The organism is Acinetobacter sp. DMC2 (assembly GCF_056314305.1).
On record NZ_JBQUYP010000011.1, the window covers coordinates 1 to 50,593 of the forward strand.

Genomic DNA, 50,593 nt, shown 5'->3' on the forward strand with positions numbered 1-50,593 from the left:
CAATCAATCAATGATAATATTTCGATTAATCAATCAGTAAAAATCCACACAAGTTGTTCTTCAATTCTCTTAATGATTTTTCTGCTCTTCGTCAGAGACAGAATTCAACGCAATACTAAGTTTCCATCTTAACCCTGTAAGCTAAGATATTCTCGTGTATCGCGTCGGGATGAGTGCATTATAGGGAAAAAAAACTGGTACGCAAGCACTTTTCTAAATATATGTGTTTGACCGACTCTTTTTTACCCAACTAAAAATCAAAAAAGCCAAAATAATTAACTAAGCAACTGATAAAAAACAATAAATATTAAATTATTTATTTTCATTCTTTTTTGATTTTCACTTCTAGTATCTTAATAGGTTGTTTAGGAACGTTCTGATGCATGCCATCATTGGTTGTAGGTACCTTTACAATACGGTCAACCACATCCATTCCTTTAATTACTTTTCCGAAAACCGCATAACCTGCGTTACCAGCTGAGCGATTTAGAAAACTGTTATCTGCGACATTAATAAAGAATTGACTAGTAGCAGAGTCCGGATTTGCAGTACGAGCCATTGCTAAAGTTCCGCGGGTGTTAGCAATTCCATTTCCAGCTTCGTTTTTGATTGGTGCTCGGGTTGTCTTTTCCTGCATATTTGCAGTAAGTCCACCACCCTGCGCCATGAAGCCAGGTATTACGCGATGGAAGATCGTATCTTTATAAAAGTTCGACTTTATATAGGTTTTAAAATTCTTTACGCTGATTGGGGCTTTCTCGTCATAAAGTTGTATTTCTATATTGCCTAAATTTGTTTGCATTTCAACTAAAGTGTCAGCCCAAACTGAATGACTGCTTAGACCTAAGCAACATAGCATTAATAATTTTTTCATATTTTCCTACAATAAAATGCAAAATTTAGTAAAGGTTAAATTTAATCGTCTATATAAAAGAATTCTAGTGAGTATTTATTGTCTTTTATTTAAGGCCTAATATTTTGGATGTGTATATGTGTCCATGTTCCACGTGAAACATGGACCAAACTTTTATTTAGCTATTTTTATCCCAAAATTTTCTAAAGTTTTTACTGAACTCAATGGTGTAACGTTTGGCTTTTTTTGAAATAGGCGTCAAATTTATAAAACCATGAGTTTGATCTGAATATTCTTCATAATGCATTTTGACACCATTTTGACGTAGCTTATAACTATAGATTTTTGCCTCGTCATGTAATACATCATGCCCAGCAGTAATCACAAAAGCTGGTGGGTTCTTTTTCAAGTTGCCATAGGTTGGAGAAATAATAGGATCATCTAGTTCTACGTTATGCTGCGTTGCATAATATTGAGTGACATAATTAATATCGCTATCCGTCAAAACCAACCCTTCGTTATAAGCATAAAAAGAAGGATGTCGGCTCTTAAAATCAACTGTAGGGTAAATAAGAAGTTGGGCCTGAGGAGCATAAGGTTTATTTACTGATCTTTGAGCCACGACTGTACTGATGTTTCCACCTGCACTATCCCCCGCTACCGCAATTCGACCTTTTAATATTTTTAACTGTCTACGATTTTGATATACCCAAGCTAAAGCATCTTCACAAGATTGAATTAAATGCCGAGGAGAAACCTCAGGTGCGAGAGGGTAATCGATACTGAGTACTTGTACTTTTGCATACCTTGCCAATATACGACAAACCTCATCATGAGTATCTAAACCACCAACAACAAATCCTCCTCCATGATAGAAAACAATAAGAGGTAATTTTTTATTCGGTGCTGGATGATAGTGTCTTGCGAAAACAGTTCCGCTTTGGAGAGGTAAACGAATATCTTCCACTAAGTCAATCTCTGTTGACTTGTGGCGTATAGCCAGCATTTGCGTATCGAACTGCCTTCTAGATTCAATTGGATCTGAACCAATAAAACCAATACGACCCTGTTTAATTTGTACAGCCATCATACATTTAGTAAATGAGTCGAGATCTGGATATTGGTAAGAATATCCAAGAATTTTAGCAAGTGATTCTTGAGCTAATCGAGGTAACTTATCAAGAGCTCGAGCAGCAGGCCCTTGGCCCTTATCTAGCAATGTTTGAATTTTTTGATTAAATGCTGTCATGCCTATCTCCATGAATTCCTCTTATCCTTCATATTTTCTACAGAATTCTGTTGTTATTTGACTATATTCGCATACAACTCATGTAATCAAGATACAAAGGTAAAACCCAAATTACGCTAATCTGATTTCAAGCAAATGTCATTAACAAATCTGTCACTTAAAACAGGACTTTTTTGCCAATTATTGTTAACAGACAAAAAAGAGGTACGATTATGTCAACAAAACTAGTTGTTACTTTATTAGCAACCGGTCTTTTAACTGTAGGCTGCGTGGCTTATACGGATGACCCTTCTTATCGTGGTGGTTATGGTTACCATGATCATGATAGTAATCGCTATGATCGCAATGATGGACGTCGATATAACGATTGGGAACGAAGACGCTGGGAAGAACGTCAAAGAATATATGAACAACAACGAAGAGTTGCTCGCGAACAGGATCGAAATCGTCATGAATGGGATAAAAGACGCCATGACGAGGATAAGAAACGCTGGGATGACGATAAAAAACGCCACGAGTGGGATAAAAAACGGGTAGAAGATCGTGATCATAATCATCGGGATTATCGTCATGATGACTAAATTCATTACTATATAAAAAGCCCCAATAAGCTACGTCTTTTGGGGCTTTTTTGAGAATTCTAAATTCTCTTAATTATAGAGTAATGAGTAGCAGCTCACTTCATACATAAATCGGCATCTTAAATATATGACTCTATAATCTTTTAACTATTCTTATCACTAAGAATTACTGAGCTGTTGCAGAACCTGAAACAGAACCAGAAGCACCAGCATCAACTTGACCTGGTTGTGCTTGGCCAGAAACGCCCGCATCAACACCTACACCAGCTTGCACGCCAGATGGGCTAGCACTTGTTTGAGCAGAACCTGATGCGTTTAAACCCGCTTCAGATGCGCAACCAACAGCTGTAAAAGCAACACCAGCAAGTACTACAGAGATAAGACCTAATTTTTTCATAATCGCTTTCCTTTCATTACGACAAACACTTAAATGCGAAGATCATCTTCGCGCTGCCTATAATTCACAATTTTTTTTTCTGGCGTGCGTATCATTGGTTGTCTTTTGTAGTAATAGAAGTACAAATTGTGCAATTTTTTATTAAATTCACTTCCCTACTCTTAGCTCTATCTTTTATATAAAGGTAGCAACTTAAGCTTTTGTTTAATTTTATCAATTTTTAATTTTTATCTGAGCCTTTTGCTCTACTCAAAAAAATTCTCTTTATAGAAACACTATATAAGGTGCGTAGAATGTTACAGAGGTTTTTTGCTTAAAAATTCCCGTTTCTATTAAAAAAGCCGGGTTTGAACCACGGCTTCTCTAAAAATTTACGATATTTCGATTCAAATTACGGCCACTGCATCTCGCCTTTTACAACTTTTGCACCCAGCTCTAGGCTATCCACACTTTTTAATGTTGGATATTGTTTTTGCATGAGTTGACTCAGCTCACTCGCATTTTTACTTACTTTAACGGCTTTCTCATAGCTCTTGAGATAGTTGATCGAAAAGTTAACTGCATCCAAACCTTGTGGAGCTCCCTCAACCATATGGGCAGGAACAACTGTCTGAGGTTGGAGTGCTTTAATGTTTTCTAGCGTTTGAATTACTTCATTGCGGTCTTTAACTTTTGGTGTATCTGCCATCCATAAATGAATGCCTGAAGAGACAGGAATACCACCTACTACTGCTTTTGAAGAAGGAATCCATAAATAAGTGAGTTCTTTCTTACCTTTAATCTCGATGGACTCATTCTCTAGCTTTAAAGTTTTAGCAGTATAAGCTTGAGGCACAATAATTTGGCTAGGCGCATTTGCACCCATTTGTGGACCCCAATACTTCACTTTGAGCGCTTGAGTATCTTGAATATGTTTAACAGTTTCTGGCGTTGCGATGATTTGTACATTTGGGAAATATTGTTTAAATACATCTAAGCCAAAGTAATAATCTGGATCGCCATAGCTTACGAAAATTGTTTTTAGGGTTTTACCGCTATCGATAATGTCGGCAGCAATACGTAATGCTTCAGATTTTGAGAATTGGGCATTAACCAATAGAACTTCTTTATCGCCTTCAATTAAAGTAGACGTCACGCCAAAATGTTCAGGTTTAGCCAGAAAACTTTGGATTTTTAGATCTTGTGCAAAGGCGGAGGAAGCCATTGTCAAAGCTGTAGCAGTTGCTAGGGCTGAAGCAGTTAATTTAAAAAATTTCATTATGTATTCTCCAATTTCATAAGAAATACTTTAAATTGCAATTCCTGTAAGGTAAATGCACTAAATTAAGATAAACTGTTGCATATATTGTAATAATGATGATGCATATGGACACATTAAAAGCCATACAAGTCTTTGTTTCTATTGCTCAGCATGGCAATTTAACCAAAGCCGCAGAACACCTGAATTATTCCCGTGCGATGGTTTCTCGTTATCTTGAGCATCTTGAACACACCTTCTCAACTCGACTATTTCAAAGAAATACACGAAAAATATCACTTACGCCAGCAGGTGAAAAAGCCCTCCTCTACTGCGAAAATATTTTACAACAACAGCAACTTTTACAAGAGCTAGCCGCACCCGAACAACATAATGGTACGATTCGTTTTACCTGTGGTTTATTTTTATTTCAATTAGGGGTTGGGGAATGTATTCGCCAATTTAAACAGCAACATCCGCATATTCAATTTGATGTATATCTGACTGAAAATACAATGGACTTAATTGATGCACAGGTCGATTTAGCCTTACGTATAACGCAAAAAGTTGCAGATGGTTTAATTGCACGACCAGTTTGTCAAATCGAGTCTGTTTTCTGTGCTCATCCTGATTATTTAAAGCAGCACAGCCCCCTCTCCCATCCAAGGCAACTTATTCAACATGAATGTTTAGCTCACCACAGCCAACATCAATTTTGGACACTTTTTGATGAAGAGCAACAACCGCAGAATTACCCTTTAAATGTGACCTTCAAAAGTAATGATGTAAATGCTGTTTATGATATGTGTTTACATGCCCAAGGTGTGGCAATGTTGCCTTCACTATTAGTTACAAAAGATTTAAAAGAAAAAAGATTAGTCCCTTTATTTAAAAACTTTTCTGCTCCGGAATTAAGTCTGTCAGTGGTATATGCATCGAGACAACATTTACCCAAAATAACGCAGGAATTTATTGCTTTTATGATCGAAAATTTAGATTTTTACTTAAAACCGCAAAATTAAAAGTTTTAAATTGCCATGTACGCTTGAATTTTTAGGCAATGCCCATACTTCATCCCTATTAATGAATTACAGCATATGCATGGCAGTTCAGGTTTTACCCAGTAAATGCTGATGCCAAAAGGACTGTACATGTTTAAAAACCCATTTAAACGGAGATCATCAATGGCTAATGAGCAAAACGAGCAAGCTCAAGACATTCAACACGAGCAAGCAGAGCAATCTAATGAGCAAACTCAGGCTGAAGGTGTAGAGCAAGCAAACGACGTTACCGTTGAATCTTTACAAGCGCAAATCACCAAATTAGAAGAAAGCCTAAAACTTGAAAAAGCACGTACAGCAAATGCTGTTTACGAAGCACAAAAAAGTGTAGAGCGTATTCAACGTGAGTCTGATAAGCATAAAGAAACTGTGCTTGAAAAATTTGCCAAAGAATTACTTGATTCTGTAGACAATCTAGAGCGTGCAATTCAAGCAGCGGGTGATGAAGAAACACCAGTACTAGAAGGTATCAAATTAACTTTAAAGTCACTGTTAACTGCGCTTGAGAAATTTGGCGTTGTAGAAGCTGATACTAAAAATGGTTTCAATGCAGATTTACATCAAGCAGTAGGTATTGATCCTAATGCTAAAGCAAATGAAATCGGTACTGTTTTACAAAAAGGCTATACGTTAAATGGCCGCTTATTGCGCCCTGCTATGGTTATGGTTGGTCAATAAGTAAATTTTTGAGAGTTTTTAGATTTTTTTTAGCTAAAACGCTTGAAAAAAATAGATTCACTCTCATATCGGATAACAAGCAAAAACATTGCAAAAGAATTTTTGAGGAAAACGTCACATGGCAAAAATTATTGGTATTGACTTAGGTACTACCAACTCATGCGTTGCTGTACTTGAAGGCGATAAAGTAAAAGTAATCGAAAACGCTGAAGGCGCGCGTACAACTCCATCGATCATCGCTTATAAAGATGGCGAGATCTTAGTAGGTCAAAGTGCTAAGCGTCAGGCAGTAACTAATCCGAAAAATACATTATTCGCTATTAAGCGTTTAATTGGTCGTCGTTATGAAGATCAAGCGGTACAAAAAGATATCGGTCTTGTACCTTACAAAATCATCAAAGCTGACAATGGTGATGCTTGGGTTGAAGTAAACGACAAAAAATTAGCACCTCAACAGATCTCTGCTGAAATCTTGAAAAAGATGAAAAAAACTGCAGAAGACTATTTAGGTGAAACAGTGACTGAAGCAGTTATTACTGTTCCTGCTTACTTTAACGATGCTCAACGTCAAGCAACTAAAGATGCGGGTAAAATCGCTGGATTAGACGTTAAACGTATCATTAACGAACCAACTGCTGCTGCACTTGCGTTCGGTATGGACAAAAAAGAAGGCGACCGTAAAGTTGCAGTTTACGACTTAGGTGGTGGTACTTTTGACGTATCAATCATTGAAATCGCAGACCTTGATGGCGACCAACAAATCGAAGTGTTATCAACAAACGGTGATACTTTCCTTGGTGGTGAAGACTTTGATAACGCGTTAATTGAATTCTTGGTTGAAGAATTTAAGAAAGAACAAAGTGTGAACTTGAAAAATGATCCACTTGCGTTACAACGTTTGAAAGAAGCTGCTGAAAAAGCAAAAATTGAGCTTTCTTCATCAAATGCAACTGAAATCAACCTTCCATATATCACTGCCGATGCAACTGGTCCTAAACACTTAGTGATCAATGTAACACGTGCGAAACTTGAAGGTTTAGTTGCTGATTTAGTTGCTCGCACTATTGAGCCTTGTAAAATCGCACTTAAAGATGCTGGTCTTTCGACTTCAGACATCTCTGACGTGATCTTGGTTGGTGGTCAGTCTCGTATGCCACTTGTACAACAAAAAGTACAAGAATTCTTTGGTAAAGAGCCACGTAAAGACGTGAACCCTGACGAAGCAGTTGCAATCGGTGCTGCGATTCAAGGTGCAGTATTGTCTGGTGACAAAACTGACGTTCTTTTATTAGACGTAACACCATTAACTTTAGGTATTGAAACAATGGGTGGTGTATTAACACCAATCATTGAGAAAAACACGACGATTCCTGCGAAGAAATCACAAGTGTTCTCTACTGCTGCTGACAACCAGCCTGCTGTAGACATTTCTGTTTACCAAGGTGAACGTAAGATGGCTCAACAAAACAAATTGTTGGGTAACTTCCAATTAGGTGACATTCCGCCTGCTCCACGCGGTGTGCCACAAATTGAAGTATCTTTCGACATCAATGCTGATGGTATCTTGAAAGTATCTGCTAAAGATAAGAGTACTGGTAAAGAGCAATCGATCCAGATTAAAGCAAACTCAGGTTTGTCTGATGCTGAAATCGAAGCAATGATTAAAGATGCTGAAGCAAATGCTGAAGAAGACCGTAAGTTTGAAGAACTTGCAAAAGCTCGTAACGAAGCAGATGCATTAATTTCAAGCTCGAACAAAGCAGTTAAAGATCTTGGTGACAAAGTTACTGAAGATGAAAAAACAGCTGTAAGCACTGCCGTTTCTGAACTTGAAGCAGCAACAAAAGAAAATGATGTTGAAGATATCAAAGCTAAAACTGAAGCTTTACAAAACATCTTGATGCCTATCACTCAACGTGCTTATGAACAAGCACAGCAAGCTGGTGGTGCAGAAGGCTTTGATCCAAATGCATTCCAAGGTGGTGATGCAGGTCAACAAAAAGCTGATGATGGTGTTGTAGATGCAGAGTTTACTGAAGTTAAAGATGACAAAAAATAATTTGTTTCTTTAATAAAAAACCGCGCTTAGGCGCGGTTTTTTATTGGTTACAAAAAATAACAATACGTTTTTTCATATATTTTTAAATTATTTAATGTCAAAAAAGTCAATTATAAAAACTAATGTATTAATTATAAAAAAGATTTTCTAAACTAAAATACATTGTTACTTATTACATTAATTATTCCATTATTGCCAAGTCTAAAAACATCTTATTAAATTTTTCTACCAAGATCACAAAGCTTTCCCACTCTCCTGTACTTTTTATCATTTTGACGAATTAAATTAAGTAGCTAACAATAAGATTTTATTTATATTTTTTATTTTGCCATGAAAAAAATTCTATGGTGGGGATTGAGCTTATGTGTAGGCATAGGCTTTCAAACGACGAGCTTTGCTCAAAATAATCTAGCAATGGGTTCCTCTAATCAACCTTTAAAGTATCGAATTGCTTTTATTGATCCACGGTTTCAATTAACTCGAGAAAAATTTATTGAGGTAAGCCAACAAGCTGCTGAAATCTGGCACAAAGAAACAGGAAAAACCTATTTTATTTATGATTCACAGGCTCAATTGTCAATTAACTTAATCTATGATGATCATCAGATGCTTAAAGATGAACAACAAAACAATTTGGATGCCCTTTTGCAAAAGCAGGAGGCATGGCGCATTAAAAATGAAGAAATTGTTCTAAACAAACAGGAAGTTGCTCAACTATCAAGTGATTTAAACAAAAGAAAGATCAGTTTAAAAGCTGAGTTTGAACAATATCAACAAAATGTAACACGCTTTAATCAAGGAGAACATCGATACTATCGTGCCGATGAGCTAAAAGAGCAGCAAAATCAACTCCAGCAAAAATCTGGAAATCTACAAAATGAATCAAATAGTTTAAATTATAAAATTCAATTGCTTAATTCAAAAATTAGGGAACTCAATGAAGAGCAAAGTGATTTAAGCTCTTTAAAAACACAATTCAAACTAGAACAAAAAACCAGTATTCACCCCTTCCATAAAGGCTTATTCAGCCAAAACCAAATTCAAATTTACGGTTACGCTTCTTTAAATGATTTACGTTTAACCCTTGCCCATGAGTTTGGCCATGCATTAGGATTAAAACATACTACTGATCCTAAATCATTAATGTATCCACGGTTAAAAGAGCAAGATATTCATAATTTCAAATTAACAGATTCAGATTTAGAGCTATTAGGCTCAATTTATAGTTTAATTAAGGAAAATCATTAAAGTTAACTAATTAAAAAAACTACATAAAACCAATTTTACTGAATTTTTTCTACAAAATAGTTTGGCATTTGGTAAAAAACTATGAGACTAAAGTCTCATTTATTTATCTAAATCGTACGTTTTTTGATTGATTTTTCACTTTATATTCTTATAATACGTTTTTTTTAAAATCTCCCACCTTTTTATTATGCGTTTAACATCATTGTTATTAGGCGTAGCCTTTGCTTTTTCTAATTTTCAGGCTAATGCTAATCTTGCTACTCCAGCTCACACTCAAATTCAGCAAAAAGCAGGTCAACATTTGACTTACAAAATTGCTGATATTGATCCACGTTTTGGTTTAAGCCAAGACCAATTAATTCAAATTAGCCAACAAGCTGCAGATATTTGGAAACAAGGCACTGGTCAGGATTATTTTACTTATGATCCAAATGCAAAGTTAGAAATTCGTTTAGTTTACGATAATAGTCAGAGTCGTTCTGAACAGCGTCAAAAAATTGCTGCTCAGTTTCAGCAAGAACAGCAACGTGTAATTGATGAGCAGCAACAAATTAAGCAATTGAAACAAACTCTTGGTCAAACTCAATCTGACCTTGAAAATAAGAAGCAGATTTTGAATGGCAAATTGAAAAATCTTGACGAGCAAATGATGCAGCTTAACCAAGGCAAATTAGCACCTGAATACAGTGCTAAATCTTTGGCTAAAACCCAGAAAGATTTGCAAAAACAAACTGTTGCTTTAAAGAAAGAAATTGCTGCTTATAATGAGCAAGCTAAAGATTTAAATATCAAAGTTGCTCACTTTAATCAGATTAACAATGAGTTCAATAACTCATTAACCCAATTTAAGCAAAATGCCCAAGCTGATGTCTTTAAAAAAGGTATCTACAATGGCAAACAAATTGTGATTTATGAGTTTAAGTCTATTGATGATTTACGCTTAACGATTGCTCATGAGTTAGGACATGCGCTTGGTTTAAAACATAGCGATCAACCAGATGCATTAATGTACTCAGTACGTAAAGATGGTGACAGAAAAGTCACTGGTCTTACAGATGCTGATCGCGATCTATTGAGTGCTTTACCTCAATAATTAAGAACTTGATATAAAATGATGTATCTATTTCTAGATAGATACATCGAAATTCATATCAAAGTCATGTTATTGTGGTCATAAGAGCTAACGAAAATAGAATGGAGATCAAGATGAGTTACTATCATATCCTGATTGAAGTAAATGATCATATCAGCACAATTGAACAAACACGCGATATTGAACTGTTTGATATTATTGAAATCAAACCGTATCTTCATTCTATTCTAATTCCCTTTTTCAATGAGCATGAAATCGAGCTTGAAGATGAAAATATCGAATATAAAGATATTTTACATCTTGAAGTGAAACAGACTTTGTTACCGATTGAACATTTAATTGAAGAAGAACAGAAGCAATTACCAAGTGATACAGATGTTACGATCACTGCGTATGAAATCTTTAATGATCGAGATTTAAGCCAAGATGTTACTTCAGTTATTTTTGATATTTTGGAAGCGGTAAAATTAGATTAGCAATCTAATACAAGTACTTATAAAAAAGGTCTGCATGTGCAGACCTTTTTTATTTCTTCATGTTATTGCATCATTTTTTGGGCTTGTTCTTGGCGAAATGCACGTAAGATTTGTTGCCCTGCTCGTCCTGATGGATTTAAACCTAAACGAGTTTGCTCCTGACGAATAGCTACACGAGTTTTATCCCCAATAAGACCATCGACTGCACCAATATCGTAGCCGCGATTAATCAAAAACTGTTGAATTTCGCGACGTTCAGCGCGTGAAGTTCCTGGATCATCAGTTGGCCAAGATGTTGCAAAAGGACGAGCGCCTTTTAAACGATCAGATAGATGGGCAATTGCAAGACCATAACTTTCCGCTGCGTTATAACTGTAGATAGCATCAAAATTCTTAAATACTAAAAATACTGGACCATTTACACCTGCTGGTGCCATTAAACCTGCCGACGTACTGCCAGATAAAGGCCCTTGAACAAGTGGAGAGCCGTCAATTCGAGTTACCCCTCGTGCACTCCAGCTACTTAATGCTTTCTTTGAGCGTCTCCCTTCTCCATCAATTGACATGCCTTGAGGAACTTTTACTTCAAAACCCCATGGCATTCCTGTTTGCCAACCAGCTTTATTTAAGAAATTAGCCGTTGATGCCAATGCATCTGCAGTACTCGATACTAAATCGCGACGACCATCTCCATCAAAATCAACAGCTAAACGCTCATAGGTCGATGGCATAAATTGCGTATGTCCAAATGCCCCTGCCCATGAACCTTTCAGTTGATCTTCAGTTAAGTCACCGCGCTGTAAAATACGCATGGTGGCAAAAAATTCAGTACGGAAATAACTTTGTCGACGACCTTCACAACTTAAAGTTCCGAGCGCTTGTAATAAAGGATATTTTCCAGAAATATCACCAAAATTACTTTCTACCCCCCACACTGCCACGATTGTTTCTGGTGGCACACCGTAAGTTTGAGAAGCACGATTTAAAACATCGCGATATTGCGCTAGTTTTTGTTTTCCAAGCTCCACACGCTCTTCATCGACTAAGCCAGAAAGATAATCCCAAATTGGTGTCGAAAATTCTGGTTGATAGTTTAATTTATCAATAACTGAATAATCTGGAGTTAAGTTTTGAGTATAACGGTCATAAGTTGTTCCCGAGACTCCCGCAGCAATTGCTTGAGAACGTAAATTTGCCAAACAACTTTGGAAATTATTATTAGGCGTATAATCTTCACTAGTTACTACTGGAACAGTAGCATTGCTAGATATTGTAGAACCATTAATTACGAGCTCTGCTTGAGCCTGAGTCATAGCTAAAAATACAGAGCCAACAATACAAGAAAAACGTCGCATATTATCCCAGTTTCAATTTTTGAATTTAAATTTTTAAGTACCATACCATTATGAGTCTAAAATTTCAGAGAGAAAACGTAAATTTGAATTCATAATCTCTTCTTTAAATTCATTTCCAGTGTTTTAAATTCAAATTTCCCACTTTATTTTGAATTTAAAACTTCCCCTCATTTGCATCACCAGTTTTGAATTCAAAACAATAGCGCATAGTTTAAATTCAAAAGTCTTACTTTAAATTTAAACTATAACACAGGCGTTTCTGTGGATAAACTTATCCACAATCGAGCAAAAACAGCACTATTTATTGATTCCATTCTATATTTCATTATTCTTGATGACACGAAAAATCCAATCAACCAACCAATCTATATTTTTAAATTCAAAAATCACGCAATAATTTAAATTCAAACTTACCGCGTTATTTTAAATTTAAAACACCTCAGCAAACACCACTAGATTTGAATTCAAAAAACATAAGCTCTATGATCAGCTACAAATCAAACTCTCTTGTGGATAACTAACTTTAAATTCAAAACAATCAAGCTTCACTTTTTAAATTTAAAAAATACCATCAATATTTAAATTCAAAAATTCCTATAAAAAGTTATCCACAAACAAGAAATTACTCAGGATTTATTATTTTTTAAATTTAAAAGATAAAAAAAGCGATCTGAAGATCGCTTTTTAGAGAATAAGAAATATTTTAGAGGGTCATATCTGCTGTTAAAGCGAGTGGTTCTGGCAAAATTTCTGCTAATTGACGGCATAAATTCGTCAATTCATTACTATCCACAGGCATTAAAGTGATATGGCCTAACTTACGGCCAGCACGTTCAGACTTATTATAAAGGTGCAGATGAGCGCCATTTAAGGCAAGTACATCTTCAGTTTTAGGATGCTGACCAATAATATTGATCATAACCGTTGGGCGAACAACATCTGTTGAACCCAATGGTAATCCTGCAACAGCTCGAATGTGGTTTTCAAACTGAGAACAAACAGCGCCTTCAATGGACCAGTGACCTGAGTTATGCACTCGCGGTGCCATCTCATTTGCACATAAGCCTTGTTCTGTCACAAATAGCTCTAGAGTTAACACACCTACATAGTTGAGATGATTCAACAAACGAGTAATGTAGTCTTGAGCCACAGGTTGCAAAGCTTCGCTATTCGGTGCTGGAACAATTGAATGCGATAAAATGCCATTATGGTGGTGATTTTCAGCCAGTGGCCAAGTTTTTACTTCACCATTTTGGCCGCGCACCGCAATAATTGAAACTTCACGAGAGAATTTAACAAAGCTTTCGGCAACTAGACTTTTTGCAGGCCCAAGTTCAGCCCAAGCAGTATCAATCTGGTCTTCTGAACGAAGTACAAACTGACCTTTACCGTCATATCCACCAGTTGCAGTCTTAAGTACAATCGGCAAACCAAGCTCAGCAACAGCCTTTTTCAAGCTTTCTAGACTATCTACAGCACGATACGGCGCAACAGGAATAGTAAGCTCATCAAACAACGCTTTTTCTGACAAACGATTTTGCGCAGTTGCTAAAGCAACACGAGGAGGGTGCAATGCTTTGGTTTGCGTCAAAACATCAACGTCTTCAACTGGTGTATTTTCAAACTCAAGACTGAAAACATCAGCACTTTCAATAAACTGCTTTAAGCCTTGCTCATCTTGGCTAGAAAAGACTTGACCTAAAACACCTGCTGGACAATCTGTATTTGCTTCAAAAAAAGTACACTGAATATTTAATGGTAACGCTGCTTGAGCCATCATTCGGCCCAGTTGTCCACCACCAAAAATACCGATAGTTTTATCCATCTCAGCCTCTTACACCTGACCCGGAATATTTTTGCTTGCAACTTTATCAGTTTGCGCAGCACGGAAATCAGCAACATTTTTTGCGATTTCAGGACGTGTTAAACCTAAGATTTGTGCAGCCATAATTGCTGCATTCGTCGCACCAGCCGGACCAATCGCCAAAGTACCCACTGCAATACCTGCTGGCATTTGTACGATTGAAAGCAAAGAATCTACGCCATTTAAAATTGATGATTTAACTGGTACACCTAAAACAGGTAAATCAGTTTTTGCGGCACACATTCCAGGTAAATGCGCTGCACCACCTGCACCGGCGATAATCACTTGAATACCGCGATCACGCGCAGTTTCTGCATATTCAAATAAACGATCTGGAGTACGATGAGCAGATACCACTTCCGCTTCAAATGGGACACCAAGCTGTTTAAGCATATTGGCTGTGTTTTCGAGAGTTGCCCAATCAGATTGAGAACCCATAATAATTCCAACGAGAGGTTGAGCGTCTTGTGCTGCGGCCGCATTCATTGCTAATGTTCCAGAGACAAAAGTAAAAGAAGATAAATCTCGACGAGAGCCAAGTTTTAAATGGTTCGGAAGCCCGTTATTATAGACTGATTTTTCATCTCACGAAAATTTAACTGACCAGCTCTGCGAATATTTTTAATATCATCAAAAAATGTCATGGTTTAACAATGACACATTCTCAAATTTTATTAATATTATTTAAACATCCTGCAAGATAATCAGGCATTTGGAAGAGCAATGGCTTATTGCAAAGTAGAATAAATCATTCAATGCAACCTATTGCAGCTTACTGGCTTCTAAATACGAAGTAGACGCAACCAAATAAACATACCATCGCCCACAAATAATCCAGTTTAAATGGTTGCTTAAACAAGAAAAGCATAAACGGTACAAACACAATCAGTGTGACCACTTCTTGCGTAATTTTCATTTCACCAAGTAACCAGCCTTGCGCACTCAGCATACGAGTTGCTGGAATCATAAAACTATATTCAAGCAGGGCTATAATCCAACCAAATAAAATTGCTTGCCAAAGTGGAGCATGGTGCAAAAATTTAAGATGCCCATACCATGCAAGTGTCATAAAGCAGTTAGAAATAATTAATAGCGTAAAAGCTAAAACCGTTGGGCTCAAAGGCACATCCTTCATCTTTACGATGATTTAAGTATTTTAAAGATACAAAACATTATAAAAGATAAAACTGTAATTCAGCTTAAATCGAAAAAATAAAGATGCGCTTTTGTTAGAGCCTCAAACACATAGAACAACAACGATTTTTGACTATCTTTTCGAGTTTAGCCTTGCTATCGTTGCTGGCAAATTTATCAATAATGCACACACAGTCATTCATACGAATATTGTGTACAAAAGCAGTGGAGAAGGCGAGCAATGCATCTGCATATCTTGGGTATTTGTGGCACTTTTATGGGCTCTTTAGCACTTTTAGCTCGTGATTTAGGACATACGGTAACTGGTTCCGATTCAAACGTTTACCCACCAATGTCTACCCAGTTAGAAAACGCAGGCATTACCCTCATGCAAGGCTATGACCGCAGTCATTTACAGCCTCATCCAGATTTAGTCATTGTCGGAAATGCCATGAAACGTGGTATTGATGCAGTGGAATATATGCTTAACGAAGGTTTGCCATATATTTCTGGTCCTCAGTTCCTTGCTGATCATGTTTTACAAGGTAAACATGTGCTTGGTGTAGCAGGAACTCATGGTAAAACCACGACTACCACCATGCTGGCTTGGGTACTTGATCAGGCTGGTTTAAATCCAGGCTTTTTAATTGGTGGTGTTCCACTTGGTTTTAGTGAAAGCGCTCGTTTAGGTGGTGGCAAATACTTCTGTGTTGAAGCCGATGAATATGACTCTGCTTTCTTTGATAAACGTTCTAAGTTTGTTCACTATCACCCAAAAACGGCGATTTTAAACAACCTTGAATTTGACCATGCCGATATTTTTGATGACTTAGCAGCGATTCAAAAGCAATTCCATCATCTTGTTCGTACCATTCCAAGTGAAGGCCGTATTATTGCGCCGATTACTGAAACTCATATTGATGAAGTGCTTGAAATGGGTTGCTGGACACCAGTGATTCGTACAAGTTTAGAAGCGAATGAAAAAGCTGCTTTATCTGCTGAATTAATCTCAATTGATGGTAGCCATTTTAAAGTACTCGAAAATGGCAATGTCGTTGGCGAAGTTAAATGGACCATGACAGGGCAACATAGCGTAGCGAATGCTTTGGCAACGATTGCAGCTGCTCAGCATGTAGGTGTTGCACTTGAACAAGCTTGTGAAGCTTTGTCTAACTTTGGCGGTGTAAAACGTCGTATGGAGTTACTCGGTACAGTTAATGGTATTGAGGTTTATGATGACTTTGCTCACCACCCAACTGCAATTGACACCACTTTAGATGGCGCACGTAAACGCTTAGGTGAACGCCGTTTATGGGCCATTATTGAACCACGTTCAAATACAATGCGTATGGGCAGTCATAAAGATGGCTTGGCACATTCAGCACGTTTAGCAGATGACGTTATCTGGTATCAGCCAGAAGGTTTAGATTGGGATTTACAACCTGTGATTGAAGCTGCTTCTAACCGTGCTCAAGTCAGTCGTTCACTTGATGAAATTATTGAACGTATTGTCAATGAAGCAGGTGAGGGCGATGCTGTTGTGATTATGTCTAACGGTGGTTTTGGTGGCTTACATCAAAAATTAATGAATGCATTAAAAGCGAAAGCTGCTTAGCTTCCGCGTTAGATGATTCAATAAAAAACGGGTTTCAAATTGAAACCCGTTTTTTATTTTTCTGTTTTTAAACTTTTTCTGGCTCTATATTGGCTATAAATTTATTAGAAACGATTAAACGTAAACTATAGACAATACCCATCGCAAAAACGCTATATCCCACGTTATTACAAATAAACGGAATACATAAAATAATCAGTGCTGTGATCGGGTAAAACCATTTCGTGATTCCAGATAAACATTGGAACTCGTAAAGTATCCAAATACAGGTGGTATAGAGCACCACACTCACCGCAACGACTATTCCCATATATAAATCAGAAATATGCGCATGATGGGTTGTGACATCCACAGCAGCAGCAAGCGCCGCACCTACCGCAGCTATACTGACAAAAACAAAATAATGGCCGTATCCCCAAACGAAAGGGCGTACACCTTTAACATGATGGTGTTGTTCGCTACGGTCAAAATAAGCCCACCACATGGCAAACATCAGCATTAATCCACCGATCATTAAGAAAACGGCAGGGATATTCATGGACTGAGCTGCTAAGGCATCACGTATTGCATTAAAACTACCGACAATCGATTCACCCAACACAATAATTGTGAGTAGGGCATAGCGCTCTACAATATGATGAGGATGCCACGGCGTTGGAGAATATTTCTCTGCATAGATGGGAATAAATAGCTCCATCACTACTAAAAATAAAAAAACGGGGATAGAAAGTATGTGCGCGAAATTAGCAACTAACCAACCTACCTGAACTAATACAATGCCTATTGCATAGCGATAAGCCGTAATTCGTCGTTCAGGGTCATGTTTTGCGGCTCTCAGCCACTGGGTAACCAGCGCTAAGCGCATAATCACATAGCCGACAATAATGATGTCAAAGTCCTGACTATGGAATACATCAGGAATACCTGCGGCCATCACTAATGACCCCACAATCTGAACAAAGGTAAGGCATCGATACAATGCATCATCGTTATCGTAAGCTGAAGCAAACCACGAAAAATTCATCCATGCCCACCACAGCGCAAAAAATACCATCAGGTAGCTTGGTAATGCATGCCAGAGGTGATTTTCAATAATCGCGTGATGTAATTGCTGACCCGCTGTTGCAATCGCGACCACAAAAATTAAATCGAACAATAATTCGAGGGGAGTTGCTGCTCTATGCGGCTGTTTTGGATCTCTAGGAGATAAAGGCCTCAAACTTAATTTTTTCTGTTTTTCTTGAGTAGTCATAAAATAACGTTCTCGAATAAAGTGCCAACACGTTAACACTTTAATATTAACGCCCAGAACACGCATTAAAAAATATCTAGACTTGCTGTTTAATCTTTACTCACAAACAAACTATATTTCATTTTTGTGACAATTCTTTATCAAGACAATAGGCTTAATTCTTTATCATAGCCCACGTTTTTGTTCTTGTTTGGAATATGAATGTCTTTAGAAACACTCAACCTTAGCTTATTCCATGTTATTAATGGGGCTCAGGATGCGAGTCAATTTATCATTCGTCTTGCTATCTTTTTTGCTAATGATCTCCTCTATATTCTTTTATTCATCCTTACATTTTTATGGTTCTATGGTGATCAAGATTTAAAAAATAGAGTCATTAAGTCTGTCTTTTTAACCTGCATATCCCTTTTAGTAGGTTACGTTATCTCTCTGTTTTACCATCACTCCAGACCGTTTGTCATGGGTGTTGGCACCACGTTTATTGAGCATGCGCCAACTGCATCTTTTCCAAGTAATCATATGCTGATTTTCAGTACCATTGCTCTGTCTTATTTGTTTGCTCAGCGCAAAATGATTGGAATTATTCTGCTATTTTTGTCATTTGTAGTAGCGTGGTCACGTGTTTATTTAGGTGTGCATTTCCCTTTAGACATGTTGGGGGCCTTTATCGTAGCGCTACTGGTCAATACGGCAGGTTATTACTTCTGGAATGCTTACGGTACAAGTTTGACCGCATTCTTTATTCACCTTTACCAAATTATATGTAAACCGCTTTTAGATCGGGGTTTGATTAAATAATCCGTAGATCTTTTTTTATATTAAAACCACGACATTAAGTTCAGTTGCGTAATATAAAAAAATCTGCCATTCTATGTGAAATTGGATAGGTTTTATCCAATACAGAATTTAGTTTGACAAGGGGAGTAGCCTCCTCCAAACATAACAGCAATGTTATGTGTCAGATATCGTCAATACACTTTTATTAAAAAGTCGGTATCTGAGCATCGTGAAATTCATGATGTAGGCAAGACCTTGATCATGTTGATACAGATGTTTAATTCATCTGGCAACTGGTCGAGGTTTTTTTATGCCCAATTGCCGGATGTGAGGAGGATTTATGGAAACAATCGGCAATATATGGCTGTATGTAGCATTCTTTGGCATTGTCATTGTCATGCTTTTAGTGGACTTTTTAGGCTTTAAGCAAAAGCAAGGTCAGGATGTCTCAATTAAGCAAGCTGCTTACTGGAGCGTGGCGTGGGTAAGCGTCGCGGTCTTATTTGGTGGTGGTTTATGGCTTTACCTACAACAAACAGTTGGGGTGACCTTAGCAAACCAAAAAACCATGGAATACTTTGCAGGTTACCTACTTGAAAAGTCCCTCGCAATTGATAACGTTTTCGTGTGGTTAATGATTTTTGCAGCTTTTGCTATACCAGCTGCGCTGCAACGTAAAATTTTGCTCTACGGCGTATTAGGCGCAATTGTACTGCGTACCCTCTTTATTTTTATTGGTGCATGGTTCGTTCAAGAGTTCTCTTGGGTGCTTTATATCTTTGGTGCGTTCTTGGTATATACAGGTTTCAAATTCTTAAAAGGCCAAGAAGAAGAAACCAATATTGAAGATATCAAAGCTCTAAAATGGTTACGTAAGCACATGCGTATTACGCCACAGCTTGAAGGTGACAAATTCTTTGTACGTCAAAATGGTTTATTGTGGGCAACGCCGTTATTTTTAGTATTGATTTTGGTTGAAGCTTCAGATGTGATTTTCGCAGTAGATTCTATTCCTGCTATTTTCGCGGTAACGAGCGATCCGTTTATTGTTTTAACAGCAAACTTAATGGCAATTTTAGGTTTACGTGCAATGTTCTTCTTACTTGCTGGCGCTGCAACTAAATTGCATTATTTGCCATATGGCTTAGGCATCATCTTACTGTTCATTGGTGCAAAAATGTTGTTGCTTGATGTATTCCACATGCCAATCTGGATCTCGTTAAGCTTTATCGTAATAGTGTTAGCAATTACGGCTTACCTCTCTTTACGACATAACAAAAAGCAATTGCAGTCTTAATTCATCACAACAAGGCATCTACATGTGAGATGCCTTGTCATCTAAATCTTCAAAAGAGACTGTACTTTAAAAAAACAGATTAATATCATATGCCAACCTAAAATTTATCTTTCCTAATCAGAAACATAATAGATAACAGCTATTCGGTATTTTATGCCGAACATACTTATTAAAATGTGTGGAGTCTCATGCGTTCTAAAAAAATTAATCTCGTCGTCGTTCCGCTATTACTCACAGCATGTAGCCATAATGATGGTCCCTTAGTACAAGACGTATATAACAACCAATATGACTGTGCTCGCGACTGGAATACCCAAACTTGTAAAGAAGAAAATAGCTCCAGTGGACATGGTTCTAGCTATACTGGTAGCCGCTATTTAGGGCCTGCGTATTATCGAAATAATCGCGAAGTTTCTTATCATGGCAATACCTTACATCCTTATAGCAATTTGAGTATAGGTCGCCCCATTATTTCAAGTACGGCGAAAAGCGCTTCTTCTTCATCCCCAATTCGTGGTGGTTTTGGCCGTAGCGGTTTTTCTTTTGGCGGCTAAGTCTTTAGGCATTCACTTAATATGAAAAGAAAAATATTTACTCCGCGCCCAGACTGGCAAGTGGAGCATCAAAATATTGGTTTCGATTATTTTAATTTACCTTCTCTTGATGGCTCAATTTACTGGTCTGAAGGGGTTGCGTATGAGTTTACCCTTAAACAGATTGAACAACTTGAAGATGCGGCAAATGAACTGCATCAGATGTGTTTAGCGGTAGTAGGAGATCTCATTCAACGCGGGGACTATCCAGCCTATTTTCAAATTCCAGAAACAGCCATAAGCCACATTGAACATTCGTGGAAAAAAAATGCACCCATGCTCTATGGTCGCTTTGATTTCGCTTGCGATGGGCGAAATATCAAAATGCTGGAATATAACGCAGACACACCGACTGGCTTACTCGAAGCTTCTGTCGCGCAGTGGCTGTGGATAGAACAGGTCTCAGGCATTGCAAACCGAGATCAATTCAATAGCATTCATGAAGACCTGATTAAACGCTGGAAGACAATTTTACCGCGTGGTAGCCATGTACATTTTGCTGCCTGTCAGGAAGCCGGAAGGGAGGACTGGGGTAATTTAGAGTACTTGATGGATACGGCTTATCAAGCTCATCTACAAGTTTCCGAGCTTTCTATGGAAAACATAGGTTGGAACGGGCAAGATTTTGTCGATCTTCATAATCGCCCCATTCAAAACATATTTAAGCTCTATCCATGGGAATGGATTTGGGAGGAAGCCTTTTCTCAATATATTCACCCACAAACACAGTGGATTGAACCCTGCTGGAAAATGTTACTTTCAAATAAAGCGATTCTGGTTGAACTTTGGAAGCGTTATCCAAACCATCCATTGTTGGTCGAAACCCATACCTATGACCCACAACAAGCTTTGTCTGGCAAATGGGTGAAAAAGCCGATTTTGGCAAGGGAAGGAGCCAATATTCGAGTTTTACAAGACAGCCATGACCAAGGCGCGGCTTCTGGTAGCTTTTATTTTGATGACTATGACAAATACGGTTATGTCGTACAGAAATGGGTAGATACCCCATTATTTTCAGGGCAACTACCTACACTCGGTTTATGGATGGTTGGACATCAATGTTCAGGCATGTCTATTCGTGAAGATTGCTATGACATTATTGGTAATGATGCTCACTTTGCAGCACATTATTTTGTCGAGTAATAAATGCCCAGAGGTATTTTAAAAAGCACTTTTTAGGTGCTTTTTTATTGTGCCTTCCACATAGTCAATCAGTGCATTTTAAATATATAGCGAATAATAATTTTTGGTTTTTAAAGCTAAATTAGAACAAAAATTCAAAAAAATAATAACTTAATCTTATGTAATTTAATAATTTTATTCTTATTTCTTTAATTAAAAATCAATATTGGCAAGCTCTTTGCATCTCCTAAAAAGAAAAAAGCCTAGATTTTAAGGGCTCGCGAGAGCCCTGATTTTTTTTAAGGAGTGATGCTATGAATGCTATTCCAACTTTAACGCCACTTGCCATGCCATGTAACAGCAGTTTTGATGCAAAAGATTGGGAAATTTTATCAAGTCATTGGTATCCAGTTGCCCGTATTCAAGATCTCTCTACCGCGCCTCAACGCATCACGCTACTAGACGTCAACATGGCACTCTATAAAACAGAAAGTGGTGAAATTCATCTGGTCCGAGACATTTGTCCTCATCGCGGTGTTCCTTTAACCAAAGGTTGGGTGGATGGTGAGGAGATTGTGTGCCCTTATCATGGTCTACGCTATAACACCGAAGGGAAATGTACCCAAATACCAGCTCAGCCCGAACTAACTAAAATTTCTGATCGTTTTTCTCTGACCAAATTTCCAGTTGTACAAAGATATGGTCTCATTTGGACCAGTATTCATGGTCGTGATATTGCTAAAGCTAATATTCCTATATTAGATACTTGGGACCACGCAGAGCATCAATCAATTTTACCGCCTTTCGTCGATATTGGTGGTTCTAGCGGACGTCAACTTGAAGGGTTTATCGATGTCGCTCATTTTGCGTGGGTACATCACAATGCCTTTGCAAATCGCGATAATCCCATCGTCCCTAAATATCACACTGAACGTACTGAATATGGCTTAAAAACGGTCTATATCAGCAATGTCAGTAACTATCCGCATGAGCTAAAACATCTCGAACCAGAAGGCTTTTTATGGAAGCGCACCTTTGAAGTCTATCCACCTTTTTCAGCCGTGCTTACAGTCGATTTTCCAGAAGGTGGGGTCTTAAAAATCTTGAATGCCTGCTGTCCTATTTCGAGCAATAGAACCCGTTTATTTGTTCCACTCACCCGTAACTTTGATCAGACAGGTGATTTAGAAAAGGTATACGCATTTAATGCTCAAATTTTTGCCGAAGATCAAGACATGGTCGAATCACAAAAGCCAGAAGAACTACCGCTTGATTTAATGATGGAAGCACATTTTGAAGCAGACCGTTCATCAACGACTTATCGACGGATTTTGGCTGAATGGGGACTAAGTAAACGTTATACCGTTTAAATATTGGCTAAGTGGGGTACAATCAATCGAAAAAAGTGAAAATATAAAGGCTTTCCATGTCATTGATCGCAAATACCACCGTTGTGCGTGGTCGTTTTTTAGATATCCTACAAACCGTCTCTGAGCCAACTGATATTCCAAATCAGGTGCGTTATTTAGAAGATGGTGTATTGATTAGTGAACATGGAAAAATCACATGGTTTGGTGCATGGGAAGACGCTCAAGCGCATCTTCCTGCTGGGGTTGAGGTTCAACATTACCCAGAACAATTGATTGTACCTGGCTTTATTGATACCCATATTCATTTTCCACAAACCGAAATGGTGGGAGCTTACGGCGAACAACTTTTAAGCTGGCTCAATACCTATACTTTTCCCACTGAAATCCAGTTTCAAGACAAAGCATATGCAAATGAAATTGCCCAGTTCTTTGTTCAGGAACTCTTAAAGCACGGTACAACCACGGCCCTCGTTTTCTGTACGGTTCATCCTGAGTCTGTTGATGCCTTATTTGAAGCCGCAGAGCGCGTTCAGATGCGTTTAATCGCTGGTAAGGTACTCATGGACCGTAATGCACCTGAAGCGCTTTGTGACACACCAGAAACGGCTTACAGTGACACCAAGGCACTCATTGAAAAATGGCATGGTAAGGGCCGTGCTCTGTATGCGATTACGCCACGTTTCGCACCAACCTCTACACCTGAACAATTAGAAAGAGCAGGGCAGTTAAAACAAGAGTTTCCAGATGTGTATGTACATACCCATTTAAGCGAAAACAAAGATGAAATTGCGTGGGTGAAATCTTTATTTCCAGAACAAGCGGGCTATTTAGATGTTTATCAACATTATGGCCTAACTGGTAAACGTTCTGTTTTTGCTCATTGTGTTCACTTAGAAGATGAAGAATGGCAATGTATGCATGATACACAGTCGGCTATCGCATTTTGCCCAACCTCAAACCTGTTCTTAGGTAGTGGTTTATTCCCATTGAAAAAAACTTGGGAAAAACAAGTGAAAGTAGGTTTAGGTACAGATATCGGTGCTGGTACATCGTTTAGTTTGCTGCAAACTGTTAATGAGGCTTATAAGGTCCAACAGTTACAGGGTGATAAGCTTTCAGCTTATGAAGCGTTCTATCATGCGACGTTAGGCGGAGCAAAAGCGCTTGATTTGCAGGATAAGTTAGGCAATTTCAACATCGGTAAAGAAGCAGACTTTGTGGTACTCAACCTTAAGCCAACTGCACTACAGCAACTTCGCCAGTCTAAATCCAAATCTGTTGAAGATTCGTTGTTTGCATTATTCACTTTAGGTGATGACCGTAATATTGAGGCGACTTATATTTATGGAAACCGTGCTTATCAAAAAGAAACAACCTAATAAAAATCGGGCCGTTAAGTTTTTGTTATTATTTGGAATATGTGCTCTTGTTTTAAAGCGGGATCGACATATTGCTCAAAATGATAAAATTTCAGAGTCATCAAAGGGTGCATGAAACATCATTTTGCTTTAAAATTTTACCATTAACTCAGATTTTAGAGGTGTTGCAGGTCAACACCTTTTTTATTTTTTCTTTTATATCTTGTAGGAATCTGACATGACTGTTGCAATGAGCATCATGATTTCAACCGAAGAAATTCAAGCAAAAGTCAAAGAGCTCGGCGAGCAAATTAACGCTCACTATGCAAATAGCGACAAAGAGTTAGTCCTGATTGGGCTACTGCGTGGTTCTGTTATTTTCATGGCAGACTTGTGCCGAACGATTACCAAACCGCATGAACTCGACTTTATGACAGTGTCTAGCTACGGCGGCGGTACGACTTCAAGTCGAGATGTTAAAATCTTAAAAGATCTTGATGGTGAAATTCGCGGTAAAGATGTACTGGTCGTTGAAGATATTATCGACTCAGGTAATACCTTAAGCAAAGTTATGGAAATGCTGCAAACTCGTGAACCAAATTCGATTCAATTGTGTACGCTAGTGAGTAAACCATCTCGCCGTGAAATTGATCTCGAAGTGAAATTTTTAGGTTTTGAAGTTGAAGACAAGTTTATTGTGGGTTATGGATTAGACTACGATCAAAAATATCGCCACTTACCATTTATTGGCGAAATTGGTTTATAAATTTCAAAAAAATAGCACCGCGAGGTGCTATTTTTTTATATAAAACTTTAGCTTCGAACAAAAAAGACACAAAAAGTCGCAATCTGCTACAGACAAAATAGATGACTCTGCCGCACGATAGAATATGAAGCAAAATCATTAACTTCATCAAAAAAACAACTGGAGAACAAATATGTGGTCACTCATTGTCGCTATTGTAGTTGGTTTCTTTGCTGGCTTAATCGCTCGTGCCTTACATCCAGGGGATGATAAAGCAGGTTTCATCGTAACCACCCTAATTGGTATTGCAGGTTCACTTCTCGCCACTTATGGTGGACGTTTACTTGGCCTTTATGGAGAAAATTCAGCTGCGGGCTTTATCGCATCTGTAATTGGTGCAGTCATTATTCTCTTTATTTACAATTTAATTGCACGAAAAAGTTAATGACTTTTAGGCAATAAAAAAGCACCAGATGGTGCTTTTTTTTTAATTCATTTTATAGATCTAATTCTTTCCAAACTGCCTGAATTTCTTCGGCAGATCGAGCGCCTACCAGTTTAAATCCATTTGCAAAAATTAAGGTAGGGGTACCATTAAAACCTAGTTTTTTTCCAAGCTCTAAATTACGATTAATTGGATTAGCACAGTTTGTCACTGTTGGTTTAACACCTTGTTGAATCAGTTTTTTCCATGAATAGGATTGATTTGGCGCACACCAAACCTGCCTAGAAACAACAATAGACTGAGGTTTTAAAGGATAGATGAACGTGTAAATGGTTACATCTTTCAGCTTATCGAGTTCAGGTTCAAGTTGTTTGCAATAAGGGCAGTTTGGATCAGAAAATACTGCTAAAACATGCTGTCCATTACCTTTAACCGTTTTAATGGCATCTTTTAAAGGTAATTGTTTCCAATCAATTGAGTTCTGTCCTAACACTAGATCTTTGGTTAAGTTTTTCTGATCTTTTAAACGAATCATAGAGCCTACAAACATATGCTGCCCATCTTCGCCAACATAAATGATTTGCTGATCGAGATTAGCGCTATATAGCCCAGGCATTTCGGTTTTCTGAATATTGCTAATTTTCAAATTAGGATATTGTTTTTTAATATTTTCCCTAACAGTATCTACATTAGCGAAACTCACACTTGCTGTTAAGCTAAATAACGCCAATATTCCTAATTTTTTAAGCATAAAACCGACTCATAGGTAGGAGAGGAGCTCATTTTAATCAGTTCAGCTTTTGAAAACAGAATTGATTACCGAGTTATAACCAAAATGCCACTCATTTATGCCAATGTTTCACGTGGAACATAAGCAGATTTTAGAATATTAATTTCTACCGATATATGCACAATTTCATCATGAATTGATAAAGCCTGACGAATCTGATCCGCGGTTAAAGAAATATCATCAGTTTCGAGCGCTAAAATACAAGAAAACTTACCTTTTGCGACTTTCCAGACATGAATATCCGTAATTTCAATATTTTTAGGAAATTCAGCAATTACTTCTCGAATTTCTTCAACCACAGGATGGTCCATTTCTGCATCTAAAAGGGTTTTTCCTGTCTCTTTCATTAACCCAAGAGACCATTTTGCAACCAAAATAGCACCTAAAATCCCTAAAAGCGCATCTAAAAAATCCCATCCGAAATATTTGCCAGCACAAAGCGCAATAATTGCAAAAACCGAGGTCACAGCATCTGCAACCACATGTAAAAAAGCAGCTTTTTGGTTTAAATCATGGTGGTGATGTTCGTGATGGTGATGGTGATGGTGATGGTGATGGTGCCCATCATCGTGAAGTAACCATGCGCAAATCAAGTTAATGACCAAACCTAAAATTGCAATGGGAATCGCTTCATTATAAAAAATCTCAACTGGATTAAATAACCTTTGTATCGACTGAAAAGCCATAAAAATGGCGACAACCATCAGCAAAATTGCACTGCTATAACCCGCTAAAATCTCGATTTTCCAAGTTCCAAAACTAAATCGACGATCTTTGGAATAATGACGAGCTGCACGATAAGCAAAATAGGCTAAACCGAGTGCCAACATATGTGAACTCATATGCCAACCATCAGCGAGAAGTGCCATTGAATTGAAAAACCATCCACCAAATATCTCTAACACCATCATGGATGCCGTTAAAATCGTTGCAATCAAAATACGTTTTTGTGCAAGTGGATTTCCTTCATCAAACTGATGTTGATGATGACGTGATACACTATGATCCTGCATAATATTTAAACCCAATATACTCCCTACCAGTATATTGAATTATACAAGAGAACACAGATGAGTCACATTGGTCAGGATAAAAAAATAGTTAATCGTGTAAAACGACTAAAAGGGCAAATTAATAGTATTGAACATGCCGTTGAACAGCCGGATATTTCATGTATAGATATACTGCAACAAGTTGCTGCCATTAAAGGTGCGATAAACGGATTGATGAGTGAATTGATGGAACAGCATTTACATCACCATGTGCTCAAAGAAGCACAAGTTGATCAGAATGAGTTAGATGAGTTTTTAAAGGTTTTAAAAAGATACGGTTAACAAAGTGACTGAATGACACAGCCATGTGCATCATCCAGAGTTTTTTAATTATTTTCCAATACAAAACGAACCAAAGATTTTGCCTAATAGGTCATCAGCGCTAAAGTCACCAGTAATTTCACCTAAAGCATTTTGAGCAAGGCGTAATGATTCAGCAACGAGTTCTCCTGCGTTAAACACAACAAGTTGCTCATGTGCTTCTGAAAGATAGAGCTGTGTGCGCTTCATTGCGTCTAAATGACGTGTTCTTGCAATAAAGGTGTCTTCCTCAGGGTGGAAGCCTGCATGCGCTGTAATCGCATCTACTAAGCCTTGTACGCCCATCTCTTGTTTTGCTGAAACTGTAATATGACGGAATCCTTGAAAATCGTTTATTTCAGCTAATTGACCAGTTAAATCGCATTTATTGCCAATTAACATTAAGCGACGCGGTTCAATGTGTTCAGCAAAATATTCTTGAGCAAGTTTTAATGGGTCATCGCCTTGATTTAAATCATAAACCAGCAATAACAAATCAGCTTGTTCAATTTCTTTAATTGCTCTGCGAATCCCTTCTTTTTCAACAATGTCACCTGTTTCACGTAGGCCAGCTGTGTCTGTTAAGGTGATTGGTAGGCCATTTAAGCTAATTTTTTCATGTAAAACATCGCGAGTTGTACCAGCAATATCGGTCACAATTGCGCGCTCAACGCCAGCTAGCGCATTCAACAAGCTCGACTTACCTGCATTTGGTTTACCCGCAATAACAACTTGCAAACCTTCACGTAGTAATTGACCTTGTCGTGCAGATGTTTGAACTGCATGTACTGACTGCTGAACATCTTCAAGTAAAGCTAAAATTTTACCGTCTGCCAAGAAATCAATTTCTTCTTCAGGAAAATCAATTGCGGCTTCAACATGTAAGCGTAAATGGATCAGTTTTTCTAAAACCGTATTAATTTTTGTTGAAAAAGCGCCTTGTAAAGAACGAACGGCAGAACGTGCTGCAGCTTGTGAAGTCGCATCAATCAAGTCGGCAATCGCTTCTGCTTGTACCAAGTCCATCTTGCCATTTTCAAAAGCCCGCATGGAGAATTCACCAGCTTTTGCAGCAATTGCACCCAGCTCAAATAGACGTCCCAGCAAGGCATTTTGGATGACTGGACCACCGTGACCTTGTAGCTCTACAACATCTTCACCTGTAAACGAGTGGGGATTGGGAAAGCATAGAACAATCCCTTCATCCATAATGCTGCCATCAGCATCATAAAACTTACGAAAACCTGCCATACGTGCTTCCGGCAAGTTTTTCTGTGTCAGGTTTTGAGCAATCTCATAAGCTTTAGGTCCCGATAGGCGAATCACGCCCACACCACCACGCCCTGGTGGCGTTGCAATTGCGGCAATCGTGGTTTGACTTTGCATATTATTCACCTAAAAACCTAAAATCCAACCAAAGAAAAATCCGCCTAAGATTACCATCTTAAGCGGATTTATTCAGCAAAAGTTCAACGATTAAGAAGCTGATTCAGTCTTATTTATACGACTTTTTTCAACGCTCTTATTAATAAACGACTGCTGTAAAATAGTAATACTGTTGTTCACAATCCAGTACAGCACGAGACCTGCCGGGAAGAACAACATAAATACCGTGAACATAATCGGCATAATGCGGAACACTTTTGCCTGCATAGGATCAGCGGGTTGTGGGTTCAACATTTGCTGCGCAAACATCGTAGCACCCATGATCAACGGCAAGATGAACCAAGGATCCATTGCTGACAAATCTTGAATCCAGCCTAACCACGGTGCATGACGTAATTCCACACTTTCCATGAGTACCCAATACAAGGCAAGGAAAATTGGCATTTGTAGCAACAATGGTAAACAACCTGAAAGTGGATTCACTTGTTCACGTTTGTATAAAGCCATCATTTCTTGCGAGAAGCGCATACGGTCTTCACCGAACTCTTCCTTCATGCGTTGCATTTCTGGTGCAATCACACGCATTTTCGCCATAGAACGATAACTTTTTGAAGATAAAGGCCACAAAATCATCTTCACCATCACGGTAAGTAAGATGATTGACCATCCCCAGTTGCCCACAATGCTATGGAAGAATTGAAGACCTAAGAACAATAACTTGGCAATCGGCCATAACCAGCCATAATCAACAGTCTGATTCAAGCCAACCGCTAAATCTTTTAATTCAGATTGTACTTTCGGACCTGAATAAAGTTTTGCGTCCACTTCCATTGAAGTGCCTGCCGGAACATTAATCACTGGTGAGGTAAAACCAATGATATTCATATGATCAGCAGATTGACGAGATTCAAGTTTAGCTACATAAGGCTGACCATTTGCTTGAGTCAGTTTAAGATTCCCAGGAATCCAAGCACTTACAAAATAATGCTGAACAATCGCAACCCATCCACCTTTCGCTTCAGTATTTACTTTTTCTTCTGAGAAATTAGCAAACTTAAGCTTATTGTAGTGTGAATCAGGTGTTCCCCAAGCTCCACCTAAGAAAGTTCCTAGAGTGAAAATACCTTGAGAAGATTTACCAGGATCATCAGAGTTATCACGCTTTAATTGTCCAAACATCTGACCTTGCCAGCTTTGTTGGCTACGGTTAATCACTTGATGTCTTACAACAATTGGATATTGCCCTTGGGTAAAGGTGAAAGTTTTAATAATTTCAACGCCTTCAGGTGTTTTAAATACCATCGGAACGTTTAAAACTTTTTCAGATTGACCCTTTTGATCCTGTACACCCTTAGCATCAGCCAAAGTATATGATGTTTTTTCAACCGCATATAATGGACGACCACCACGACTGCTATCTGGTCCATTCAAACCAATTAAGCCAGATTGAGCAACATATGTACGCTTGGCATCATTTTCAAGCATAACAAATGGCTGATCGCTGTCTTTGCTTTTGTCGTGTGAGAGTAATTCAATACGAACAATATCACCACCTTTTGGATTGATCCAAATATGGTAAAGGTCAGTTTGTACTGAAATAAGCTGTTGATTCACAGGTGCAGTTGCATCTGTGGTTTGTGACTGCGCAATATTTGCTTGTGGCACATCGGAAGCCACTGTTGCATTTTTAGCATTTGGCAAATCAGCAGATACTTCATGTGAACTTACAGCCGCCGCTTGTTTTTGCGGTGCAGTTGCAGCATTTCCATAATCTTTTTGCCAAGCCAAAATGAGCAAATATGCGGTGACAAACATGGCCCCGAGAATTGCAAACCTGGCCCATTGTTGCATATCTATTACCCCAAATGGTTAGAGAGATTTTGCTTCAGTAAACGATCACGAAAGGGTACAGCAACATGATGCGTTTGAGAATCTATTTGATGAAACGAAATAAAACGAATTGCTTTTGGCGGTACCGGATCATATCCAGATCCACCCCACGGATGACAACGACAAATTCGTTTAGAAGATAACCAAACGCCTTTGATTGCACCATGAGTTTGCAATGCTTCTATCGCATATTGGGAACAGGTCGGGATATAACGACAACGGGGTCCAAGAAGCGGACTAATCGCAATTTGATACAGTCGAATCAACCAACGTAGAAAACGAACCATTGGCTATCTCTTAATTCTGCGAGGTTGTGCCAACTTTAGAATGTTTTTTTGCTAAGCGTTGTAATTTTTGCCAAGCAAAATCTAATTGTTGATATAGCTCAGCATTCGTAATCGCTTCTATACCGACTTTCGGCATTACCACAATATCTATATCTGATCCAAAATTCGGCTGATGTAGACGAAAGCTCTCACGAGCAAGACGTTTTATTCGATTTCTTTCATGCGCACGGCGCACTTTTTTCTTAGCAACAACAATACCCAAACGGCTATTAGGCTGTTCGGTTAATTTTGCAAGAAATAAAAAATGGGGTTGATGCACTTTAAAAAGCGCACCATCGAATACACTTTTATAATCTGCAGCACAGCGTATTCGCACATCTGTGCTAAAATTGTAAAGTGTCATCACACCCAAGTCTGGTCAGCGTAACAGTATTAAACAGTTAAGCTATGACGACCTTTTGCACGACGACGAGCTAATACTTGACGACCAGCTTTAGTTGCCATACGAGCACGGAAACCATGAACGCGTTTACGCTTTAATTCAGATGGCTGGAAAGTACGTTTCATATCGAAACTCCCAAAAATGATCTTTCTATAAAGGTCCGCGATTTTATTGTGCAATGTTTACGCTGTCAATGAAAAACCAAGAAAGTTTTGTATTTAACCCAAATTTTTAATCTCTCTACTTCTTTTTATGATTGTCATAATTCAGTGCAATATATAGTTTTTAAAGTTATACACAAAGTAATTGTCTATTTTTATTAGAACTTTTATTATATACACACCTTATATACATATTTATCAACAAAACAAGATATCATCTTGGCTTTGATTTGCTGCATTTGAATTTAAATTCATATTTTGTAGTTATCCACAAAAGATCACACCCCTATTAAATAAATTCAAATTTTAAAATTTATATTTATTCTTATTAGGAGCGGTTTTTTCTGTGGATTTCGTACTTTTAAATTTAAAAAACATGTATTTGGGTTGTTGATAACTCTGTTTTTATTATATTTATGGATTGTGGATAAGTTTGTGTGATAATTTATCCACAGGTTGTGCAAAAAGTTATACACAAGTGGTTTTGAATTTAAATTTATTCACAAGAGTTTTCTTTTTAGACAAAATCGCTCGAATTCGTCATGACAGATGTGGATAACTTGGTTAGAATGGCGACCCCTTCTCATATGGAAGGGTGAATCTTTAGATTGTTTGAATTTAAAAACGCAAAAATAGGGGATACACATGCTTTGGACAGACTGCTTAACTCGCTTGCGACAAGAGCTCTCTGATAACGTCTTTGCGATGTGGATTCGCCCATTAGTTGCTGAAGAAGTAGAAGGGATACTACGTCTCTATGCTCCTAACCCTTATTGGACGCGTTACATTCAAGAGAATCATTTAGAATTAATTTCTATATTGGCTGAGCAGTTGTCAGAAGGACGTGTACGTCAGGTTGAGATCTTAGTTGATTCTCGTCCTGGGAGTATTTTGTCATCGAGCGAACAACCAGCAACCACTACCGCTGCTTTGCAAACTGCACCACCACAAAGTATTAAAGTAAAAAAAGAGCCTGAGTCTGTTTCTAGCCCACATGCGAATAGTGTCGTCAATCCGAAAACATCAAAAAAGAAACTACTGAATCCTCAGTTTACTTTTTCTTTATTTGTTGAAGGCCGTTCGAACCAGATGGCTGCTGAAACATGTAGAAAAGTATTAACTCAATTAGGTGCCTCACAACATAACCCTTTGTTTTTATACGGTCCTACAGGATTAGGTAAGACACACTTAATGCAAGCAGTTGGTAATGCTTTATTACAAGCCAAACCAAATGCTCGTGTGATGTATATGACTTCTGAGAGTTTTGTTCAGGATTTTGTGAGTTCTTTACAAAAAGGCAAAGTAGAAGAGTTTAAGAAAAACTGTCGTTCTTTAGATTTATTATTGGTCGATGATATTCATCTCTTAGCAGGTAAAGAGGCGAGTCTAGTTGAGTTCTTCTATACATTTAATGCCTTACTTGATGAATCTAAACAAATTATTTTAACTTCAGACCGTTATCCAAAAGAGTTAACAGAGTTGGATCCGCGTTTAGTTTCTCGTTTTTCTTGGGGACTTTCAGTAGGCGTTGAACCACCAGATATTGAAACTCGTATCGAAATTTTATTAAAGAAAGCCGAAAATAGCGGCGTTGATTTACCTCGAAATTGTGCATTATTTATTGCACAACAAGTGGTTGCTAACGTACGTGAACTTGAAGGTGCACTTAATAAAGTCGTTGCAATTTCTCGTTTTAAAGGTGCGCCAATCGATCTTGATGTGGTTCGTGAGTCTTTGAAAGATGTGTTAGCGATCCGTGCACGAACAATTAGTGTAGAAAATATTCAGCGCGTGGTGAGTGAGTATTTCCGTATCCCATTAAAAGAATTAGTAGGACCCAAACGTACGCGAATTTATGCTCGACCACGTCAGTTAGCAATGGGGCTTGCTCGTGAATTGACCGGTGATAGTTTTCCTGAAATTGGAATGGCTTTTGGTGGACGTGACCACAGTACTGTGATGCATGCTTGTGAAAAAGTAACCAGTCTGCGCGGAGAAGATCCAATTTTTGACGAAGATTATAAAAATCTACTGCGTCTACTTCAGAGTTAATGAAATAATAAGACCTTGTTGCAAAGTCTACGTAAGTGCAGCATAGTACACAGCTAAAAAATGAAATATTTGCTCCAAGTTGCTAGAGGAATGAATCGTGCGTTTGAAAATCGCTAAAGAAAGTTTACTCAATGTTTTATCGCATGTTGTCGGTGCGGTAGAACGTCGTCATACATTGAATATTCTTTCAAACGTCAAAATTCAGACTAATGCTCAGGCGCTCACCATTACTGGTTCCGATCTAGAGGTCGAACTGGTTGCGAGCACTGTTTTAACAGAAGGGGCATGCCTTGAAGCAGGGGAAACCACAGTCCCTGCGCGTAAATTAATGGAAATTTGTAAATCATTGCCTACAGCTGCATTAATTGATTTACAAATTACTGAAGATCAAAGATGTATCTTAAAATCTGGTAATAGCCGTTTCGTATTAGGAACTTTACCAGCAGAAGATTATCCATTATTGACGACTGAAAATAGTCAAGGTACTCAAGTACAGGTAACTCAACGTGAGTTAAAGCGTTTATTTGAAAAAACTGCTTTTGCGATGGCTGTACAAGATGTACGTTTCTATTTAACAGGTACTTTATTGGAAATTGATGAAAATCAATTACGTGCAGTAACAACAGATGGACACCGTTTAGCACTTTGCGAAATAACGGCTTCTTCTACATCATCTCAATTGGTTCAGGCCATTGTACCTCGTAAAGCTGTTGGTGAATTACAGCGTTTACTGAGCATTGAAGATGAACAATTAACATTGTTGATTGGCCGTGAGTTGTTAAATGTAACCATCAATACGCCAAGTCGTGACAAAGAGCAGGGTGATATTACTGTTCGTTTTACAACAAAATTGATTGATGGAAAATTCCCTGATTATCGTCGTGTAATTCCACGTGGTGGCGATAAACATGTATTAATTAGTCATGATGTATTTAAGCAATCATTACAACGTGTTGCAATTTTAAGTAATGAAAAGTTACGTGGTGTTTTCTTAAATTTTAATCAAGATTCTTTACAGCTTCGTGCGAATAACCCTGAGCAAGATGAGGCTATTGAAGATTTAGCTATCCAATATCAAAACGTACCGCTTGAAATGTCATTTAATGCGCAATATTTACTTGAAGTATTAGGTGTACTTGATGGCGATGACGTAAACATGAGTATGAGTGAAGCGAATCAGTCTGTTTTGGTTCAAGACCCAGCACATACTGATCAAACTTATGTAGTTATGCCGATGCGTGTATAATCTGGCTATCTAATATGCATCTTACGCGCTTAAACATTGAACGTGTGCGTAATTTAAAAACGGTTGCACTCCAAGGGTTGCAACCGTTTAATATATTTTATGGCGCTAATGGTTCAGGGAAAACCTCCATTCTGGAAGCAATTCATTTGCTTGCAACTGGGCGATCGTTCCGCACTCATATTCCTAAAAATTATATTCAGTATGCTGCCGAAGATGCGATTGTCTTTGCCCAGTCTAGTACTGAAAAAATTGGCATGCAAAAGTTAGCATCTGGTGAGCAGTTGATGAAGGTCAATGGCGATACCGTAGCTACCCAAGGCCAACTTGCTAAATTACTTCCTTTACAGCACCTCGATCCACAAAGTACCGACATTATTGACCATGGTGCAAAACCACGACGCCAACTTTTAGATTGGCTGATGTTCCACGTGGAACCTGAGTTTTATTTTGCGTGGCAATATTATTCGCGTGCATTAAAACAGCGAAATACGTTACTTAAAACCCGAAGAAATTTGTCGTTGGCTGATTTAGAGCCTTGGAACAAAATGCTGAGTGATTATGGTGAAATTTTGCACTCTCAGCGCTTGGGTATTGTGGAACAATGGAATGTGTTTTTTCAAAATGATTTGAGCCAATTACTCCCTGATCTTGAAATTGAACTGGAATACAGTCCAGGTTTTCATACAGAGCAGGGGCTCATGCAAGACCTGCTAAATCAACACCAAAAAGATATCGAAAGACGGTATACCGAATATGGTCCACATCGTGCAGATTTGCGCTTAAAAACCCCGTTTGGACACGCTGATGTGGTTTTATCAAGAGGTCAGAAAAAACTGCTGATTATTGCTTTAAAACTGTCACAAATTGCAATGTTACATGCGAGTAATAAGGAAACTGTGGTATTATTAGATGATCTGACAGCAGAATTAGACTTAACCGCACAACAACGTTTAATTGAACGATTAAGCCAACTTGGTAGCCAGGTTTTTATGACAACTTTAGATCATGCATCGGTAAAAAAACACTTACATGATCTGTCTATTTCATATCAATTATTCAATGTTGAATCCGGTCAAGTTAGTCTTGCTTCACCATAATTTTTTGATGTTAACCATCTTTGAATAAACCTATATTTGCTAGGGAGAAACCATGAGTTCAGAGTCTCAATCAGCCTCTCAAACAGAACAAACCAATGAAAAGGCTTATGATTCCTCTAGTATTAAAGTATTACGTGGATTAGATGCAGTTCGTAAACGTCCGGGTATGTATATTGGGGATACAGACGACGGTACCGGTTTACACCATATGGTATTCGAGGTAGTCGATAACGCAATCGATGAAGCTTTAGCTGGACATTGTGATGAAATTATTGTCACTATTCATGAAGATGAGTCAGTAAGCGTTTCTGATAATGGCCGTGGTATTCCAACCGATATTCACCCTGAAGAAGGTGTTTCTGCAGCAGAAGTAATTCTTACCATTCTGCACGCAGGTGGTAAGTTTGATGACAACAGCTATAAAGTTTCAGGTGGTTTGCACGGCGTAGGTGTTTCTGTAGTAAACGCACTTTCGCGTAAATTACATTTAATGATTTCTCGCGCTGGACAAGTGCATGAGCAAGAGTATCAACACGGCGATCCGCAATATCCATTACGTGTGATTGGTGAAACAGATAAGAGCGGTACAACAGTACGTTTTTGGCCAAGCGCGGAAACTTTTAGTCAAACTATCTTTAACGTAGAAATTCTAGCGCGTCGTTTACGTGAGCTTTCTTTCTTAAACGCGGGCGTGCGTATTGTTTTACGTGATGAACGAATTAACCTTGAACATGTGTATGACTACGAAGGTGGCTTATCTGAGTTCGTAAAATACATTAACGAAGGTAAAACTCATCTGAATGAGATTTTCCATTTCACTGCAGATACAGATAACGGTATTGTTGTAGAAGTAGCTTTACAGTGGAACGAAAGTTATCAAGAAAACGTTCGTTGTTTTACCAATAACATTCCTCAAAAAGATGGTGGTACGCATTTAGCAGGTTTCCGTGCAGCGTTGACGCGTGGTCTTAACCAATATCTTGAAAATGAAAATATTATCAAGAAAGAAAAAGTCAATGTAACCGGTGACGATGCGCGTGAAGGTTTAACTGCTATTATTTCGGTAAAAGTACCTGATCCGAAGTTCTCATCTCAAACCAAAGAAAAATTGGTATCGAGTGAAGTAAAACCAGCAGTTGAGCAAGCAATGAACAAAGAGTTCTCTGCTTACTTACTTGAAAACCCGCAAGCTGCAAAATCGATTGCAGGTAAAATTATTGATGCTGCGCGTGCGCGTGATGCTGCGCGTAAAGCACGTGAAATGACGCGTCGTAAAAGCGCACTTGATATCGCTGGTTTACCAGGTAAATTGGCAGATTGTCAGGAAAAAGATCCAGCACTTTCTGAACTATATCTTGTCGAGGGTGACTCTGCAGGTGGTAGTGCCAAGCAAGGCCGTAACCGTAAAATGCAGGCTATTTTGCCTTTGAAAGGTAAAATTCTAAACGTTGAACGTGCACGCTTTGACAAAATGATTTCTAGTCAGGAAGTCGGTACTTTAATTACTGCGCTTGGCTGTGGTATTGGTCGTGAAGAATATAATCCTGATAAGCTACGCTATCATAAAATCATTATCATGACCGATGCCGACGTTGATGGTTCGCACATTCGTACTTTGTTATTAACGTTCTTCTTCCGTCAAATGCCAGAATTGGTTGAGCGTGGGCATATTTATATTGCACAGCCACCTTTGTATAAATTGAAAAAAGGTAAGCAGGAACAATACATCAAAGATAATGATGCATTGGAAACTTATTTAATTTCAAATGCGATTGATGAGCTATCTTTGCATACCAATGCTGAAGCACCTGCTATTACAGGTGAAGCACTTGCAAAAGTCATTCAAGACTATCAAGTTTCACAAAAGAGTTTACAGCGCTTAACTTTACGTTATCCAGCTAGCTTATTGGATGCTTTACTTGAAGTAGAAGCGTTCAAGAGCGATCAAAATCATGATCAGGCTTATGTACAACAATGGGCTGATCAAGTAAAAGCTATCATTACAAGATTACAGCCAAGTTTACGCCCAGAAATTACACTAGAGTCATTTGAGCGTGAAAATGCTCAAGGTGAAAAATCTGCGCATTATTGGCCGCGTATTACGGTATATGTTCATAACTTGCCACATGCATATTTGCTTGATGCAGCTTTATTGAATTCAGCTGAGTATGCACGTTTGCTGAAAAACTCGAAGAGCTGGTTCAGTTTGCTTGAAGATGGTGCTTATTTACAAAAAGGTGATCGCCGTATTCAAGTGGCTAACTTCCATCAGGTTTGGCAGCATATTTTGCAAGATTCGCGCCGCGGTATGATGATTCAGCGCTATAAAGGTCTTGGCGAGATGAACGCTGAACAGCTTTGGGAAACGACAATGGACCCTGAAAACCGTAATATGTTGCAGGTAACTATTGATGATGCGATTGAAGCAGATCGTATGTTCTCTTGCTTGATGGGTGATGATGTGGAACCACGTCGTGCATTCATTGAAGAAAATGCTTTAAATGCGGATATTGATGCTTAATTGATAACTCGATTCTAAATCAGTCTAGGGAGAGAATGATGAGTCAGAAATTATTAGCTAGTCTTTTAATTTCATGTGCGATTTTAGGAAGTTCTGCTGTTTCGGCGGCAGACCTAGAAACGAATATGAAAACTTTAGCTAAGAGTACTAAAGCATTTGCTGAAGCAAAAGATACTGCTAATGCGAAACAACAGCTTGTTGTAATGCGTGAAGCAGCTGTTTCTTCTAAGCAATATTTACCACATAAACTCGAAGGTTTACCTTTAGGAAATGTACAGGTAAAAGAGTACCAAGCTGGTTTAGATCAGCTTGTTGCCGAGATTGATAAAGTAACTGCTTTGGTTGAGCAAGGACAATTAGATCAAGCCAAAACTGAAGCAATCAATTTAGTCACAATACGAAATGAAAATCATAAAAAGTTTAGATAATTCTTTTTATGATGATTAAAGAAAAGGCTTTGTTTAATTAAAAACAAAGCCTTTTTTTATAAGAAATGAACTTTTAAACTGCCATTTAGATGGTAGTTTCCATTTATATCAAGAGAATATAATTTTGAAAAAAACACAAAAACTCTTATGCATTGGGATCATGTTTTTTAATTGCTTATTTCAACTACATGCTGCTACAGCCCCAACCTTTTATGGAAAATTAGTATTTCATCGTTATAGTGATTATGACGCATGGGACAGTAAGCTTTATCTTTATAACTTCACAACGCAGCAGACTACATTACTGGGCACAAATTGGAAAATTGACCATATGATGAATGGTCATTTTTTCCCAGATGGAAAATGGTTAACTTTTATGGGGGTTAACTCTGGGCAGCATTATGGCGATGCATGGGATGTGTATGCTTGGAAAGTGGGTAGTAGTGAGTTACCCATTAACTTAACTCAGGGAAATAACAAACGCGATGAAGATCCAAAATTTATAGATAACCAGCATATTATTTTTAAAAAAAATGGCGATTTAAAAATCGTCAAAATGATTGATCGTACGATAACTTCTGTCACTCAAAATGGTTGGGACATAGAAGAATCGATGCCTTATCCGATGGTCAATACTACCCAAATCTTATATGCAAAAGGTGCTGGAAATAATTCTCGAATTTTCAGTATTGATCAGTCGGGTGCCTATGATACACAGCTGACCAATATCGCTTCATACTATCCAATATGGTGGCAAGGAAGTCGCTTCTTATATGTACGCTGGTACAGTCCAACAAATGCTCATGATCAGATCTATCTCTATGACATGGCTAATAAACAAACCACACGTTTGCCATTTAACAGCATTAATTATGATACTTCCGATCCAGCGCCTTTAGATCAGCGTTACATGGTGGTGTCACTTGCAGGGCAAACAGGTAGTCGAGGCGGTTATGATCTATATATCGCAGATAGCCAATCAAGCAATGTTTGGCCTTTACCTGTAAATAGCAATTTAAATGAATTAGGGGCTTTTTATACCCCTTATTAATTAATAAAAAAGCCGATTAAGAAATCGGCTTTTTTATTTTAGAAAACAGATTAATCAAAAGAAGCTTCCATTTCTTCTAACTCCATCATGAGTTCTAAAAGCTGCTCTTCGTGTTGCTCAAGTTTAGCCTTCAGCTCAGTCTGTTCATTCATAAGTTTGAGTAAATCGTCTTTACGTGCAGCCTCATATAGAGATGTGTCTGCTAGAGATTCTTCAATTTTGGCAAGCTGCGGTTGAAGCTTCTCAATTTGAGACTCAACTTTTTCAATGTTTTTACGAATAGGTCGAGTCTGTTCACGACGGCGAGCTGCTTCTTTACGCTGTGCTTCTTTATCGACTTTAGCTGGGGCAGCAGTGGTAGAGGATGAATTATTCTGCGCCACAGCAGTTTGAGCATTAATGAGTTGCTGACGTGCTTCACGTAGCCATTTTGCATAATCCTGTAAATCACCTTCGAATTCGGTACATTTACCGCCGTGTACCAAAAGAAGCTCGTCACAAACACTTGCAATAAGTTGACGTTCGTGGGAAACCAATACGACAGCACCTTCAAAGTCTTGTAATGCCATGCTTAGTGCATGACGCATATCTAGATCTAAATGGTTCGTCGGTTCATCGAGAATTAAAACGTTTGGACGTTGCCATACAATGAGTGCGAGGGCTAAACGAGCGCGCTCTCCACCAGAAAAGGTTTCACATGGCGTATCCATGCGTTCACCACTAAAGCCAAAACTACCTAAGAAAGAACGTAGGGTGGCTTCACTAATTTTTTTATCTGCTATACGAGCAAGCTGTAACATTGGAGTAGCATGGCCATCTAAAGCATCCATTTGGTGCTGCGCAAAGTAACCAATGTTAAGCAGTTCGGAAGCTTTACGTTCACCCGCTAAGAGAGGTAAATCACCAACCAAGCTCTTAATCAATGTTGACTTACCTGCGCCGTTCATACCAAGTAAACCAATACGTGAGGTTGGTGTAATTTGTAATCTGATTTTTTCGGCTATTTGTTTATCACCATAACCAATGCTGGCATTGTCTAAAGTCAGCAAAGGAGAACTCATTTTGGTGGGTTCACGGAAACTAAAAGTAAACGGCGTATCTACATGAGCAGGTGCAAGTTGCTGCATGCGCTCAAGTTGTTTAATACGACTCTGCGCCTGACGAGCTTTAGTCGCTTTTGCTTTAAAACGGTCAATAAACTTTTGTAGATGAGCACGTGTTTCTTCTTGTTTCTCAAAAGCTTGTTGTTGTTGGGCAAGACGTTCACTACGCGTAGTTTCAAATGTAGAGTAGTTTCCGGTGTAAAGCGTGAGTTCTTGATTTTCAATATGAAGAATATGATCTGTAATCGCATCTAAAAAGTCACGGTCATGCGAAATGAGGATGAGTGTACCTTCATAGGCTTTAAGCCAATCTTCTAACCACAGAATTGCATCCAAGTCTAAATGGTTGGTTGGTTCGTCTAGTAATAATAAATCTGAACGACTCATAAGGGTACGCGCTAAATTTAAGCGCATACGCCATCCACCTGAGAAACTCTCAACATTCAAACGTAATTGATTTTCTAGAAAACCAAGACCAGCCATGAGTTGGGCTGCTTTAGATGGTGCTGAATAACCATGAATTTCATCAAATCGGCCATGCAATTTAGCCAATTCAAAATCAGTCAGTTGATCTGGTTGAGCAAGCTTATTTTGAATATCCCAAAATTCTTCATCACCTGAAAGAACAAAATCAATTGCAGGCATATCTAAGGCTTTTATTTCTTGCGCCATATGCGCTACGGTCCAGCCTGTAGGACGAGTAAGTGAACCTTCATCGGCACCTAAACTTCCAAGTAATGCAGCAAATAAAGTCGATTTACCTGCGCCATTGACTCCAGTTAGACCAATCTTCCAACCTGGGTGTAATTGCATAGACGCTTTTTGAAATAGAACACGTCCACCGCGGCGTAAAGAAACTTGGTCAAATTGAATCATCTTATTGTATCGAGGTGAGTTAGGGATGCTGTATTTTAAAGAGAAGTGCAGATGAAAACAAAACTTTCCGGATTTTAGTTCCAAGCAGACAAATATTGGAGAGATTAAAAGGTTATAGATTTAGCTATTCGTCTGAAATTCTCAGAATATTGAATAAGATAGAACACATTTAAAAAAATATGGCTAAAATAAAAACAGTTTAAGATTTGGTTGATTAATGAGCTATTAATAAAACTAGACTAAGGAAAGTCAAATGAAAAAAAGATTGGGGATTGTTAGTGCAGCATTTTGCTGTGCTATGGGAACAGCAAATGCGGGACAAAATGTGTGTGTGTTTGATTTATTAGGAAAGTCAGGTGAATCCTATAAACTGATGGAAGAATGGGCGCTTGCAGCGAAAGAGTGGCAAGCAGATATCACTTTAATTCCATTTCAAGATGAAGCTTTGGTTGACCGTAAGCTGCGTGAGGGCAAATGTGATGCCGCTTATATGACTTCCATGCGGGCGAGAAATTATAATAAATTTGCAGGTTCGATTGATGCGATTGGTGGTGTAACTAGTAATGCTATTGCGCAAAAAGCAATTAGCTACGTTTTAGATAAACGTAATAAACATCGTATGGTAACTGTACAAAATGGAGCCAATTACGAAGTCGTTGGGATTGTTCAGATTGGATTGGCATATTTATTTGTAAGAGATAAAAACCTGAACTCAATTGAGAAAGTACGCGGTACTAAATTTGCTATTTTGCAATATGACGCGGCACAGAAGATTATGGTGGAAAGTGTAGGCGCTCAACCCATTCCATCAGAAATTACCGATTTTGTGAAAAAGTTTAATAGTGGGCAAGTCGATGCAATTGCGGCACCAGCTTATGCTTATAAACCTTTAGAGATTAGTAAAGGGGTGGGAGTGAAAGGGGCAATGTTTACTTTCCCTGTGGTTAACGTTACGGGAGATTTAGTTGCTCGAAGTGATAAGTTCCCTACAGATTTCGGTATAAAGTCACGTGCTTGGTTTCTACAGCAATTACCTCAGAACTTTGCCATGATAAAACGGCTAGAAATGGGTGTACCCTCAAAAATTAAAATAAATTTTTCAGCCGAAGATAAAACCAAATATCAAAAAATTCTACGTGAAGGTCGCCTCAGCTTAACAAAACAGGGTGTATACGATGCAACAATGATGAGTGTGCTGAAGCGTGCTCGTTGTACGGTTGAAAGAACTAATTTTGAATGTACCCTTAATGGAGAATAGTTTATTTTTTAAACACAAAAACGCTACATATATTTCAAAGCTGAATATGGGTATGAAAATTGTGAATATAAAAAGTAACTTACGGAAACTTAGTGATTTTTAACACTAATAAATAATTTAAATTGAACAAACAATGGTTCAATGAGATAAAAATATTTGAGTAAAAGCTCTATTTTTTTCTAAAAAACATGATTAATATCTGTCTTTGAAAGGAAACTTCAAACAAAAAATCTGTTCCGTGGAAGGATGAAGAAAATGAAAAAAATCGTACTTGCTATGGCTGCCGCTTCTGTTGTTGGTTTTTCTGCTTCAGCGCAAGCAGCGAGTACCGTATGTGTATTCGACCTCTTAGGAAAAGCAGGCGACTCATATAAAATGATGGAAGAATGGGCTCTAGCTGCAAAAGGCTGGGGTACTGAAATTAACTTAGTTCCTCGTCAGGACGAGGCTGTTGCTGATAATGATTTTAAAGCAGGCAAATGTGATGCTGTAGCAATGACAGCAATGCGTGCACGCCAATATAACAAATTCGCAGGATCTATCGACTCACTCGGTGGTGTTCCAAATAACCAAATCGCTCAACGTGCAATTACTTATGTATTAGATGCGCGTAATGCAGCAAAAATGACCACTAATATGGGTGGTAAAAAATACGAAGTTGCTGGTATTTCTCCGCTAGGTTCAGCATTCATTTTCGTACGTGACAAAAACATCAACTCTGTTGAAAAAGCTGCGGGTAAAAAATTCGCCGTACTTGGCTATGACGATGCACAAAAAATTATGGTGCAACGTGTAGGTGCTCAAGCAGTTCTTTCTGATATTTCGAACTTTGCCGCGAAATTTAACAATGGTCAGGTAGATATGGTAGGTGCGCCTGCTTATGCTTACAAACCATTAGAGTTAAATAAAGGTTTAGGTGCAAACGGTGTAATGTGGAACTTCCCTGTATTACACGTTACAGCAGATCTAGTATTACGTTCTGATAAATTCCCAGCTGGTTTTGGTCAAAAATCTCGTGACTGGTTCGTTAAACAGTTGCCTAAGAACTTTGCAATGATCAACCGTTTAGAAGCACAAATTCCTGGCAAATACAAAATGAACTTAAGTGCAGAAGACAAACTTAAGTATCAAAAAATGTTGCGTGATGGCCGTATGGACTTAACTAAACGCGGTGTTTACGATGCAGGAATGATGTCTGTACTTAAAAAAGCACGTTGTTCTGTAGACAAGGCTAACTTTGAATGTTCAATGCCTGGTGAATAATATTAATTTCTATCTAAAAGCCTAGACTGAGTTCTAGGCTTTTTGTTTTCTATGTGCTGTCAATTCTGCCATTGTTGTTAGTTAGAAAGACGTTAAGCTAAATTTAGATAAAAACTTCATAAGGAAACATGAAGGTATAAAAATGGATCAAGGACTTGAGTGATTAAAATAATTGCTAATAGATAGGTCAATCGCTATCTATTTTTCATGGAAATAAAATCATAAAAGCAAATATGGTCTATACAAATATTCCATCATGATTTTTATATGAGGCCTATCCAATTCATACCTGATTGGTGTGAAATTTCTTGGTATCGAAAAAGAAAAACTCCACAAGGAAAGGAAAAAGAATATGCAATTTTCCAAAATGCTATTACTTGCGATGGGACTTACCACAGTTTCTTTTGCAGCTCAGGCTAAACAAACAGTATGTGTTTTTGACTTCGTTGGAAAAAATGGCGATGTCTATGCACTGATGAAGGATTATCAACTTGCCGCTAAAAACTGGGGAGCTGATATTGAACTAAAAGTAAACCAAAACGAAGCCGTGATTGCTGAAGATTTTAAAGCGGGTAAATGTGATGGGATTAGTGTATCAGGGATGCGTGGCCGTCAATTTAACTCATTTACTGGGTCATTAGACGCGATCGGGGCCATTCCTGACCTCAAGCTTGCTGTAAAAATAATGCAAGGTTTAGCGAGTCCGACTTTTAGTAAATATATGGTTAATGGTCGCTATGAGGTTGTCGGTGTTATTCCAGTTGGTGATGCTTACCTTCTAGTAAATGATCGCAGCATCAATACAGTAGCGAAAGCCGCAGGTAAAAAAATTGCTGTGCTTGACTATGATGAAGCACAAAAAATTATGGTTCAGCAGGTCGGGGCTCAGGCTGTGAGTGCTGACGTAACAAATTTCGGTGCGAAATTTAATAACCATCAAGTTGATATCATTGGTGCACCAGCAGCAGCATTTAAACCTTTGGAGCTACAAAAAGGTTTAGGTACAAAAGGTGCGATCGTGAATTATCCAATCTTACAGGTCACAGGAAATATTATTATCCGTCCAGATAAATTCCCAGCTGGTTTTGGGCAGAAATCTAGGGAATGGGTTTCGGGTCAGCTACCACGTGCTTTTACCATCTTGGGTAAAATGAAAGCTGATATTCCACAAAAATACTGGATGGATGTTCCGGCTGCTGATAAACCGGGCTACCAAAAGCTTATGCGTGAGTCTCGAATTAACCTTACACAACGCGGTGTGTACGATAAACGCATGATGAAATTACTATGGCAATTCCGTTGTAAGCAAGATGCTAAAAACTTCGAATGTGGCTTACAGGATGAGAATTACAAATAATCTTGATAAAAATACTCAAGATTCACTTTAAACTTCGAAGACAGACCCTATATTGATTATGCTATACTCAATATAGGGTCTTTTTTATTTTGAAAGGCACAGCAAAATCCGAGGAACAATCATCATGAATGCCCAAGCTCTAGTTTTGACAGATAATGCTGCCAATAAGGTACGCCAACTCCGTGATAGTGAAGGGAATGACGATCTCATGTTACGTGTATATGTAACGGGAGGCGGGTGTTCAGGGTTTTCGTATGGCTTCAATTTTGCTGAAAGCGTAAATGAAGATGATGCAGAATTCGTAAATGGCGATGTGAAAATGTTGGTTGACTCACTGAGCTACCAATACCTCATTGGTTCAGTAGTTGACTATGTAGAAGGCCTTGAAGGTTCACGTTTTATCGTACAAAATCCGAATGCGACAACAACATGCGGTTGTGGTTCTTCGTTCTCGATTTAAAAGAATTTTAAAATTTAAAAACCTCTCCGTAACGAGAGGTTTTTTATTGATCAAATTATTATTTTTCACTGACAGATTCTAAAAAATATTCCACGAGTTCAGGTGCATTCTGATATGGAATCCAATGTGATGCATCCATAAAAACTGCGTCATAACTATTTTTAAAATAATGTGAGTTTAGCTCGGCACTTTTTTCTGTAACTGCAATATCATGTTTGCCCCAAATAAAAAGAGTAGGAACATCTATTGCTTTAAACGGATTTTGAGGCTTGTCCCAAAAAAAGCCACGATACCAATTCAATGCCGTAGATAATCTATTTTCTTCTATAAACTCAGCCTCGAATATTGCAATTTGCTCTTCGGTCATGCCTGATGACTTAAGAAACTTACGGCCCAATTTAGGTATTTTTTTAAATAAAAGTTCGGGCAGAATCGGCAGCTGAAAAATTGCAAAATAATAAGATTTAAAAAGTTGTCTACTGCTTAAACAAGCTTTTAAAAAAGCAGCTTGATGGGGTACAGAAACTAAAGTGAGATGCTTAATATATTGTGGATACTTCATCGCAACGCCCGAGGCAATTGCCGAGCCCCAGTCATGCCCAATTAAATAAACTGGCTGGCCAAGCTGCTCAATTAAACTTGCCACATCTTCTACAAGTTCACTCAGTGAATATTGAAATCGGCTTTGAGGTCTAGCATTTAAACTATAACCACGTTGATGAATCGCAAGTGTTCTAAATTGATGCGGATGCAATAATTCAGAGGTTTGCTCCCAACTATGAGCAGTTTCTGGAAAACCATGCAATAAAACAACGAGTGGACCATCTATAGGGCCTGAATCAATTACATCGAATGTCCAAGCCCCACGTGTGTATTGAGAAATACGTTTGGTCAGATCCATACAAACATGCCTTAAATTATTTTTGTTGGCATTTATCATGAGTTTTTATACTCATTTAAATAACAGCATTTCGGGTCATTAAATGTGTTATGAGGTCGAATCTGATCAATTAATAAGTAGTTTTTATACAACTGTGATTGTACCTAGAATTCTGAAATCCGAAGCACCTGTTACCGCGGGCAAATTACCACTTAAACCATTTACAAAACGCATTGCTAACCAAGCAAAGGCGGTAGCCTCCACCCAAGTAGGGGAGAGCCCTAAAACATCTGTAGGTTGAACAGACCAATTGTGCTTACGAAGACGCCAGCGTAATTGCTCTAATAAATAAGAGTTATAAGCACCGCCACCACATACATATACTTCTCCTGTTTCCATCTCAGAGCGATAAATCGCTTTTTGAATGGCACGCACAGTAAGCTTTAATAAGGTGGCTTGAATGTTTTCAGGTGTATCTTCTAACTCATCGTAAGTTAAATCATTTCGCCAATCGATTAACTGATCATCTAACCAGTCAATATTAAAGTCTTCACGTCCTGTGCTCTTAGGAGGTTCTTTAGAAAAATATTCATGTGCATGAAGACGGTCGAGTAAAGAGCGAATAGGATGACCATAAGCTGCCCAATCACCGTTTTCATCATATGGATGACCTGTATGGCGATGACACCAAGCATCCATCAAAATATTTGCAGGACCTGTATCAAAACCAAATACGCCGTCAGCATTATTGGCAGGCAACATACTCACATTAGCAATACCACCCAAATTCAAAATCACACGATGAATACTTGGATGTTGAAATAATGCTTGATGGAAAGCCGGAACCAATGGTGCACCTTGACCGCCTGCTGCCATATCTCTACGACGGAAATCTGAAACAACCGGAATCTGAGTGATTTCAGTAATAATGTTGGGATCGCCAATTTGTAGCGTAAATCCATGTTCTGGACGGTGGCGAATGGTTTGCCCATGTGAACCAATTGCTTTAATTTGACTCCGATCTAACTGGTTTTTTTCAATGAGAGTATTAATGCCATGACCAATCATTTTGGCTAAAGCAACATCAGCTTTACCCATGCGGTCAATTTCATTGTCATCAGGCAAAGTTAACGCCATAAGCTCATCACGTAACTCGGGTTCAAATGGAACTGTAAGAGTGGCATGAAGCTGTAGTGGCTCAAATGAAGCCGCAACAATATCCACACCATCCATACTAGTGCCAGTCATTACGCCGATATAGATTGCGCTCATATGCAACTTCCCCTGCAAGACGCTGAAAAAATGTTAGTATATCGCACAAATTGAATAACTGATGTGTTTAGGTTTTGTGATGTCAAATTTCTTGCCCGCCGAAGAACAGCTTGCCCTCATCCAACGAGGCACGCACGAAATTATTTCAGAAGAAGATTTACTGAAAAAGCTCAAAGAGAATCGTCCTCTTAAAATTAAAGCTGGTTTCGACCCTACAGCACCGGATTTACATTTAGGACATACGGTTCTTATTAATAAATTAAAAACTTTCCAAGATTTGGGTCATGAAGTTACCTTCTTAATTGGTGACTATACAGCGATGATCGGTGACCCAACTGGTAAAAGCGCAACTCGTCCGCCGTTGTCACGTGAACAAGTGGAAGCCAACGCTAAAACTTATCAAGAACAAGTTTTCAAAATATTAGACCCGAATAAAACAAAAGTACGTTTTAACTCAGAATGGTTTAATCAAAAATCTGCTGCTGACCTTATTCAGCTAGCAAGTCAGCAAACCGTATCTCGTATGTTAGAGCGTGATGACTTTACAAAGCGTTATAGCAACCATCAGCCAATTGCAATTCATGAGTTTTTATATCCTTTAGTTCAAGGTTATGACTCTATTGCACTTGAAGCTGACGTTGAGTTAGGCGGTACAGACCAGACCTTTAACTTACTTATGGGTCGTACTTTACAAAGCCGTTATGGACAAGAATCTCAAGTGTGTATCACTGTACCGATTCTAGAAGGTTTAGATGGCGTAAATAAAATGTCTAAATCTTTAGGTAACTATATTGGTGTATTTGATACGCCAGGGGCAATGTACCAAAAAGTTTTATCAATGCCAGATTCTTTAATTGAACGCTATTTCGATTTATTAAGTTTTAAATCTCTAGATGAGATCAAAACCTTATTAGATGAAATTGCTGCTGGTCGTAATCCACAAGAAGTAAAACGTATCCTTGCACTTGAGCTAGTTGAACGTTTCCATGATGCAGAAGCTGCGGCTAATGCACATAAAAGTGCTGGTAACCTTATTACAGAAGGTGAAGTACCAGAAGACACCCCAGAGGTGACTATTTCGCGTGGTGAGTTTGGTGGAGAAATCTTTATTGCTACCATTCTACGTGTAGCTGGATTAAATCCAAATGCTGCAGCTGCAAAAGATGCGGTAGCTCGCGGTGCAGTAAAAGTTGACTGGAATGCTGTTGATGCAGGTTTCTCTATAAAAGAAAACGGTACTTTCATTATTCAGTCAGGTAAAAAAGCAATTGCACGTGTCACGTTCACTGACTAAGAGTGTTATGTAATAAAAAAAGCAGGAGTAATCCTGCTTTTTTTATTTAAGAATCAAAAAAAACAATTCAACGTTCCACGTGGAACAATTTATAGATCAGTAATAATGAAAAGTAATCAAAGCAAATAACAAGATAGAGCGAAATATAGCTTAAGAGTAGAGCATTTGCTCTAATATTCCTTTGGAATCTTTGGAATCTTTGGAATCTTTGGAATCTTTGGAATCTTTGGAATCTTTGGAATCTTTGGAATCTTTGGAATCTTTGGAA

Annotated in this window: 46 protein-coding genes and 1 pseudogene; 28 read left to right on the plus strand and 19 right to left on the minus strand. The window is 38.3% G+C overall.

Annotated features, from left to right (window positions below; genetic code table 11):
• Positions 1-322: 322 nt before the first annotated feature.
• Together ACT53H_RS18285 and ACT53H_RS18290 are read right to left on the minus strand one after the other, a co-directional pair.
• Positions 323-874, minus strand: coding sequence for a peptidylprolyl isomerase (locus ACT53H_RS18285; protein ID WP_174759402.1), 552 nt, complete (start codon positions 872-874; stop codon positions 323-325).
• Between the two features lie 157 nt (positions 875-1,031).
• On the minus strand, positions 1,032-2,102 hold the full coding sequence (locus tag ACT53H_RS18290) for an alpha/beta hydrolase (protein ID WP_174742188.1): 1,071 nt from the start codon (positions 2,100-2,102) through the stop codon (positions 1,032-1,034).
• A gap of 212 nt (positions 2,103-2,314) precedes the next feature.
• Between ACT53H_RS18290 and ACT53H_RS18295 the strand changes: the two genes are divergently transcribed.
• Positions 2,315-2,683, plus strand: a complete 369-nt coding sequence (locus ACT53H_RS18295) for a hypothetical protein (RefSeq protein WP_476009819.1) — start codon at positions 2,315-2,317, stop codon at positions 2,681-2,683.
• A gap of 166 nt (positions 2,684-2,849) precedes the next feature.
• Here ACT53H_RS18295 and ACT53H_RS18300 read toward each other — a convergent pair whose 3' ends face one another.
• Together ACT53H_RS18300 and ACT53H_RS18305 are read right to left on the minus strand one after the other, a co-directional pair.
• Positions 2,850-3,080 carry a hypothetical protein gene (locus tag ACT53H_RS18300; protein WP_000733015.1) on the minus strand — a complete coding sequence of 77 codons (231 nt, stop codon included), beginning with the start codon at positions 3,078-3,080 and terminating at the stop codon, positions 2,850-2,852.
• Positions 3,081-3,471: 391 nt separating this feature from the next.
• Positions 3,472-4,338, minus strand: coding sequence for an MBL fold metallo-hydrolase (locus ACT53H_RS18305; protein ID WP_174741548.1), 867 nt, complete (start codon positions 4,336-4,338; stop codon positions 3,472-3,474).
• A gap of 107 nt (positions 4,339-4,445) precedes the next feature.
• On the opposite strand from ACT53H_RS18305, the gene ACT53H_RS18310 reads away from it, so the two are divergent.
• From ACT53H_RS18310 to ACT53H_RS18335, 6 genes and pseudogenes are all read left to right on the plus strand, one after another.
• Positions 4,446-5,339: a LysR family transcriptional regulator gene (locus ACT53H_RS18310; protein ID WP_476009820.1), complete on the plus strand. Its 894-nt coding sequence runs from the start codon at positions 4,446-4,448 to the stop codon at positions 5,337-5,339.
• Between the two features lie 162 nt (positions 5,340-5,501).
• Positions 5,502-6,056, plus strand: a complete 555-nt coding sequence (gene grpE / locus ACT53H_RS18315; protein ID WP_004795539.1) for a nucleotide exchange factor GrpE — start codon at positions 5,502-5,504, stop codon at positions 6,054-6,056.
• 118 nt (positions 6,057-6,174) lie between these two features.
• Positions 6,175-8,115 (plus strand): molecular chaperone DnaK, encoded by a 1,941-nt coding sequence (gene dnaK, locus ACT53H_RS18320; RefSeq protein ID WP_476009821.1) that lies wholly within the window; start codon positions 6,175-6,177, stop codon positions 8,113-8,115.
• Between the two features lie 330 nt (positions 8,116-8,445).
• Complete coding sequence (locus ACT53H_RS18325; RefSeq protein WP_476009822.1) at positions 8,446-9,363, plus strand: matrixin family metalloprotease; 918 nt, start codon at positions 8,446-8,448, stop codon at positions 9,361-9,363.
• Between the two features lie 111 nt (positions 9,364-9,474).
• Positions 9,475-10,456, plus strand: a pseudogene (locus ACT53H_RS18330) (M57 family metalloprotease).
• Between the two features lie 101 nt (positions 10,457-10,557).
• Complete coding sequence (locus tag ACT53H_RS18335) at positions 10,558-10,932, plus strand: hypothetical protein (protein WP_003656007.1); 375 nt, start codon at positions 10,558-10,560, stop codon at positions 10,930-10,932.
• A gap of 62 nt (positions 10,933-10,994) precedes the next feature.
• Here ACT53H_RS18335 and ACT53H_RS18340 read toward each other — a convergent pair whose 3' ends face one another.
• From ACT53H_RS18340 to ACT53H_RS18355, 4 genes are all read right to left on the minus strand, one after another.
• Positions 10,995-12,287, minus strand: a complete 1,293-nt coding sequence (locus tag ACT53H_RS18340; protein WP_057085260.1) for a lytic murein transglycosylase — start codon at positions 12,285-12,287, stop codon at positions 10,995-10,997.
• Between the two features lie 703 nt (positions 12,288-12,990).
• On the minus strand, positions 12,991-14,112 hold the full coding sequence (locus ACT53H_RS18345) for a 5-(carboxyamino)imidazole ribonucleotide synthase (protein WP_004795549.1): 1,122 nt from the start codon (positions 14,110-14,112) through the stop codon (positions 12,991-12,993).
• A gap of 9 nt (positions 14,113-14,121) precedes the next feature.
• Positions 14,122-14,637 (minus strand): 5-(carboxyamino)imidazole ribonucleotide mutase, encoded by a 516-nt coding sequence (gene purE / locus ACT53H_RS18350; protein ID WP_002115451.1) that lies wholly within the window; start codon positions 14,635-14,637, stop codon positions 14,122-14,124.
• Positions 14,638-14,923: 286 nt separating this feature from the next.
• Entirely contained in the window at positions 14,924-15,286 is a 363-nt protein-coding gene (locus ACT53H_RS18355) for a DMT family protein (protein ID WP_014207671.1), read from the minus strand.
• Between the two features lie 240 nt (positions 15,287-15,526).
• Between ACT53H_RS18355 and mpl the strand changes: the two genes are divergently transcribed.
• Positions 15,527-16,900 (plus strand): UDP-N-acetylmuramate:L-alanyl-gamma-D-glutamyl-meso-diaminopimelate ligase, encoded by a 1,374-nt coding sequence (gene mpl, locus ACT53H_RS18360; protein ID WP_476009823.1) that lies wholly within the window; start codon positions 15,527-15,529, stop codon positions 16,898-16,900.
• A 67-nt stretch (positions 16,901-16,967) separates the two neighbouring features.
• Here the strand turns inward: mpl and ACT53H_RS18365 are convergent, their stop codons facing one another.
• Positions 16,968-18,218 carry a low temperature requirement protein A gene (locus ACT53H_RS18365; RefSeq protein WP_476009824.1) on the minus strand — a complete coding sequence of 417 codons (1,251 nt, stop codon included), beginning with the start codon at positions 18,216-18,218 and terminating at the stop codon, positions 16,968-16,970.
• Positions 18,219-18,353: 135 nt separating this feature from the next.
• On the opposite strand from ACT53H_RS18365, the gene ACT53H_RS18370 reads away from it, so the two are divergent.
• From ACT53H_RS18370 to ACT53H_RS18405, 8 genes are all read left to right on the plus strand, one after another.
• Entirely contained in the window at positions 18,354-18,950 is a 597-nt protein-coding gene (locus ACT53H_RS18370) for a phosphatase PAP2 family protein (RefSeq protein WP_476009825.1), read from the plus strand.
• Positions 18,951-19,269: 319 nt separating this feature from the next.
• The gene (locus tag ACT53H_RS18375) at positions 19,270-20,226 is read left to right on the plus strand and encodes a TerC family protein (RefSeq protein WP_476009826.1); all 957 of its coding nucleotides are present in this window, start codon (positions 19,270-19,272) and stop codon (positions 20,224-20,226) included.
• Between the two features lie 188 nt (positions 20,227-20,414).
• Positions 20,415-20,780 carry a hypothetical protein gene (locus ACT53H_RS18380; RefSeq protein ID WP_476009827.1) on the plus strand — a complete coding sequence of 122 codons (366 nt, stop codon included), beginning with the start codon at positions 20,415-20,417 and terminating at the stop codon, positions 20,778-20,780.
• 21 nt (positions 20,781-20,801) lie between these two features.
• Entirely contained in the window at positions 20,802-21,962 is a 1,161-nt protein-coding gene (locus ACT53H_RS18385) for a glutathionylspermidine synthase family protein (protein WP_476009828.1), read from the plus strand.
• A gap of 293 nt (positions 21,963-22,255) precedes the next feature.
• Positions 22,256-23,311 (plus strand): aromatic ring-hydroxylating oxygenase subunit alpha, encoded by a 1,056-nt coding sequence (locus ACT53H_RS18390; RefSeq protein ID WP_004795558.1) that lies wholly within the window; start codon positions 22,256-22,258, stop codon positions 23,309-23,311.
• 56 nt (positions 23,312-23,367) lie between these two features.
• Entirely contained in the window at positions 23,368-24,690 is a 1,323-nt protein-coding gene (guaD, locus tag ACT53H_RS18395) for a guanine deaminase (RefSeq protein ID WP_476009829.1), read from the plus strand.
• A 217-nt stretch (positions 24,691-24,907) separates the two neighbouring features.
• Positions 24,908-25,435 carry a hypoxanthine phosphoribosyltransferase gene (hpt, locus tag ACT53H_RS18400; RefSeq protein WP_004795560.1) on the plus strand — a complete coding sequence of 176 codons (528 nt, stop codon included), beginning with the start codon at positions 24,908-24,910 and terminating at the stop codon, positions 25,433-25,435.
• A 172-nt stretch (positions 25,436-25,607) separates the two neighbouring features.
• Positions 25,608-25,859: a GlsB/YeaQ/YmgE family stress response membrane protein gene (locus tag ACT53H_RS18405; RefSeq protein WP_000269732.1), complete on the plus strand. Its 252-nt coding sequence runs from the start codon at positions 25,608-25,610 to the stop codon at positions 25,857-25,859.
• Positions 25,860-25,911: 52 nt separating this feature from the next.
• Here ACT53H_RS18405 and ACT53H_RS18410 read toward each other — a convergent pair whose 3' ends face one another.
• Positions 25,912-26,610, minus strand: a complete 699-nt coding sequence (locus ACT53H_RS18410; RefSeq protein ID WP_476009830.1) for a DsbC family protein — start codon at positions 26,608-26,610, stop codon at positions 25,912-25,914.
• A 95-nt stretch (positions 26,611-26,705) separates the two neighbouring features.
• On the minus strand, positions 26,706-27,662 hold the full coding sequence (gene dmeF, locus ACT53H_RS18415; protein WP_476009831.1) for a CDF family Co(II)/Ni(II) efflux transporter DmeF: 957 nt from the start codon (positions 27,660-27,662) through the stop codon (positions 26,706-26,708).
• Between the two features lie 57 nt (positions 27,663-27,719).
• Between dmeF and ACT53H_RS18420 the strand changes: the two genes are divergently transcribed.
• Entirely contained in the window at positions 27,720-27,983 is a 264-nt protein-coding gene (locus ACT53H_RS18420; protein ID WP_174740334.1) for a metal/formaldehyde-sensitive transcriptional repressor, read from the plus strand.
• Positions 27,984-28,031: 48 nt separating this feature from the next.
• On the opposite strand, the gene mnmE is transcribed toward ACT53H_RS18420, so the two are convergent.
• From mnmE to rpmH, 5 genes are all read right to left on the minus strand, one after another.
• Positions 28,032-29,387, minus strand: a complete 1,356-nt coding sequence (gene mnmE, locus ACT53H_RS18425) for a tRNA uridine-5-carboxymethylaminomethyl(34) synthesis GTPase MnmE (protein WP_049838387.1) — start codon at positions 29,385-29,387, stop codon at positions 28,032-28,034.
• A 90-nt stretch (positions 29,388-29,477) separates the two neighbouring features.
• A complete protein-coding gene (gene yidC / locus ACT53H_RS18430) occupies positions 29,478-31,238 on the minus strand; it encodes a membrane protein insertase YidC (protein ID WP_004795565.1) in 1,761 nt (586 codons plus the stop codon).
• A gap of 5 nt (positions 31,239-31,243) precedes the next feature.
• A complete protein-coding gene (gene yidD / locus ACT53H_RS18435; RefSeq protein ID WP_003656027.1) occupies positions 31,244-31,564 on the minus strand; it encodes a membrane protein insertion efficiency factor YidD in 321 nt (106 codons plus the stop codon).
• Between the two features lie 10 nt (positions 31,565-31,574).
• Positions 31,575-31,967 carry a ribonuclease P protein component gene (gene rnpA, locus ACT53H_RS18440; protein WP_004795567.1) on the minus strand — a complete coding sequence of 131 codons (393 nt, stop codon included), beginning with the start codon at positions 31,965-31,967 and terminating at the stop codon, positions 31,575-31,577.
• Positions 31,968-31,996: 29 nt separating this feature from the next.
• Complete coding sequence (rpmH, locus tag ACT53H_RS18445; protein WP_000831329.1) at positions 31,997-32,131, minus strand: 50S ribosomal protein L34; 135 nt, start codon at positions 32,129-32,131, stop codon at positions 31,997-31,999.
• 681 nt (positions 32,132-32,812) lie between these two features.
• Between rpmH and dnaA the strand changes: the two genes are divergently transcribed.
• The 6 genes from dnaA to ACT53H_RS18475 all read left to right on the plus strand — a co-directional run bounded on the left by dnaA (position 32,813) and on the right by ACT53H_RS18475 (position 40,562).
• Complete coding sequence (gene dnaA, locus ACT53H_RS18450) at positions 32,813-34,219, plus strand: chromosomal replication initiator protein DnaA (RefSeq protein ID WP_005308372.1); 1,407 nt, start codon at positions 32,813-32,815, stop codon at positions 34,217-34,219.
• A gap of 97 nt (positions 34,220-34,316) precedes the next feature.
• Complete coding sequence (dnaN, locus tag ACT53H_RS18455; RefSeq protein WP_005308370.1) at positions 34,317-35,465, plus strand: DNA polymerase III subunit beta; 1,149 nt, start codon at positions 34,317-34,319, stop codon at positions 35,463-35,465.
• 14 nt (positions 35,466-35,479) lie between these two features.
• The gene (gene recF, locus ACT53H_RS18460) at positions 35,480-36,562 is read left to right on the plus strand and encodes a DNA replication/repair protein RecF (protein ID WP_005308367.1); all 1,083 of its coding nucleotides are present in this window, start codon (positions 35,480-35,482) and stop codon (positions 36,560-36,562) included.
• A gap of 52 nt (positions 36,563-36,614) precedes the next feature.
• Positions 36,615-39,083 carry a DNA topoisomerase (ATP-hydrolyzing) subunit B gene (gene gyrB, locus ACT53H_RS18465; RefSeq protein WP_004795574.1) on the plus strand — a complete coding sequence of 823 codons (2,469 nt, stop codon included), beginning with the start codon at positions 36,615-36,617 and terminating at the stop codon, positions 39,081-39,083.
• Between the two features lie 35 nt (positions 39,084-39,118).
• A complete protein-coding gene (gene cybC / locus ACT53H_RS18470; protein WP_238613065.1) occupies positions 39,119-39,511 on the plus strand; it encodes a cytochrome b562 in 393 nt (130 codons plus the stop codon).
• A 124-nt stretch (positions 39,512-39,635) separates the two neighbouring features.
• Positions 39,636-40,562, plus strand: a complete 927-nt coding sequence (locus ACT53H_RS18475) for a TolB-like translocation protein (protein WP_476009832.1) — start codon at positions 39,636-39,638, stop codon at positions 40,560-40,562.
• Positions 40,563-40,612: 50 nt separating this feature from the next.
• Here ACT53H_RS18475 and ACT53H_RS18480 read toward each other — a convergent pair whose 3' ends face one another.
• The gene (locus ACT53H_RS18480) at positions 40,613-42,541 is read right to left on the minus strand and encodes an ATP-binding cassette domain-containing protein (protein ID WP_004795580.1); all 1,929 of its coding nucleotides are present in this window, start codon (positions 42,539-42,541) and stop codon (positions 40,613-40,615) included.
• A 253-nt stretch (positions 42,542-42,794) separates the two neighbouring features.
• Here ACT53H_RS18480 and ACT53H_RS18485 point away from each other — a divergent pair, with 253 nt between their 5' ends.
• The 4 genes from ACT53H_RS18485 (at position 42,795) to erpA (ending at position 46,879) form a co-directional block, all read left to right on the plus strand.
• Positions 42,795-43,799, plus strand: coding sequence for a putative solute-binding protein (locus tag ACT53H_RS18485; RefSeq protein ID WP_476009833.1), 1,005 nt, complete (start codon positions 42,795-42,797; stop codon positions 43,797-43,799).
• A gap of 255 nt (positions 43,800-44,054) precedes the next feature.
• Complete coding sequence (locus ACT53H_RS18490) at positions 44,055-45,062, plus strand: putative solute-binding protein (protein WP_003656045.1); 1,008 nt, start codon at positions 44,055-44,057, stop codon at positions 45,060-45,062.
• A gap of 352 nt (positions 45,063-45,414) precedes the next feature.
• Complete coding sequence (locus ACT53H_RS18495; protein WP_013196508.1) at positions 45,415-46,419, plus strand: putative solute-binding protein; 1,005 nt, start codon at positions 45,415-45,417, stop codon at positions 46,417-46,419.
• A gap of 124 nt (positions 46,420-46,543) precedes the next feature.
• Positions 46,544-46,879, plus strand: coding sequence for an iron-sulfur cluster insertion protein ErpA (gene erpA, locus ACT53H_RS18500; RefSeq protein WP_002115421.1), 336 nt, complete (start codon positions 46,544-46,546; stop codon positions 46,877-46,879).
• A gap of 58 nt (positions 46,880-46,937) precedes the next feature.
• On the opposite strand, the gene ACT53H_RS18505 is transcribed toward erpA, so the two are convergent.
• Both ACT53H_RS18505 and ACT53H_RS18510 read right to left on the minus strand, forming a co-directional pair.
• A complete protein-coding gene (locus tag ACT53H_RS18505; RefSeq protein ID WP_476009834.1) occupies positions 46,938-47,780 on the minus strand; it encodes an alpha/beta fold hydrolase in 843 nt (280 codons plus the stop codon).
• A 123-nt stretch (positions 47,781-47,903) separates the two neighbouring features.
• Positions 47,904-49,031, minus strand: coding sequence for an anhydro-N-acetylmuramic acid kinase (locus ACT53H_RS18510; RefSeq protein WP_004795587.1), 1,128 nt, complete (start codon positions 49,029-49,031; stop codon positions 47,904-47,906).
• Positions 49,032-49,092: 61 nt separating this feature from the next.
• On the opposite strand from ACT53H_RS18510, the gene tyrS reads away from it, so the two are divergent.
• Positions 49,093-50,325 (plus strand): tyrosine--tRNA ligase, encoded by a 1,233-nt coding sequence (gene tyrS, locus ACT53H_RS18515; RefSeq protein WP_238613068.1) that lies wholly within the window; start codon positions 49,093-49,095, stop codon positions 50,323-50,325.
• Positions 50,326-50,593 lie beyond the last annotated feature (268 nt).

What these genes read in the sequence shown, in the direction of transcription:
- hpt (WP_004795560.1), top strand. Translation starts at nt 24,908, where the DNA reads ATGACTGTTGCAATGAGCATCATGATTTCAACCGAAGAAATTCAAGCA.
- cybC (WP_238613065.1), top strand. Translation starts at nt 39,119, where the DNA reads ATGATGAGTCAGAAATTATTAGCTAGTCTTTTAATTTCATGTGCGATT.
- ACT53H_RS18325 (WP_476009822.1), top strand. Translation starts at nt 8,446, where the DNA reads ATGAAAAAAATTCTATGGTGGGGATTGAGCTTATGTGTAGGCATAGGC.
- ACT53H_RS18370 (WP_476009825.1), top strand. Translation starts at nt 18,354, where the DNA reads ATGTCTTTAGAAACACTCAACCTTAGCTTATTCCATGTTATTAATGGG.
- ACT53H_RS18355 (WP_014207671.1), bottom strand. Translation starts at nt 15,286, where the DNA reads ATGAAGGATGTGCCTTTGAGCCCAACGGTTTTAGCTTTTACGCTATTA.
- ACT53H_RS18405 (WP_000269732.1), top strand. Translation starts at nt 25,608, where the DNA reads ATGTGGTCACTCATTGTCGCTATTGTAGTTGGTTTCTTTGCTGGCTTA.
- dnaK (WP_476009821.1), top strand. Translation starts at nt 6,175, where the DNA reads ATGGCAAAAATTATTGGTATTGACTTAGGTACTACCAACTCATGCGTT.
- ACT53H_RS18490 (WP_003656045.1), top strand. Translation starts at nt 44,055, where the DNA reads ATGAAAAAAATCGTACTTGCTATGGCTGCCGCTTCTGTTGTTGGTTTT.
- rpmH (WP_000831329.1), bottom strand. Translation starts at nt 32,131, where the DNA reads ATGAAACGTACTTTCCAGCCATCTGAATTAAAGCGTAAACGCGTTCAT.
- ACT53H_RS18290 (WP_174742188.1), bottom strand. Translation starts at nt 2,102, where the DNA reads ATGACAGCATTTAATCAAAAAATTCAAACATTGCTAGATAAGGGCCAA.
- ACT53H_RS18505 (WP_476009834.1), bottom strand. Translation starts at nt 47,780, where the DNA reads ATGGATCTGACCAAACGTATTTCTCAATACACACGTGGGGCTTGGACA.
- mpl (WP_476009823.1), top strand. Translation starts at nt 15,527, where the DNA reads ATGCATCTGCATATCTTGGGTATTTGTGGCACTTTTATGGGCTCTTTA.
- ACT53H_RS18495 (WP_013196508.1), top strand. Translation starts at nt 45,415, where the DNA reads ATGCAATTTTCCAAAATGCTATTACTTGCGATGGGACTTACCACAGTT.
- mnmE (WP_049838387.1), bottom strand. Translation starts at nt 29,387, where the DNA reads ATGCAAAGTCAAACCACGATTGCCGCAATTGCAACGCCACCAGGGCGT.
- erpA (WP_002115421.1), top strand. Translation starts at nt 46,544, where the DNA reads ATGAATGCCCAAGCTCTAGTTTTGACAGATAATGCTGCCAATAAGGTA.
- ACT53H_RS18285 (WP_174759402.1), bottom strand. Translation starts at nt 874, where the DNA reads ATGAAAAAATTATTAATGCTATGTTGCTTAGGTCTAAGCAGTCATTCA.
- ACT53H_RS18510 (WP_004795587.1), bottom strand. Translation starts at nt 49,031, where the DNA reads ATGAGCGCAATCTATATCGGCGTAATGACTGGCACTAGTATGGATGGT.
- purE (WP_002115451.1), bottom strand. Translation starts at nt 14,637, where the DNA reads ATGAATGCGGCCGCAGCACAAGACGCTCAACCTCTCGTTGGAATTATT.
- ACT53H_RS18295 (WP_476009819.1), top strand. Translation starts at nt 2,315, where the DNA reads ATGTCAACAAAACTAGTTGTTACTTTATTAGCAACCGGTCTTTTAACT.
- ACT53H_RS18480 (WP_004795580.1), bottom strand. Translation starts at nt 42,541, where the DNA reads ATGATTCAATTTGACCAAGTTTCTTTACGCCGCGGTGGACGTGTTCTA.
- guaD (WP_476009829.1), top strand. Translation starts at nt 23,368, where the DNA reads ATGTCATTGATCGCAAATACCACCGTTGTGCGTGGTCGTTTTTTAGAT.
- ACT53H_RS18300 (WP_000733015.1), bottom strand. Translation starts at nt 3,080, where the DNA reads ATGAAAAAATTAGGTCTTATCTCTGTAGTACTTGCTGGTGTTGCTTTT.
- rnpA (WP_004795567.1), bottom strand. Translation starts at nt 31,967, where the DNA reads ATGACACTTTACAATTTTAGCACAGATGTGCGAATACGCTGTGCTGCA.
- dnaA (WP_005308372.1), top strand. Translation starts at nt 32,813, where the DNA reads ATGCTTTGGACAGACTGCTTAACTCGCTTGCGACAAGAGCTCTCTGAT.
- gyrB (WP_004795574.1), top strand. Translation starts at nt 36,615, where the DNA reads ATGAGTTCAGAGTCTCAATCAGCCTCTCAAACAGAACAAACCAATGAA.
- ACT53H_RS18335 (WP_003656007.1), top strand. Translation starts at nt 10,558, where the DNA reads ATGGAGATCAAGATGAGTTACTATCATATCCTGATTGAAGTAAATGAT.
- ACT53H_RS18380 (WP_476009827.1), top strand. Translation starts at nt 20,415, where the DNA reads ATGCGTTCTAAAAAAATTAATCTCGTCGTCGTTCCGCTATTACTCACA.
- ACT53H_RS18390 (WP_004795558.1), top strand. Translation starts at nt 22,256, where the DNA reads ATGAATGCTATTCCAACTTTAACGCCACTTGCCATGCCATGTAACAGC.
- ACT53H_RS18485 (WP_476009833.1), top strand. Translation starts at nt 42,795, where the DNA reads ATGAAAAAAAGATTGGGGATTGTTAGTGCAGCATTTTGCTGTGCTATG.
- ACT53H_RS18420 (WP_174740334.1), top strand. Translation starts at nt 27,720, where the DNA reads ATGAGTCACATTGGTCAGGATAAAAAAATAGTTAATCGTGTAAAACGA.
- recF (WP_005308367.1), top strand. Translation starts at nt 35,480, where the DNA reads ATGCATCTTACGCGCTTAAACATTGAACGTGTGCGTAATTTAAAAACG.
- ACT53H_RS18340 (WP_057085260.1), bottom strand. Translation starts at nt 12,287, where the DNA reads ATGCGACGTTTTTCTTGTATTGTTGGCTCTGTATTTTTAGCTATGACT.
- grpE (WP_004795539.1), top strand. Translation starts at nt 5,502, where the DNA reads ATGGCTAATGAGCAAAACGAGCAAGCTCAAGACATTCAACACGAGCAA.
- tyrS (WP_238613068.1), top strand. Translation starts at nt 49,093, where the DNA reads ATGTGTTTAGGTTTTGTGATGTCAAATTTCTTGCCCGCCGAAGAACAG.
- ACT53H_RS18365 (WP_476009824.1), bottom strand. Translation starts at nt 18,218, where the DNA reads ATGCGTGTTCTGGGCGTTAATATTAAAGTGTTAACGTGTTGGCACTTT.
- ACT53H_RS18310 (WP_476009820.1), top strand. Translation starts at nt 4,446, where the DNA reads ATGGACACATTAAAAGCCATACAAGTCTTTGTTTCTATTGCTCAGCAT.
- ACT53H_RS18375 (WP_476009826.1), top strand. Translation starts at nt 19,270, where the DNA reads ATGGAAACAATCGGCAATATATGGCTGTATGTAGCATTCTTTGGCATT.
- ACT53H_RS18385 (WP_476009828.1), top strand. Translation starts at nt 20,802, where the DNA reads ATGAAAAGAAAAATATTTACTCCGCGCCCAGACTGGCAAGTGGAGCAT.
- ACT53H_RS18305 (WP_174741548.1), bottom strand. Translation starts at nt 4,338, where the DNA reads ATGAAATTTTTTAAATTAACTGCTTCAGCCCTAGCAACTGCTACAGCT.
- yidC (WP_004795565.1), bottom strand. Translation starts at nt 31,238, where the DNA reads ATGCAACAATGGGCCAGGTTTGCAATTCTCGGGGCCATGTTTGTCACC.
- ACT53H_RS18345 (WP_004795549.1), bottom strand. Translation starts at nt 14,112, where the DNA reads ATGGATAAAACTATCGGTATTTTTGGTGGTGGACAACTGGGCCGAATG.
- dmeF (WP_476009831.1), bottom strand. Translation starts at nt 27,662, where the DNA reads ATGCAGGATCATAGTGTATCACGTCATCATCAACATCAGTTTGATGAA.
- ACT53H_RS18410 (WP_476009830.1), bottom strand. Translation starts at nt 26,610, where the DNA reads ATGCTTAAAAAATTAGGAATATTGGCGTTATTTAGCTTAACAGCAAGT.
- yidD (WP_003656027.1), bottom strand. Translation starts at nt 31,564, where the DNA reads ATGGTTCGTTTTCTACGTTGGTTGATTCGACTGTATCAAATTGCGATT.